The sequence below is a fragment of the Ruegeria sp. YKSF070 genome (assembly GCF_059612725.1).
The window spans coordinates 1-52,596 of the sequence record NZ_JBXWRD010000033.1 but is presented as its reverse complement, the minus strand read 5'-3'; the positions used below and the strand labels follow the sequence as shown (position 1 = coordinate 52,596).

The following is a 52,596-nucleotide window of genomic DNA, read 5'->3' as shown; positions in this document are numbered from 1 at the left end:
GCGACCACACCGGCGCCGCCCATGTCCATGGTCATGTCTTCCATGCCAGCGGCGGGTTTCAGCGAGATGCCGCCGGTGTCGAACACCACGCCCTTGCCCACCAGCGCCAGCGGGGCGGCATCCTTGTCGCCGCCCTTCCAGTGCATCACCACCACCTTCGACGGGCTGTCGGAGCCCTGCCCGACGCTCAGCAGCGTGCGCATGCCCAGCTCTTCAAGCTTGTCCTCCTCCAGCACCTCGACCTCGAGCCCCAGCGCCTCCATCTCCTTGAGGCGGTTGGCGAATTCCGTGGTGGTCAGCACGTTGGCCGGTTCGTTGACCAGATCGCGGGTCATGTGAACCCCCTCGGCCAGGCCCGCCAGCGGCGCATAGGCGGTGGCGACCTCCTCGGCCTTGGTGTGGGCGATGGTGACCGAGGCATCAGCAGCGTCGGCAGCCTCATCCTCGGGTTTGGATTTATGAGCGGTGAAATCATAGGCGCGCAGGGCGATGCCCAGCGCCAGCTGCTCGGCCCGGACCTGACCGCCCGCCATCAGCAACAGCGGCTTGCCCCCCGCCAGTTTGGCCAGCGCAGCGCCACCCTTGCGGGCGGTCAGCGCATCGGCGCGGCGCGGCAGCACCAGCACATCCAGCGCCTCGGCGGCCATGCCTGCGGGCCAGGCCAGCGACACCACCTGCCCCGGTTTCACCTTGGCGAACCGGTCGCTTTCCACCAGCCGCGCCAGCGCCCCGCGCGTCAGCCGGTTGGCCCGGCGGGCGCCCGGATCAAGCTTGCCCTCGGGCGGTACGATCACGGCGACGCGTCCGGTCGCGGTGGCCATCGCGTCCAGGTCGGGCATCTCGAAACGGATCGGGGTGGGGCTGGTCATTCGGTCTCTCCTCAACATCTGTCCGCCTAGAGGTAGCCTGCCCACCGCATCTTGGCCAGATAGCAGTTTTCCCCGCCGATCAATTGCATTAAGGTCCGGCCCATTCGACGAACCGTTCCGGGGGGATCGCAGTGCCACCATACGGCAGAGTGCCGCTGTTGCCGCTTTGCGCGCGCCCGGGCGCGATACAGGTGATTCCCGCCGCAAGGTCCGGTTCAGGGCGGGGCATCGCATGATTCTGGACCGCTACTTCGCCCGCCGTTTCATCCAGAGCTTTCTGGTGATCGGGCTGGTGTTTCTGGGGCTTGTCCTGCTAATCGACCTGATCGAACAACTTCGCCGCTTCGAGGGTTTCGAGGTAAGCATGGGGCAGTTGATCGGTCTGACCCTGCTGAACGCCCCCGCCGCGATCAGCGAGATCCTGCCGCTCTTGATGATCCTGTCGACCATCGTGCTGTTTGTCGGGCTGGCCCGCAGTTCCGAACTGGTGGTGACCCGCGCCATCGGGCGCTCGGGAATCCGGGCGCTGGTCGGACCGGTGCTGGTCGCGATGGTGATCGGGGTGCTGGCGGTGACCACGCTGAACCCCATCGTCGCCGCGACCGCCGTGCGGTATCAGAGCCTTGCCGATACCTATCGCAATGGCGGCCCGTCGGTGCTGTCGCTCAGCGAAGAGGGGTTGTGGCTGCGCCAGGGCGATAGCAGTGGCCAATCGGTGATCCATGCCACCGGCTTTGGTGGCGACGGGGTGACGCTCTTTGACGTGACCATCCTCAGCTTTGGCCCCGAGGGCAGCGCCCAGCGGCGCACCATCGCCGAAAGCGCCCAGTTGCAGGAAGGCAAATGGGTGCTGAACAAGGCCAAGGTCTGGCCCCTGAAAGTGGGACAGAACCCCGAGGCCAACGCAGTGCATCACGACCGGATCGAGATGCCGACATCGCTGACGCAAGAGCGTATCCGCGACAGTCTGGGTCGGCGTGAAACGGTGTCGATCTACGACCTGCCGCAGACCATCGAACAACTGCAACAGGCGGGCTTTTCGACCAAGCGGCACAAGGTCTGGCTGCAGGTGGAACTGGCCCGGCCGCTGTTTCTGGTGTCAATGGTGCTGGTCGGCGCAGCCTTTACCATGCGCCACACGCGGTTCGGCGGCACCGGGCTGGCGGTTCTGTCGGCGGTGTTGCTGGGCTTTACCCTCTATTTCACCCGCAATTTCGCGCAGATCCTGGGCGAGAACGGGCAAATCCCCGTGGCGCTGGCCGCCTGGGCGCCGCCGGTGGCGGCGATCCTGCTGACCTTTGGCCTCTTGCTGCACGCGGAGGACGGCTGATGCGGGCGCTGCTTTCCACCCTGTTGTCCGGCGTCGCATGCCTGCATCTGGCGAGCACCGCCGCCGCCCAGACATTGAGCCCTGTACCCGCGGAACAGACCGAGGTGCAGCCCGCGATCCTTGTGGCCGACAGCGTCTTCATCACCCCCGAGCGACAACTGATCGCCGAGGGCAATGTCGAGGCCTTCCAGGGCGACATCCGCCTGCAGGCCCAAAAGATCACCTTTGACAGGCAGTCCGGACAGCTGAGCATCGAGGGACCGATCCGCATCGACCAGGGCGGTCAGGCGACGGTGCTGGCCGATGCGGCCGAACTGAACAAGACCCTGCAAGACGGCCTGTTGACCGGCGCGCGCATGGTGTTCGACCAACAGCTGCAACTGGCCGCGCTGCAAATGACGCGGGTCGGCGGGCGCTATACCCAGCTCTACAAGACCTCGGTCACCTCGTGCCATGTCTGCGAGAACGGCAAACCGCCGCTCTGGCAGATCCGGGCACAGAAAGTGGTCCATGACCAACTGGAACAACAGCTGTATTTCGAGGGCGCGCAATTCCGGGTGCTGGATGTACCGGTGTTCTACTTTCCGGCCATGCGCCTGCCCGACCCGAACCTGAAACGCGCGACCGGGTTCCTGATCCCGTCGATCCGAACCACATCACAGCTGGGTACCGGGATCAAGGTGCCCTATTTCTTTCGCCTGGGCGATCACCGCGACCTGACGGTTTCTCCCTATGTCTCGTCCAAGACAAAGACGCTCGACCTGCGCTACCGTCAGGCCTTTGCCCGCGGCCGGATCGAGATCGAGGGCGCCTATACCCGTGACGACCTGATCCCGGGCGAAGATCGCGGCTATGTCTTTGCCACCGGCCAGTTCGACCTGCGCGACGATTACAAGCTGAAGCTTGGGGTACAGACCGTCTCGGACAACGGCTATCTGGCCGATTACGGCCTGCCCGAATACGACCGGCTGCGCAGCGAGATCTCGATCGAACGGTTCCGCCGCGACAGCGCCTTTCGCATTGGGCTGATCCACTACGAGACCCTGCGCGACAGCGAGATCGAGGAAGAGATCCCCACGGAGATCTTCGACATCAATGCCGAGAAACGGTATTTCCCGACCGGCCTTGGCGGCGAGGTGCGTCTTGCCTTTGATGGCCACGCGCATCAGCGCCAATCCTCGGCCAATGTTGTCGGGCGCGATATCGCGCGGGCGACGCTGGATGCGGAATGGCTGCGCAGCTGGACCTTTGCCAGCGGGCTGCGCGCCGATTGGCGCATGGGCGTTGCGGTTGACGATTACCGGGTCTGGGATGACAGCAACTATGCCAGCGGCACCCTGCGCAGCGCCCCGCGCGCTGCGCTGACCCTGCGCTATCCGATGGTCTATCGCGGCGCAACCGGGACCCATTACCTGGAACCCATTGCACAACTGGGCTGGAGCGATGTATCCGGCGCGCCGCTTCCCAATGGCGAGAGCAATTTTGTCGAGTTCGATCAGGGCAACCTGCTGGCGCTCTCTCGTTTTCCCGCCAACGATCAGCGCGAGGAAGGCAAGCGCGCGGTGTTCGGTCTGAACTGGGCACGTTTCTCGACCTCGGGCTGGCAGGCCTTTGCCACCGTCGGACAGGTATTCCGCAGCACCTCGGACCCGCGCTTTTCCAAATCCTCGGGCCTGGGCGGCACCGCTTCGGACCTGCTGCTGGCCGGGCAGTTGACCCTGCCCCAGGGTCTGGGCCTGACCGCGCGTGGGCTGCTGGATGGCTCGCTCAACTTCTCCAAGGTCGAGCTGCGCGGCAGCTGGACCGATGACCGCACCAGCGTCAGCGGCAGCTATCTGTGGCTGGGCCGCGATCTGGCCGAGAACCGGGCACTGGCGGTGTCGGAATTCTGGTTTGACGGCAGTTACAAGGTGAACCCCTTTTGGACGGCCTCGGCCAATATTCGCTACGATATCGAGGATTCCCGCGCCACCCGTGCCGGCATCGGTTTTGCCTATCAAAACGAATGTGTCACGGTTAACATTTCGGTCAATCGCCGCTACACCTCTTCGACAAGTGTTGAGCCGTCGACCGATTTCGGATTTACCATCGCCCTGAACGGCTTTGCCGTGGAGAGCGCAAACAAAGAATACAGGCGATCATGCAGCAAAACCTGACCACCCTGTCCCGCTCCCTGGCCCGCATGCTGGGCGCCGCCACGCTGGCCCTGACGCTGGTTGCGCCCCCCGTATCGGCGCAAAGCCTGTTCAGCCCGGCCATCCGTGTCAATCAGGGCATCATCACCCATTTCGAACTGGAACAGCGCATCCGCCTGATGGAGGTGCTGCGCATCCCCGGTGACCCGCAGAAAGACGCACGCCGAGCGCTCATCGAGGAAGAGCTCAAGATGCAGGCTGTCGAAGAGGCCGGGATCGAAGTCGCCCCCGAGGATGTGCAACTGGGCATCGACGATTTTGCCGCCCGCGCGCGACTGTCTACGGACGAGTTCCTGGCGGCGCTGGAGAACGAAGGGGTCTCGGCCGAAACAGTGCGCGATTTCGTCAGCAAGCAGATGGCCTGGCGCGACTATGTCAGCGCCCGTTTTCTGGCGCGCGCCCGTCCCACTCCGGACGAGATCGATCGGGCGCTGGGCCTGGGCGGCGGTGGCGGCTTGCAGGTACTCTTGTCAGAGATCATCATTCCGATCACCCCTCAGACCGTGGATCAGGTCGACGAGGTGGCCCAGCAGATTGCCGCACTGACCAGCTACGAGGCCTTCTCAAGCGCCGCGGCCCAGGTCTCGGCAGCCGAGACGCGTGGCAATGGTGGCCGCATGCCCTGGATCCCGCTTGCTCAGCTGCCGCCGGCGCTGCAGCCCGTGATCCTGGAACTGGAGCCCGGCGAGATCTCGGACCCGATCACCCTGCCCAACGCGGTGGCGCTGTTCCAGATGCGCGGCCTGCGCGAGGCGGCGGTGGGTACGCCGCGCTATGCCGCGATCGACTATGCAGCCTATCGCATGGCGGGGGGGCGCAGCCCCGAGACGCTGAAGGCCGCGGCTGAGCTTCGCCAGCGCGTCGATACCTGCGACGACCTCTATGGCGTGGCCAAGGGCCAGCCGGTCGAGGTGCTGGACCGGATCAGCGCCAAGCCCGCGGAAATCCCGCAGGATATCGCGCTGGAACTGGCCAAGCTCGATCCCGGTGAGACCTCGGTCGCCGTGACCCGCAACAACGGTCAGACCCTGCTGTTCCTGATGATGTGCAACCGGACCCGCGATCTGGGCGGCGACGCCTCGCGCGAAGATGTGGCCAACGCCCTGACACAGCAACGTCTGCAAACCCTGGCCGAAAGCCATCTCGAGCAACTGCGCGCGGACGCCGTCATCACCGAGGAATAGCGCCATGCGCCCGATCGCGCTCAGCTGTGGCGAACCGGCAGGGATCGGCACGGAAATCGCTGCGGCCGCATGGGCAGAGCTGCGCGAACGCTGTCCCTTTGTCTGGATCGGCGACCCGGCACATCTGCCCGGCGAGACACCAGTGGCCCTGGTTGACGACCCGGCGCAGGCGGTAGCGGCCTCCGCCCATGCCCTGCCGGTGCTGCCGCTGCCCTTTGCCGCCCCGACCCAGCCCGGCCGCCCCGATCCGCGCAACGCCGCCGGTGTGATCGCAGCCATCGAACGCGCCGTTGCGCTTGTGCAATCGGGCGCCTGCTCAGCGCTCTGCACCGCCCCCATCCACAAGAAGGCACTGATCGACGGCGCAGCCTTTGCCCATCCCGGTCATACCGAATTCCTCGCCGCGCTCGCGGGGTGTGACCGGGTGGTGATGATGCTGGCCAGCGATCAGCTGCGCGTGGTGCCCGCCACCATCCATATCGCCCTGTCCGAGGTCCCCCGCGCGCTGACCCCGGCACTGCTGCGCGAAACGATCGAGATCACCGCCGCCGGGTTGCGTGAGCGGTTCGCCATCGCCCATCCCCGGATCGCTGTGGCCGGACTGAACCCGCACGCGGGCGAAGGCGGTGCCATGGGGCGCGAGGAAATCGACTGGATCGCCCCGCTGCTGCGAGAGATCACGGGCGATTTCACGCTCTCCGGCCCGCATCCCGCCGACACCCTGTTCCACGCCGCCGCCCGTGCCCGCTATGACGCGGCCGTGTGCATGTATCACGACCAGGCGCTGATCCCGATCAAGACGCTCGATTTCGACCGAGGCGTGAATGTCACGCTGGGCCTGCCCTTCGTCCGCACCTCGCCCGATCACGGCACCGCCTTCGATATCGCCGGTAAAGGCATCGCCAACCCGACCAGCCTGATCGCGGCGTTGAAACTGGCCCAGCGGATGGCCACAAGCGGCTAGCTTCTTCATTCCGCGTCAAATACTCCCGCCATAGGCATAAAATCTCTGGCACTCCCCCCTCAGCTGCGACTAAACCCGACACATCATGAGCGCCATCGACACCCTGCCCCCGCTGCGCGAGGTTATCGCCAACCACCAGCTCTCGGCCCGCAAGTCGCTGGGCCAGAACTTCCTGCTCGACCTCAACCTGACCGCCAAGATCGCGCGGCAGGCCGGGGATCTGAGCGCATGCGATGTGCTGGAGATCGGACCCGGTCCCGGCGGGCTGACCCGAGGGCTGCTGGCCGAGGGCGCACGTCGGGTACTGGCCATCGAAAAGGACCCGAGATGCCTCCCGGCGCTGGCCGAAATCGCCGAGGCCTATCCGGGACGGCTCGCGGTGATCAATGGCGATGCGCTCGAAATCGACCCGCTGGCCCATCTGAGGCCTCCGATTCGCGTCACCGCCAACCTGCCCTATAACGTGGGTACCGAACTACTGGTGCGCTGGCTGACCCCGCGCGACTGGCCACCCTTCTGGCAAAGCCTGACGCTGATGTTCCAGCGCGAGGTGGCCGAGCGGATCGTGGCCCAACCCGGCTCCAAGGCCTATGGCAGGCTGGCGCTGCTGGCGCAATGGCGGGCCGAGGCGCGCATCGTGATGTCGCTGCCGCCCGAGGCCTTCACCCCGCCCCCCAAGGTCTCCAGCGCCGTGGTCCATCTGACTGCCCTGCCCGAACCGCGCTTTCCCGCCGATGCCGCGATCCTCAGCCGCGTGGTCGCCGCCGCCTTCAACCAGCGCCGCAAGATGCTCCGCGCGGCGCTCAAGGGACAGGCCCCCGATATCGAGGACCGTCTGATCGCCGCCGGGATCAAGCCCACCGAGCGCGCCGAACAGGTCTCGCTCGAAGCCTTCTGCGCGCTGGCGCGGGAAATGGAACGCTGAAACGGGCGAAACAGAATTTCGCAGAAATTCTGTGTCAGAAAATGGGACATTTTCTGAGCGTTTTCCTTGCAGGAAAACGCCTGTCGTCGCGTTCATGGGCATCGCGACAAAAAACGCCGCCTCCAATCGAGAGACGACGTTTCGAAGCTTCGGCGAACAGGCCCCAGATCCTACTCTGCGGCCTCGGCAGGACCACCCGGTTGTGGATCGGGCGCATCGCCCTCGCCTGCGGCAGGTTTGCGGACACGCGGGCGGCGCGGTGCTTTCTTCTTGGGTTGATCCGCGCCCTCATCGGACGCGGCCGCGACCTCTTCCGATCGCGCGGTGCGGCGTTTGCGGCCTTCGCCCTTGCTTTCCGGGGTTTCGACCAGGCCGCTGGCGTCATCAGGACCTTCGTCTGAGCCGAGGTCGAGCACATCGGGTTGCGGAGCACTGGACGGATCGGCCACCGCTGCGGCGGGCGCGTTGTCGCGCTCCTGACGTTCGGCGCGCTCACGGTCGCGTTCCGCCTGTCGTTCACGGTTCTGGCGTTCCTGTTCTTCGCGGCGGGCGTCGATCTCGCGCTGTGCCTCGCTCAGCAGACGCAGGTAATGCTCGGCATGCTGCTGAAAGTTCTCGGCAGCCACCCGGTCATTGGCCAGCTGGGCATCGCGCGCCAGCTGGTTGTATTTCTCGATGATCTGCTGCGGGGTGCCACGCACCTTGCCCTCGGGGCCCGAGCTGTCGAATACGCGATTGACGACATTGCCGCCAGAGGGCCGGTTGCGGTTGTTCTTCGACCGCGAACGGGATTTGGACGATCTCATATGTTTAACGTCAGCCTTGTTGGTCTTTGCCGATGAACCCGTTCGACGCCGCTTGCGGTTGGTGTTGCCGGACATCGACTTTTTGGGCTTGCTGTCGGGGATGCGCCAAAAGGGGCATCAAGTGCCACGACGCCCCTGAGTAAGCACGTCCCGGCCCGGCAGACAAGAGGTTATGAGTAAAAATATCGGGAATTTGAGGCAAACTGGCACATTTACGCCGCATCCCTGCGGATCATCGTGGCAGATGCGCGGCCACCACCCGGTCACGTCCATCCAGATCCGGAATCACCCTCAGACCCGAAAGGCCCGCAGCCTGAAAGAGGTCCGAGACCGCCCGAGCCTGGGTCGGGCCGATCTCGACCAGCAGCCGGCCGCCGGGCAACAGGTAATCGGGCGCACCCGCGGCGATTTGGCGATAGGCGCCCAACCCGTCTCCGCCATCGGTCAGCGCCAGTTCCGGCTCGTGCTCGCGCACTTCGGGGGCCAGAGAATCCATCTCGCTCAGCGCAATATAGGGCGGATTGGACACGATCAGGTCGAACCGACCCTCGACCACCTCGAACCAGTCCGACCGGCGGATATCGGCGCGCGCGCCAACCCGATGCAGCACCGCATTGGCGCTGGCCTGCAGACAGGCGGCCTCGCTCAGATCGACGCCAAGTCCGGTGGCGCTAGGACGTTCCCCCAGAAGGGTGACCAGAATCGCACCCGATCCGACACCCAGGTCCAGGACCCGGTCGAACGGGGCACTCAGCGCCGCCTCGATCAGGATTTCGGTTTCGGGACGCGGGTCCAGCACCTCTCCCGAGACCTTGAACCGGCGGCCGTAGAAATCGCGTTCGCCCAGCAGGTGCGACACCGGCACGCGTACCGCGCGCAGCGAGATCAGCTGGTCATAACGCTCGGCGATTTCGGGGGCGAGGTCCTCGGGCGCGATCAGGGTCACGCGGCTGGCCTCGATCCGGGCGGCATGGGCTAGGAGCAGCCGCGCGTCGCGGGCCGGATCGGGCACACCGGCGGCCCGCAGCCGGGCGGTGGCGGCGACCATCGCCTTGGCGGCGGTTTGGCCGCTCATTGCCCCATCTCGGCCAACATGCGCGCCTGCCCGTCGGCGATCAGCGCGTCGATCACCTCGTCCAGATCACCCTGCATCACCGCGTCAAGCTTGTAGAGCGTCAGGTTGATGCGATGGTCGGTCATGCGGCCTTGGGGAAAGTTGTAGGTGCGGATGCGTTCCGACCGGTCCCCCGTCCCCACCTGGGCCGACCGGCTGGCAGAGCGTTCGCTGTCCAGCCGCTGGCGTTCCAGATCGTAAAGCCGGGTCTTGAGCACCTGCATCGCGATCTCGCGGTTACGGTGCTGCGATTTCTCGGAACTGGTGACCACGATGCCGCTGGGCAGATGGGTGATGCGCACCGCGGAATCGGTGGTATTCACGTGCTGCCCGCCCGCACCAGACGATCGCATCGTGTCGATGCGGATATCGCCCGGGTCGATCTGGATATCCACATCCTGCGCCTCGGGCAGCACCGCCACCGTCGCGGCCGAGGTATGGATGCGCCCGCCGCTCTCGGTCTCGGGCACCCGCTGTACGCGGTGCACGCCGCTTTCGTATTTCAGTCGGGCAAAGACATTCTCGCCGCTGATCCGCGCCACGACTTCCTTGATGCCGCCCAACTCGGTCTCTTGCAGTTCGATCAGCTCCAGCTTCCAGCCGCGCGCTTCGGCATAGCGGTGGTACATACGCAGCAGATCGCCCGCGAACAGCGCCGCCTCGTCGCCGCCTGTTCCGGGCCGGATTTCCAGCATTGCGGGCCGCGCGTCGGCCTCGTCCTTGGGCAACAGCGCCAGTTGCAACGCGCGTTCGGCCTCGGGCAGACGCGCTTTCAGAACCGGCAACTCTTCTTCGGCGAGCGCCTTCATGTCGGGGTCCCCCAGCATCTCCTTCGCCTCAGCCATATCGGCGCAGAGCTGGCGCCAGGCGGCAATCTGCTCGACCACCGGGCGCAGGTCGGAATATTCCTTGGCCAGACGCGCGATATCGCCGCCCGAGGCACCGTCGGCCATCGCGGCCTCCAGATACTGGAATCGCTGGGTAATCTGGTCGAGGCGTTCTTCTGGGATCATTGCGGCGGTGTCCGATATCCGGGGGCTTTGGTCAAGGGGCTGGGCTGTGCTAGCTTATGTACATGACACGTCTTCTTGCATTGCTCCTGCTCATCGCGCCCCCGGCGCTGGCCGATGTCGTTGGCCCCGGCGGCAAGACCATCGACTGTTATTGCACAGACACCTCCGGCGCGCGGATCGAGCTGGGCGAGACAATCTGCCTGATGGTCGACGGACGCATGTTCATGGCGCAATGCCAGATGTCGCTGAACGTGCCGATGTGGCGCGAGGTGCAACCCGGCTGCCTGTCTTCGCGCCTGTTACCGCAAAGCCGCCAGCCATTGCTCGACACGCGCGCGGTTTACCCCAAGATCTGAGCGTCCAAACCGGTTGCGCGCATGGATCAGCAACAGGTCCCCCTGTTGCCGGGCGGTGGTGTAATCGGGAAAGCCGAAGACACGGGTGCGGGTGACATAGGTCACCATGCCCTCGGCCACCGAACCGGCCAGCACCCGCGTGCGCGGGGCCGTGCGCGCGATGGCGTCGAACCGGGCCAGACCGTCCGCCCCCGTTTCGACCCGGCGCAGGACGCCGCCCCGCATGTCGCGGTCCGCGGTGACCTGCGGTGCACGGTGCCAGCGCGCCGGGTCCGAAGGGGCCAGCCGGATCCAGGCCAGACCCAGCACCACCAGCGCGATCAGGAACCAGATCAGCATCCGCACCGCTCAGCGCGCCCGCACGCCGGGCAGCACGCAGAGCAGTTCATAAAGCAGGTTTGCCGCCGTCAGCGCGGTATTGCCCGACGGGTCATAGGGCGGCGAGACCTCGACCAGATCGCAGCCGACGATCTTCAACCCCCTCAGCGCCTGAATCAGTTCCAGCGCCTGCGGCGTGGTCAGCCCGCCAATCTCCGGCGTGCCGGTACCGGGCGCATAAGCGGGGTCCAGACTGTCGATATCATAGGTGACATAGACCGGCCGGTCGCCGATATCGCGGCGGATCTCGTCACCCAGCGGCTTCAGGCTGCGGTGCCACAGCTCCCAAGCCGGGAAGTGCTGGAACCCCCAACCCTGCGCCTCGGTGAAATCCGTGGCAGCATAGCCCGAGCCGCGAATGCCGATCTGATAGGTCTTGTCGGGCTGGATCAGCCCTTCCTCATAGGCGCGGCGGAACACGGTGCCGTGGGTTTCCCGCTCGCCGAACATCTCGTCGTTCACATCGGCATGGGCATCCACATGCACCAGCGCCACCGGGCCATGTCTGGCCGCAATCGCCCGCAGCATCGGCAGGGTGATCGAGTGATCTCCGCCCATCGCCACCGGGATCACGTCATGGGTCAGGATCGCGTCATAGCTCTCCTTGATGATGCGCAAACTGTCGGCCAGCGAAAACGTGTTGATCGCAAGATCGCCGATATCGGCAATCTGTAAGCTGTCAAAGGGCGCCGCCCCGGTCGCCATGTTATAGGGCCGGATCATCGCGCTTTCCGAACGGATCTGTTTCGGCCCGAACCGCGTGCCCGAACGCCACGAGGTGCCGATATCCATCGGTATTCCCAGAATGGCCACGTCCAGCCCATCCAGCGCCTGCGCCTGCGGCAGCCGCATAAAGGTGTTCGGCCCCGAGAACCGGGCCAGATCGTTGCCACCGATGGGCTGGTTGAATTCGCTCATGCGCACCCTCCTGCTGTCCAGGTGCAAGCTTTCCCAGATTTCCGCACAACTGACAATTGCTGAAACAGGGCGGTGCCCGGCCCGCTATCCGCCCTCAAGGCCGATGGCGCGGTTGAGTTCGGCCCCGAGATTTGCCGCGCTGTAGATCGGGAACGGCACCCGCTGGGACAGGTCCAGATCGCGGCGCAGCCATTGATTATCCTCCAGCTGTTTCAGCGACACCGACAGCGCCCGGTCCGTGATCGGGGACAGGTCGGACCGGATCGCCGAAAAGCGCCTGGGCTGGCCGGTCAGTGCCAGAATCGGCACCGTCCAGCTGCGCCGCAACAAGGCGCCCTCGGCCGCGCCGGGCATGGCATCAAGCAGCCGGGCCGCCAGCGCGGCGGCCTCTTGCCCGGTTGCGGTCAGCCGGAATTCGGGCCGCAGCGGATGGCCGTGACCGGGGTTCCGCTCCAGCAGCCCAAGCTGCAACAGATGCGCAAGGCTTGCCGCAAAAGCGGTCCGCCCCGCGCCAGTCGCGGTCAGCAATGGCGCCTGCCGTCCCGGTAAGCCCTGATGCAGGTTCGCGAGGATCGGCAGGGACCAGGTCCGTGCGGTCAGCTTGACAAGCAGGTTTATGTCCATAAAGTATAGTTACTATATTTAAAGAAAAGGATAAACCCCATGCCCCTCGCCACATTGGACACCACAATCACACTGGCGCTGTCGGTCCGGGACCGCCACGCCAGCGCCGAATGGTATCGCGAGACATTGGGATTCGAACTGATCCACCACATCGACGAGGCGGGGTGGAGCGAGATGCGCACACTGACACCGGGCGTGACCCTGGGCCTGGGCGAACAGGCGGAACCGGCGCCCGGCAACACGGTGCCGGTCTTCGGAGTCGCTGATATCGCCAGCGCCCGCGCCGCGATGGAGGCGGCGGGCATCCGTTTTGACGGCCCGACCGAGACGATCGAGGGTATGGTAAGCACCGCTACGTTCTATGACCCGGACGGCAACGCGCTGATGCTGGCGCAGGACCTGACACAATGCGCCTGACCCGCCCCCGCTCGGGCAGCAGGGGCGGATAGACCGCGTTTCAGCCTGCGGCCGCCCCACAGAGCTTGGTCCACCCCAGCAGGCAGATGATCTGGGTCGCCACATGCGCCCCCGCAATCGCGGTGGCCCCTGAGGTGTCGAAGGGCGGAGAGACCTCGACCACGTCGCCGCCCTTGATGTTGATCCCGCCCAGATCGCGCAACATGATCGACGCTTGGAGCGAGGTCAGCCCGCCCCAGACCGGGGTGCCGGTGCCGGGCGCAAAAGCCGGGTCCAGCGCGTCGATATCGAATGTCAGATAGACCGGATTGTCTCCCACGATCTGTTTGACCTTTTTCGCCACCGCCGCCGGGCCGCTCTCCTCGACCTCGCGCGGGTCGATGATGTTGACGCCCAGCGTGTCCTCGTTGGTGGTACGGATGCCGATCTGGACCGAACGCGCGGGGTCCACCAGCCCCATCTTCACCGCCTTGTAGAACATGGTACCGTGGTCGACGCGGTCCATGTTGTCATCGGGCCAGGTGTCTGTGTGGGCATCGAACTGCACCAGCGACATCGGCCCGTATTTCTCGGCATAGGCCTTGAGGATCGGGAAGCTGATATAGTGATCGCCCCCCAGAACGACCGAGGCAACATCCGCCGCCAGAATGGTGCGGATATGCTCGGTCACCCGGCCTGGAAAGCTTGGCACATCGGCATAGTCAAAGGCCAGGTCGCCATAATCCACGATGGCCAGATCGCTCAGCGCCTTGAACGGCCAGCCATAGGGCTCGTCCATGGATTGCAGCGTGCTGGCCTCGCGGATGGCACGCGGCCCAAGGCGGGTTCCGGGCCGGTTGGTCACCGCCTGATCGAACGGCACGCCGGTCACCGCGACGTCGACGCCACGCAGGTCCTTGGTATAAAGCCGTCGCAGGAAGGATACCGCCCCCCCGAACGTATTTTCAAAGGACAACCCTTTGAGTTCCGGTACGGTGAACGCCTCGTCCACCGCTGACTTCGCATCTTCTAGAGCCACTTCTGCTTGCTCCTCCTTGGGTTCCCGGCGGGTTGGCGACGCGCGTGAACGTCAAGCCACCGGCTGTGCCTTCTCCACGATCCGTGCAAAGAAGGACGCCCCCACCGGCGCGATCTCGTCGTTGAAATTGTATTTCGGATGGTGCAGCCCGGCACTGTCGCCCTGACCGATGAACAGATAGGCGCCCGGCCGCTTTTCCAGCATATAGCTGAAATCCTCGGCCCCCATCTCGCGCCCGCCATCGGCCACCACATTGGCCGCGCCCGATACCTCGCGCGCCACCTCGGCGGCAAATTCGGTCTTGGCGGCGTCGTTGACGGTGGCGGGATAGCCCACCACATAGTCCAGCTCTGCGGTCACCCCGTAAGAGGCCGCCTGCCCCGCCACGATCTCCTTCATCCGGCGCATCACCATCTTTTGCACAGCCGGGTCAAAGGTGCGCACCGTACCGTTCAGATAGGCGGTATCGGGGATCACGTTGTTGACGGTGCCCGCATGGATTTGGGTGACCGAGACCACCAGGTCGTCCAGCGCATAGTGGTTGCGGCTGACGATTGTCTGGATCGCCTGCGCGATACCACAGGCCGCCATCACCGGGTCGATGGTCTCATGCGGCATGGCGCCATGGCCGCCGCGCCCCTGGATATGGATTTCGAACGTATCCACCGCCGCCATCAACGGCCCCGGCGTGGTATAGAACGACCCCTCCCTGTGGCCCGGCGCATTGTGCAGCGCATAGACCTGGGCAATGTCGAACCGGTCGAGGATGCCCTCGCGCACCATGATATCGGCGCCACCGCCCTCTTCCTCGGCAGGCTGGAAAATCAGCGCCACCCGGCCACTGAAGTTGCGGGTCTCGGCCAGATAGCGCGCCGCACCCAGCAACATGGTTGTATGCCCGTCATGGCCACAGGCATGCATCTTGCCCGGATGGGTCGAGGCATAGTCGGCCCCGGTCTCCTCAGGGATCGGCAGCGCGTCCATATCCGCCCGCAACCCGATGGTGGGGCCGTCACCCTGCCCGTTTATGATCGCCACGATGCCGGTGCTGGCGATACCCTCGTGCATCTCGTCGACCCCGAACTCGCGCAGCCGCTCGGCCACGAATGCCGCGGTCTGGTGGCAGTCGAACTCCAGTTCGGGGATGGTGTGCAGATGCTGGCGCCAGGCAGTCATGTCGGCGGCGAATTCGGCGATACGGTTGATGACGGGCATGGGGGTGGACTCCGGGGCCTTGCTGCGGGATGGATGCATCTGACACTGGAACGAGGAGCGCCGCAATGCCCGATGATACGCTGATCCACGACCAATCGGCCGGAATCGAGCGCCTGCTGGAGATCATGCGCCGCCTGCGCGACCGGGATACCGGCTGTCCATGGGATATTGAACAGGACTTCGACACCATCGCCCCCTACACGATCGAAGAGGCCTATGAGGTCGCCGACGCGATCGAGCGCGGCGCCTGGGACGAACTCAAGGGAGAACTGGGCGATCTGCTGTTCCAATCGGTGTTTCATGCGCAGATGGCGGCCGAGGCCGGGCATTTCACCTTTCAGGACGTGGTGCGCACCATGTCCGACAAGATGGTTGACCGCCACCCGCATGTGTTCGGAGACGAGACCCGCGACAAGTCTGCCGAACAGCAGACCCGCGACTGGGAGACGATCAAGGCCGCTGAACGGGCGGAGAAGGCCCAGCAAGGCGCGCTCGAAGGCGTAGCACTCGGCCTGCCCGCCCTGCTGCGCGCCTTCAAGCTGCAAAAACGCGCCGCCCGTGTGGGATTCGACTGGGGCGATGTGGGTCCGGTGCTCGACAAGATCGCCGAAGAGACCCGCGAACTGGTCGAGGCGCGCGACAGCCTCGATGCGGATGCCATCGAGGATGAATTCGGCGACCTCCTCTTTGTCCTCGTCAACCTCGGCCGTCACCTCGGCGTCGAGCCAGAGGCCGCGCTGCGCCGCACCAATGCCAAGTTCACCCGCCGCTTCGCCCAGATCGAGGCGCGGCTGGCGACACGGGGCAAGACCCCCGAAGAGAGCACCTTGGACGAGATGGACGCGCTCTGGAATCAGGTCAAGACCGAGGAAAAAGCCCGCCCCTGACCCTTCATTCCGCCGCAAATACTCCGGGGGAGCGCCGCCAGGCGCGGGGGCAGCGCCCCTCTGTCCCCCTCTGGACAGACGCCTGCGCACCTGTCACCACTGACCCCGACACGACCGGAGACACCCATGCCCCCCCGCAAGATCATCATCGACACCGATCCCGGCCAGGACGACGCGGTTGCCATCCTGCTGGCGCTGGCCAGCCCCGACGAGATCGAGGTGCTGGGCATCACCGCCGTGGCGGGTAACGTGCCGCTGCCGCTGACCGCAAAAAATGCCCGCATCATCTGCGAATTGGCCAGACGGCCAGATGTACCGGTCTATGCCGGGTGCGACGCGCCCATCGCGCGCAAGCTGGTCACCGCCGAACACGTGCATGGCAAGACCGGGCTCGACGGCCCCGACCTGCCTGACCCGACCATGCCTCTGCAAGACGCCCATGCGGTCGATTTCATCATCGACACCCTGCGCGCCCAGGCGCCGGGTACGGTGACGCTCTGCCCGCTGGGTCCGCTCACCAATATCGCCACCGCCTTCAGCCGCGCTCCCGACATCGTCGGCCGCGTGCAGGAAATCGTGCTGATGGGCGGCGCCTATTTCGAGGTGGGCAACATCACCCCCGCCGCCGAATTCAACATTTACGTCGACCCCGAAGCCGCTGATATCGTGTTCAAATCCGGCACCCCCATCGTCGTCATGCCGCTTGATGTCACCCACAAGGCGCTGGTCACCAAGGCACGCAACGACGCCTTCCGCGCGCTCGGCACTCCCGCCGGCATCGCGGTCGCCCAGATGACCGACTTCTTCGAGCGCTTCGACAAGGAGAAATACGGCTCCGAAGGCGCCCCCCTGCATGATCCCTGCGTTACCGCCTATCTGCTCGCCCCCGATCTGTTCTCGGGTCGTCACATCAATGTCGCGGTCGAGATCGGTTCGGAACTGACCCTCGGCATGACCGTCGCCGACTGGTGGCGGGTCACCGACCGGGCGCCCAACGCGCTCTTCATCGGCGACATTGACGCCCACGGCTTTTTCTCCCTGCTGACAGACCGATTGGCACGGTTATGAGCGCCGCGCTGCACCTCGCCCGTCCCGAGGACCTCGACCGGTTGACCGCCATGGTCGGCACCTTTCACGCCGAACAGGGTCTGCATGGGTCTGAGGAGGCCCGCCGCGAGGCCCTGCAGCCGCTGCTCGACGGCATCCCGCATGGCTGTGTCTACCTTATCGGCCCCGCCCGCGCGCCTCTCGGCTATGTCATCGTTACCTTTGGCTGGTCGGTGGAATTCGGCGGGCTGGACGGGTTCATCAAAGAGATTTGGCTGCGCCCGGCCGTGCGCGGCCGTGGTATCGCCAGCGAAGTGCTCGGCCAGCTGCCCAAGGCGCTGGCCGCCGCCGGAATGAGGGCCCTGCATCTCGAGGTCGACCGCCAAAACGAAGCTGCCCAGCGGCTCTTCGCCCGCGCCCGTTTCGCCCCCCGCCCGGACGAGATGCTGATGAGCAAGCGCCTCTGACCGCACGACCCCAGCGCCAGCCGTGGCGAAGACGCGACCCGATACACCGCCAGTCAGCGTTTCCGGCTTCCCGAAACCTGTTTTGCAAGGTCAAGGAAATCCCGCGCCACCAGATCCCAATCACTTTCCGGGCGCAGATCCCGCACCTGTCCCGGCCCATGCTCGCGCGGGCGTGGCACGAAACCGGTCCGCATCCCCACCGCCCGCGCCGCGGCCAGGTCGTCGTTATGCGCGGCGACCATCATCACAGACTCAGGCGGCAGGCGCAGCGCAGCGCAGGCGGCTAGGTAGACCTCTGGCTGCGGCTTGTATCCTCGCGCGATATCCGCCCCCAGAATGCAATCCCAAGGCAGGCCGGCGTGGCGCGCCAGCCGGGTCATCAGGGCAATCGACCCGTTCGAGCACGGCGCGATGATCACCTCTCTCTTGAGCTGCTCCAGCCCGGCCACCACATCGGGCCAGGGGTCAAGCCGCTCCCAGGCCGCATTCAGGCGCAACCGGTCCGGGATCTCGATCGCAAAAGCCTGTGCCACCCGGTCGAGATTCTCCAGATGCAGATCGTCGAGCGGCACATAACCCCGCGCGCCATCGCGAACCCGCGCCATCGCCGGGTCGTATTCGGCGCGCCAGGCTGTCGCAAAGGCCTCGGCATCAATGTCTGGCAGAAGCGCCGAAACCGCGCGTGAGACCGATCCGCGCCAGTCCACGCAGGTTCCGAACACGTCGAAAATCAGGGCGTCTATCATTCCGCTTCCGTCGCCTGCCACATTTCGTGCTAGCATCGGCGCATAGCACATGGAGGATTTCAATGCCCAAAGCCTATATCGTCGCCCATATTCGCGTCCACGATCCCGAAACGTTCGAGCGTTTCAAATCCATGTCGGCCCCGGCGATCAAGGACTTCGGCGGCCGGGTCCTTGTTCGCAACCCGAACATCGATCACCGCGAGGGCGCGGCCACCGGAACCTGCATCATCGTCGAATTCGACAGCCTCGAACAGGCCCGCGCTTTCTACGAGTCCGAGGCCTACAAGGCTGCGCGTCTGGTCCGTGAAGAGGCGGCCGAGACCGATCTGGTCATCGTGGAAGGGGTATAGATCGCCAAACCCTGCCGGCCGTCCCGGCAAAAGCTCTTCTTTCTGGTTGGAAATACTCCGGGGGTGAGGCCCGCACGGGCCGAGGGGGCAGCGCCCCCTTGGACACGCCTCACAGGCGCATTTCGAAAAAGCGCAGGAAGTCGCGGGCAATCTCGGGCGGATCGTAATAAGGACCTCGCCGGGCGAACCCCATCGCGTCATACAGCCTCTGCGCCGCCTCCAGCGGCGCACCCGTATCCATCCGTATCAGCAAGAACTCCTGCTCCCGGCAGGCCTGGACCAACGCGTTCATCAACGCCAGCCCCGCACCCTGCCCGCGCGCCGCGTCGGTCAGATAGACCCGCTTGATCTCGGCAATGCCGGGTTCCAGCGTGTGAAACATGCCGCAGCCGACAGGCTCACCCCGCGCCAGCACCAGCCGTATCCCGCCCGTTGGAGCCGCGTGCTCCTCCTCCAGCCGGTCAATCACCGCAGCATATTTTTCAACCGGATAGAAGGTTTCGGCGATCACCTTGCTCTGCGGTGACACCGCGAGCAGAAAATCGCGGTATTGCCAGCATAGCTGTCGGACCGCGTCAAACTGCTCGGTCGTTTGTGGTGTTACGATCTCGATCACGGTCCCCTCCGACGCTCCGAAGGGAACCATATCAGAGAGGTCCTCAACCGCGAAGGATCGAACGGCCGGCGTATTCGGCGACCTCGCCCAAGGCTTCCTCGATCCGGATCAGCTGGTTGTACTTGGCCAGCCGGTCCGAACGCGCCAGCGAGCCGGTCTTGATCTGACCGCAATTGGTCGCCACAGCCAGATCGGCGATGGTGGCATCCTCGGTCTCCCCCGACCGGTGGCTCATCACGTTGGTGTACCGCGCGCGGTGCGCCATATCGACGGCCCGCAGCGTCTCGGTCAATGATCCGATCTGGTTCACCTTGACCAGCATCGAGTTGGCACAGCCCTTGGCGATCCCCTCGGCCAGACGAGCCGGGTTGGTCACGAACAGATCGTCGCCTACCAGTTGCACCTTGCCACCCAGACGGTCGGTCAGCGCCTTCCAGCCCGCCCAGTCATCCTCGGCCATGCCATCCTCGATCGAGATGATCGGGTAGTCGGCAACCAAAGCCGCCAAATAGTCGACATTCTCTTCGCTTGAAAGGGTTTTCCCTTCGCCAGCAAAGACATATTTCCCATCCTTGAAGTATTCGGTGGCCGCGCAATCCAGCGCGAGGTGAATATCGTCACCCGGCTTGTAGCCTGCCTTCTCGATGGCTTTCAGGATGAAATCCAGCGCGTCCCGAGTGCTCGACAGGTTCGGGGCAAACCCGCCCTCGTCGCCCACACCAGTCGCCAGACCCGCCGCCGACAGTTCCTTCTTCAGCGTGTGGAACACCTCGGCTCCCATGCGCACCGCGTCGCGGATATTCTCCGCCGCCACCGGCATGATCATGAATTCCTGGATGTCGATCGGGTTGTCGGCATGCTCGCCGCCATTGATGATATTCATCATCGGCACCGGCAGCACCCGGGCCGAAGTGCCCCCGACATAGCGATAGAGCGGCTGCGTGGTGAAATCCGCCGCCGCCTTGGCCACGGCCAGCGACACGCCCAGGATGGCGTTGGCGCCCAGCCGGCCTTTGTTCTCGGTCCCGTCCAGTTCGATCATCGCCGCGTCGATGGCCACCTGCTCGGTGGCGTCAAAGCCAACCAGTTCCTCGGCGATCTCGCCGTTGACGGCGGCCACCGCCTCCAGCACGCCCTTGCCCATGTAGCGATTTTTGTCGCCATCGCGGCGTTCGACCGCCTCATAGGCACCGGTCGACGCCCCCGAGGGCACGGCGGCGCGGCCCATGGTGCCGTCTTCCAGAACCACGTCGACCTCGACGGTCGGATTGCCCCGGCTGTCCAGAATCTCGCGCGCGTGAATATCGATGATGGTGCTCATGAAATCGGTCCCCGACTCTGCAATTGGATTGCCGCTCTCATAACAGCCGCGGGGCGAAAGTAAACCTCACCTGCTATCGCTAACACGCGCAAAAACGCGCAGTTAGGGCTAACAAATTGCTGTTTGCGCCAACAATCCACCGCGACCGCTCAACCCGTTGCAAAGGCCAGTTCCCGCGCCAGCCGCCGTTCGCGCAGAAAGGTGTAAAGCCCCGAGCCGATGATAAGCCCGCCGCCCGCCAGAGTGGGCCAATCAGGCCGCTCGCCAAACACCAGCACCCCGGCAAGCAGCGAGAACAAGAGCCGCGTATAGCGGAACGGCGTCACGACCGAGGCCTCGCCCACGCGCATCGCGGTGACGATGCCGTAATAGCCCAGAACCCCGAACAGGATCGCGCCCGCATAGGGGACCCAATGGCCCGGCTCGACCGGAACCAGCGCGGTCCCCGAGACCAACAGTATCCCGCCCCCGCCAAGGATCAACGCCAGATAGGCCTGGAACGACACCACCGCCGAGGCCACATGCGCGTCGATCCGCCGGGTGATCAGATCGCGCGCCGCCACGCTGATGACCGAGGCCACGACAAGAAGCTGCGCAGGCTGGAACCCGGCCATGCCGGGGCGGATGATCATCAGGACACCGACAAAGCCGACCGTGATGGCGCTCCAGCGGCGCCAGCCCACCTGTTCACCCAGAAACAGCGCCGCCCCCATCGTCACCACCAGCGGCATCGCCTGGAACACGGCCGCAACGGTGGACAGGTCGACCAGTGACAGAGCCGTGGCAAAGGTCAGCGCGCTCACCGCCTCGGTCGCGGCGCGGATCAGCAACAAGGGCGACCAGGCGGCGCGGCTGAACACCCGCTTGCGCGTGGCCACCGCCATGGTCAGGAAGGTGGCCGAACAGAACACCCCCAACACCAGCAGGATCTGCCCGATTGGTACCGTGACGGACAGTTTCTTGATAAACATGTCCTCGATCGAAAAGGCCGCCATCGCGGCGACAACCAGCAGGATGCCGTTTACGTTGTTCATGGGTCAAAGCCTCTCGCTGGCCGCAAGGGGCCGGGTCCACTTTCAGCCAAAGCGTATGTTCGGTGCCGCGGCAAGCGTAAACGCGGCGCCACCGATCAAAAGACGTGGAGCCCCCCATCGCGCCGGGTGATGGCAAAGCGTTCGGGCTCCGCCCTTTTCCTGTCAACAAAGCCCAATCCGCGCTATGCTTGGCGATATCCGACATCAGCCCTCTCGATTGGACATGACATGACCCGCCTCTTTGCATCCGCCGCCCTCTGCCTCGTGACCGCCACAACCGCAGGCGCCTGCCCTTGGGCAGGCGGCACTTATGAATTCAGGGAACATGGCATCTACGGTAATTTCGCGGTCAATGGCGACTGCACCGAACTGGTCTGGGACCGTCTCAGCAACGCGCCCGAGACCACAGCGCTTGCGCGCAGCAAACATGGCTGGACAGGCAAGCTCGTAAAGGCTGACGTGGAGCTGCTCGACAATGGCGAAAACCTGCGGGTGACCGGCACTGGCGGCGCCATGCGTCAGGTCCGGGCAAGGCCCGCAGACTGACGCCCCTCCCCTTCATTTCGCCGAAAATACTCCGGGGGAAGCCTACAAAATTCGACGAATTTTGTAGGCTGGGGGCAGCGCCCCACAGCAGCGTCCCCGAAATGCCTAGCCCTTGCGGATCGGCACCCCGTACAGCTCAAGCTTGTGCCCTTTGAGACGATAGCCCAGCTTCTCGGCGATCCGTTCCTGCAGCGCCTCGATCTCGGGATCGCAAAACTCGATCACTTCGCCGGAATTCATGTCGATCAGGTGGTCGTGATGGTCGCGCTCGGCATCCTCGTAACGCGCGCGCCCGTCGCCGAATTCCAGCCGGTCGAGAATCCCCGCCTCCTCGAACAGTTTCACCGTCCGGTAGACCGTTGCGATCGAGATCGCCGCATCCATCTTCGACGCGCGGGCATACAGCTCCTCGACATCGGGGTGATCGTCGCTCTCCTCCAGCACGCGGGCGATGACCCGGCGCTGACCGGTCATGCGCAGGCCCTTGGCCTCGCAACGGGCGATGATCGGTTGGGACATGGGCGCATCCTGTCTCGGCATTCGGGAATCCCGTTTACATGCTGTTGCGCCACAGGGCCAGCCGCGATTGGCGCAGGGCGGTTGACTTTTGCCGCGCAAGCATCCACATGGACGCTAACGCCAATGTCCTCTGCCGCGTGAGCAGACAAGATAAGACGTGCGGGGAAAACCCGCCCGGCCCACGAAGGAAGGGTCGCAACAGGACAGGCGCAACCGTTCCCACATTCACGCATGGGGCAAACCGCTGGACCGGTCCGGGGCATGAGGCTGCCGGATCCGAGGCTCCGCGGACCCGCTCGTGACGCCGTGCCATTTGGGGTGCGGCGCGAAAGGATTTTTGTGAGCGATTTTGACATGATGGGGCTCGATGATGCCCTGGTGAGCCGGCTGACCGCCATGGGCATCACCGAACCGACCCCGATTCAGGCCCGTGCGATCCCCGAGGCGCTGAACGGCCATGACGTGATGGGCCTGGCCCAGACCGGCACCGGCAAGACCGCCGCTTTTGGCGTGCCGCTGATCACCCTGCTAGGCCGGGTGGGTCGCAAACCGGCGCGTGGCACCGTGCGCGGGCTGGTGCTGGCCCCCACCCGTGAACTGGCGCAACAGATCGCCGAGACGCTCAAGGCGCTGACCGAAGATACGCCGCTCAAAGTGGCGATCGTTGTGGGCGGCGTGTCCATCAACCCGCAGATCAAGCGGCTGGAACGCGGCGTGGATATCCTCGTCGCCACCCCCGGCCGCCTGATGGACCTGATGGACCGCAAGGCGGTCGATCTGGGCAGCTGCTCCTTCCTGGTGCTGGACGAGGCCGACCAGATGCTCGATCTGGGCTTCATCCACGCGCTGCGCAAAATCGCGGCGGTGCTGCCGAAAGAGCGTCAGACCATGCTGTTCTCGGCCACCATGCCCAAGCTGATGAACGAGATCGCCCAGAGCTATCTCAACAGCCCGCGCCGGATCGAGGTCTCGCCCCCGGGCAAGGCCGCCGACAAGGTGACACAGGTGGTGCATTTCATCGCCAAGGCGGCCAAGACCGACTTGCTGATCGAATTGCTCGATACCCATCGCGACGAGCGCGCCATCGTGTTCGGCCGCACCAAATGGGGCTGCGAAAAACTGTCGAAGACGTTGGAAAAAGCCGGGTTCGCCACCGCCGCCGTGCATGGCAACAAGAGCCAGGGCCAGCGCGACCGCGCTATCGCCGCTTTCAAATCGGCGGATGTGCGGGTGCTGGTGGCCACCGACGTGGCCGCGCGCGGTCTGGACATCCCCGACGTGAAACATGTCTACAACTATGAACTTCCCAATGTGCCCGATGCCTATGTGCACCGGATCGGCCGCACCGCGCGGGCGGGCAAGGACGGCGCGGCGGTGGCCTTCTGCGCCCCTGACGAGATGGAAGAACTGGCCGCCATCCAGAAGGTGATGAAGACCGCGATCCCGATCGCCTCGGGCCGCCCCTGGCAACCGATCGAAGATCCGGCCAAACCGGCCGCCCGCAAGGGCCCCGGCGGCAAGCCCGGCAAATCCGGTGGCGGCAATGGCAACCGCCGTCGGCGCGGCGGTCGTGGCAGCGGCGCGGCACGCAAGGCGGCCTGAGTGTAAACGACAGGGTCTGACCCGCTCAGGGTCGGACCCCATCCCGGACCAGATCGGATCGGGCAAGGCAGCACCGCCATCCCAACGCCCTTCTTGACCGAGGCGATGCTGGTCGTGCCGCGATGCGGGGCGATCTGTGTCAGCCGCAGAGGTTCTGTCCCTCCGCATCCTGTCCGCAAAGCCAGTCCAGAAATACACGCGCAGCGGGTTTCCCGGCGCCGCGCGGGGTGATGTTGCAATAATAGCCTCGCCCGGTGCGACATTCATGGCACGACGCCAGAACGAGCGCGCCACTTTCCAGCTGGTCATCCATAAAGGGTCGCCAGCTCAACCCAATTCCCATGCCGTTATGCACCGCCCGGTTATGCACCATGAAGCTGTGAAACCGATCGTGCCGGGGCGGGCTGGGTGGTGTCACGCCGCTGCCCTCGAAAAACCGTTGCCAGTCGTCGAAATGGGACTCAGCGCTCAGATGCAAGAGCCGTTCAGCCGCCAGCTCGGCCCGGCTGAGCGGACCGCGCCCGCCCAGTACAGCGGGCGCACAGACCGCAACCAACCGTTCCGGGATCACACGCTGCGATACCATTCCCGCCAGCCCCGCCGTGCCAAAGGTCACTAGCAGGTCACAGGTTGCGGGGTCGTAATCGGGGTTCTGGTCGCGGGTTACGACCTGAAGCGCGATCTCGGGGTGGCGCGATTGGAATGCTCCCATCCGGGGCAACAGGTAATAGCTGGTAAAGCCCATCGCGGCGTTAACCACCAAGGCGGCTTGCCCGTCATGCTCTCGCACACGGTCCAGCCCTTCGTGCAGCGCTTCGAACCCCGCCGAGACCGCCCGCGCCAGCAACGCGCCTTCGACGGTCAGGGTCAGGCGCGGCTTGGTCCGTTGGAACAGGGTCACGCCCAGATCGGCCTCAAGCTGTGCCACCTGCCGGCCCACCGCCGGGCCAAGCACGTTGAGCTCGCGCGCAGCACGGGTAAAGCTCAGATGCCGGGCCGCCGCGTCAAAGGCCTGGATTTGGTGCAGGGGCAAGCTGGGGCGCGTCATCATCGTTCATTCAAGGAAATATCAAGCTTCCCCTTTAACCTATTTTTTAGTTGATTGCATCCCGTTAGGCTTCACCGCAAGACGGATGAGCCGTGCCCGTGGATGCCTTGTCAAGGACGCAAGCAATGCAGGACCCCAACAGCAAGCTGACCCTTGCCAGCGGTCGCACTCGCTTGCCCGCGACAGAGGTGCAATCCAGGCTCGACGCGATTTTCCAGGCTCTGGGGTTTGACCCCGACATCGCCGATGAGGTGGCCGCGCATCTGGTCGACGCCAGCATGTCGGGAGTGGAAAGCCACGGGGTGATGCGGGTGCTGGAATATGCCGCCCAGGTCGAAAGCGGCTATCTGACGCCCTCGGGCCGCCCACGGGTGGTGCGCGACGACGCAGGCGGCCCGACTCGGGTCGAGGCAGATGGCGGGATCGGCATCCCCGCCCTGCGGCTGGCCTATGATACCTGCTGTGACGAGGCGCGCGCGCGGGGTCTGTCGGCGCTGTCGATCCGTCACGTGGGCCATACCGGGCGGCACGGCGCCTTTGCCGAGGCGGCGGCCGAGGCCGGGTGCCTGACCATTTGCCTGGGCGGCGGCAATCGCCAGACTTGGCGGCAGGTGGCGCCCCATGGCGGCGCCCGCGCCATGCTGCCCACCAACCCCTGGTGCATCGGCATTCCCGGTGGCGACCGGGGGCCGGTGGTGCTGGATTTCGCCACCTCGATGATTGCGGGCGGCTGGATCTATGCGGCGCGCTCGGCCGGGGCGCTGCTGCCCGAGGGCTGCGTGATCGACGCCGCAGGCCACCCCACCCGCAACCCCGAGGATTACTTTGCCGGGGGCGCCATCCTGCCGGCGGGCGGGCACAAGGGTTTTGGCCTTGCCCTGCTGGGCGAGCTGGTGGGCGAGGCGCTGCTGGGCCCCTCGACCACCGAATGCAACTGGCTGCTGATCGCGCTCTCGGCAGAGCGGTTCCGAGATGCCCCCGCCATGGCCGCCGCCGCCGAAGAGGTGCTGGACGAGCTGCGCCGCTGCCCGCCCGCGCCGGGCAGTTCCGGTGTCGAGATCCCGGGCGAGCGCGAACGCGCGCACCGGGCGGCCTCGGGCGGCGTCGTGTCGGTCCCGCGCGACACCTGGAGACAGATCGAGACATTGGCCGACAGGCTGGAAGTATCCGCGACATGAGTAGACGCAAACGCAGAGCCACCCCCGAGACCAGTCCCATAGAGCGACCCGCGACCGCCGCCCATGGTGGCAGTTGGCACCCGGTCCCGGCCGAGGCGGTCACGCAACTGGCCGAGGCGGCGATCATCATCCTCACCACAATCGGCATGGCTGAGGCCCCGCCGGTCGTCTGCGATGCCATCCTTGCGGCAGGGGGTCGCCTGGATCAGGGCCGCCTTCTCTACCCGCGCGCCCTGATCGAGGCGACGCTGGCCGAAATGCCGCGCCGGGTGCTGCTGGCCGGTCAGGACCCGACCCATGACCTGAGCGTGGGCGGCACCCGCGCCTATGCCGGCACCGGAGGCGCCGCGCCCAATGTGATGGACGCAGAGAGCGGCGACTACCGTCCTTCCAGACTTGCCGATCTCTTCGATGCCGCCCGGCTGGCCGATGCGCTGGATCATGTGCAGTTCTTCGCCCGCTCGCTGGTGGCGGGTGACGTGGCCGATCCGCTGCGCTTCGACCTGGCCACCGCCGCCGCCGCGCTGGCGGGTACCGCCAAACACGTGATGGTGCAGGCAACCGAACCGGGCCATGTGGCGCCGCTTGCCGCGCTCTGCCACCGGATTGCGGGCGGCGAGGCGGCGTTCCGCGCCCGGCCCTTCCTGTCGCTCAACATCAACCACGCGGTGCCCCCGCTCAGGTTTCACGCCGAAAGCGCCGAGGTGATGGCCGAGGCGGTCCGCGCGGGCATCCCGGTGCATTGCAACGTGTTCGGCCAACTGGGCGCGTCGAGCCCGGTGACGCTGGCGGGATCTGTGGCGCAGACCCTGGCCGAGGCACTCGCGGGGCTGGCCTTTGTCCATGCGCTCGACCCGAACGCGCCGCGCATCGCGGGACCGCGCCCGATGATCACCGACCTGCGCAGCGGCGGGCTGGCGGGCGGTGCGGGCGAACAGGCGATGGCCACCGGGCTGGCGGTGCAGGTGCTGCGGTTCTGGGACCTGCCCTGTTCGGTGATCGCGGGCGCCACCGACAGCAAGCTGCCCGATTTCCAGTCCGGTTACGAAAAGGCGCTGACCATCAACACCGCGCTTCAGGCCGGGGCCAACCTGATCACCCAGGCCGCCGGCAGCCAGGCCGGGCTGATGGCGGTGCATTTCGGTGCCATGGTGGCCGACAATGACATGCTGGGCGCGATCCTGCGCGCCAATATCGCGCCCGAGATCACGCCCGAGACACTGGCGCTGGAGGCGATTGCCGAGGTGGTGCGCGGCGAAGGCCATTTTCTGGGCCGTCCCGAGACCTATGCCCGGATGCGCAGCGACTTTCTCTACCCCGAGATCGCAGACCGCGCGCAACTTGGCGACTGGGCCCTGGGCGCGCGTGCCGACATGGGCGCGCGTGCCTCGGCCCGGGCCGCCACTCTGCTGGACCGCCATAGGCCCAACCACCTGCCGCGCGACCTGCGCGCCGAGCTGGCGGACCAATTCGGCCTGCCCATTGAACAGGAGCCTCTCGCATGAAAATCGCAATCGTCGGCTGCGGCGCCATGGGGTCGATCTATGCCGCCCGCCTGGCCGAAGCCGGGCATCAGGTGCGGGCCGTGGACATGTGGGCCGCGCATGTGGCGGCGATCAATGCCGGGGGCCTGCGTGTGGACGGGCCATCGGGAACGCTCCTGTCCCGCCAGGTCGAAGCGATGGAGGACCTGACCCGGGCCGGTCCCTGCGACCTCTATATCCTGGCGACCAAGGCGGCGGGCGTCGAACCGGCGGCGCGGGCCATCGCGGCCACGATGCCGGAACATGCGCTGGTGCTGACGATCCAGAACGGGCTGGGCGCGGGCGAACGCATCGCCCGCCACCTGCCCGCCGACCGGGTGCTGCTGGGCGTGGCCGAGGGGTTCGGCGCCGCCATGGTCGGGCCGGGCCATGCGCGGCACACAGCGATGAAGCTGATCCGGCTGGGCGCCATGACCGGCGGCGACGATCCGCGCCTGGAACAGGTGGCCGGGATCTGGCGCAGTGGCGGGTTCGAGGTCGAGACCTTTGCCGATATCGACCGGCTGATCTGGGAAAAGCTGTTGTGCAATGTCACGCTGTCGGCCCCCTGCACCGCCTTTGGTTGTACCGTTGCCGATCTGCGCGCCGATCCCGAACGCTGGGCGGTGGCACTGGGCTGCATGGCCGAGGCATATGCGGTCGGCCGCGCGCGCGGGGTGGCGTTCTCCTTTGACGACCCGGTTGCCTATGTCACCGCCTTTGCCGAGAGGGTGGGCACGGCCAAACCCTCGATGTTGCAGGATCACGAGGCGGGGCGGCGCTCCGAGCTTGAGGCGATCAATGGCGCCATCCCGCCGCTGGGCGCGGCGCTGGGTATTCCAACCCCCTATAACGATACACTCTGCGCGGTGATCCGCGCACGCGAGGCGGCATTTGAGGGAGAGCGGACATGAGACTTGCCTCGTTCCTTGTTGACGGCGCGCCCGGCTATGGGGTGATCACCGATGCGGGCGCGCATCCCGCCCTGCCCGCGCTGCGCGCCGCCTGCCCCACCCTGCGCGACTATCTGCGCACCCGCCCGGTGGCCGATCTGCCGGGCCAATGCGGCGCGGCGCTGTCGCTGGAGGGTCTCGTCTGGCTGCCGCCGATCCCCGAGCCGGGCAAGATCATCTGCGCCGGCATGAACTATCGCAAACCCTACCCGGTCGATGGGGTGCCGCCGCCCGATCCGGGCCATGTTGTGCTGTTCTCGCGCCATCCGCAAACACTGGTGGGTCACGGAACCAAGCTGGAAATGCCGCAAGGTGCCGCCGCCGAGAGCTTTGATTTCGAGGGCGAGATCGTTGCGGTGATCGGTCGGCCCGGCCGTCATATCTCGCCCGAGGCCGCGCTGGGCCATGTGCTGGGCTATTCGGCGATGAACGAAGGTTCGGTCCGGGGCTGGATGAAACACTCGGTCCATGCGGGCAAGAACTTCCACGCCTCGGGCAGTTGGGGGCCGTGGATCACCACCGCCGACGAGACAGGCGATATTGCCGAGATGACATTGCAAACGCGGGTGAACGGAACCCTGATGCAGTCCGATAGCGGCGCCGGGATGATCTTTGGTCTGGCTGAGCTGATCGCCTATATCTCGCATATCCAGCCGCTGGAGACAGGCGACATCATCGCCACCGGCTCGCCAGACGGCACCGGAGGCAGCCGCACACCGCCCGCCTTTCTGCGCCTGGGCGACCGGGTGGCCGTTACTGTCGGCGGTGTCGGCACGCTGGAAAACATCGTGGGCGCGCCATGAACACGGCCTCTCATCTGGCCCGCTTTGCCGTGACTGCCCGGCCCGACCCGGCGGTCGAGGCGGTCGCTGCCCCCGCCATTCTCGATTGCATCGCCTGTATCCTTGCCGGGGCCGACAGCCCTGCGGCAAGCCGCAGCCGCGCCGCGCTGGCACCGTTGGGCAACGGCCCGGTACCGGTTCTGGGCACGGCGCTGACCCTGCCCGCCCCGACGGCGGCGCTTGTGAACGCGGTCGCCGGTCATGCCTGGGACATGGACGACTGGGAGGAGCCGGGCAACACCCATCCCACCGTTGTCCTGTTCCCAGCGCTGCTGGCAGCGGCGCATCTGCGCCCCGTCAGCGGCGCCGAGTTGCTGGCGGCCTATGCGGTCGGGATCGAAGTGATCATGCGGCTGGGTGAGGCGATCACGCTCGACCATTACAAACGCGGCTTTCACGCCACTGCGACGCTGGGCGCCATCGGCGCGGCAGCGGCGGTGGCACGGCTGCTGGGGCTGAGCGCGGATCAGGCGGAACATGCGCTGGCGCTCTCGGTCTCGCAGGCGATGGGCTATACCGCGCAATTCGGCAGCACCGCCAAACCACTTCAGGCCGGGTTCGCCGCGCGCACCGGGGTCGAGGCGGCGCTGCTGGCCCGGGCGGGCGCCACCGCGCAACCGCATGTGCTGGATGACAGGCGCGGCTTTGTCGGGTTGCTGGCGCCGCATGATCCGGCGCGGCTAGCCGCGATCCTCGATCAGTTGGGCACGCCCTGGGGCCTGTTGCAATACGGGCTGGCCTTCAAGCCCTGGCCATCCTGCGGCTATACCCACCGGCTGATGACGGCAGCGGCCGAAATCCGCACCCGCCTGAACGGCGAGACCGCCGGTATCGTCGCGATCCGGGCCAGCCTGCCCGATTTCCACCACGCGATCCTGCCCTTTCACCAGCCCCGCAACCAGGCCGAGGCGCTGTTTTCCGCCCCCGCCTCGATCGCGCGGATGCTGGTTTCGGGCGGGCTGACGCTGGCCGATGGCGCCGCCGAATTCTGGACCGAGCCCGAGATCCGCCGTCTGATCGCGCTGACCGAATTGCGCGCCGAGCCGGTGCGTGACCGCTCGCTGAACTTTGATCCCGAGCAGCCCGACCGCCTGCACATCACACTTTCCGACGGCCTTGAACTGAGCGCCAGTTGCGCCTATCCGCTGGGCGCACCACAGAACCCGATGCCGCCCGACCGGCTTGCGGCGAAATGGCACGAGATCACCGGGCGCCCTGTGTCGCAGTATCACGTCTTGCTGCGCTGGCCGCAGGCCGCCGATATCGCCACATTTCTGCGGCAGGAGGCGGGTTGAAACGTTGACGGAAAGGACCCCGGCGATGACCGAGAGCAATCTGCAAGACTGGCTGGGCCGGCAGACACGCGCCGAGGACACGCTGCGCGCCCAACCCGCGCGTTTTCTTCAGGCCACGCTCGACCGCGAGCCGGACCTGGCCGAGGGCGACGCGCTGCCGCCGCTCTGGCACTGGCTCTATTTCCTCGAGGCGCGCCGCGCCAGCGAGTTGGGCCGTGACGCGCATCCGAAAAAGGGCGGCTTCCTGCCGCCCGTTTCGCTGCCGCGCCGGATGTGGGCGGGCGGCCGGTTCCACTTTGACCGCCCTCTGATCCTGGGGCGGGCCGCCAGCAAACGCTCGACCATCGCCTCGATCACCGAGAAGGAGGGGCGCAGCGGCAAGCTCTGCTTTGTCACCGTCCGGCACGAGCTGTTCCAGGATGGCGTTCCTGCCCTGACCGAAGAACACGACATCGTCTATCGCGAGGATCCGGCGCCGGACGCCCCTGCGCCCACGCCCGCCCCCGCGCCCGATGGTGCCGAGTTCTCGCGCCGAATCGCGCCGACCGAGGTGATGCTGTTTCGCTATTCCGCGCTCACCTTCAACGGACACCGGATCCATTACGATGTCGACTATGCCCGCACGGTCGAAGGCTATGACGGGCTGGTGTTTCACGGCCCGCTGACCGCCACCCTGCTGGCCGATCTGGCCAGCGCGCAGGCCGGGCGGCCCCTGCGCGCCTTCTCGTTCCGGGGGCTGGCGCCGATTGCCGGCCTTGCCCCCTTTGACATTCAGGGCCGGGCCGAGGGCGACGGCCTGACACTCTGGGCCCGGCGCGCGGACGGGGCGCTGGCCATGCGCGCCACTGCCGAGTTCTGAGGGTTCGACCGATCCGGAACCGCGGCCAGACCAGACGCGCATTCCGGGGTTTCAGCCTACCACCTCTTTCATGCCGAACACCTCTATTTCGTGGCTGAGTCCGCGGATCCGATGATTGCCGCGCGACGCGAACATACCGGGCGACGACAGGGCCACGCCGGCGGTTGCCAGCACCCGGTCGCCAAGCGTCTTGGTCAATCCCTCGATCCGGCTTGCCACGTTCACCGCAGGTCCCAGCACCGTAAAGTCGAGCCTGCCGGGACTGCCGATATTGCCATAGCTGACCCGGCCCACATTCATGCCAATGCCGATGTTCAGCGGTGACTGGTTCGCCTTCCTGCGCGCATCGTTCAAGACCGCCAGCCCCTTGAGAACCTCCTGCGCCGCGCGGGTAGCTTGCCGACACTTTCCGTTTCGCTCTTCCGGCGTGGAAATCGCAAAGACCGACAAGATACCGTCCCCCATGAATTTGAGCACATCACCGCCCAAGGTTTCCACCGACTGAACCACTAGTTCGAAATACCCGTCCAGCGCGTCAAAGACCGCGTCCTCGCCCGCAGTTTCGGAAAAGGCGGTAAAGCCGCGCAGATCGGTGAACATGACCACCGCTTCCAGCGTCTTGCGTTCACCTCGCCTGACGGTCCCGTTCCAGACCTCCTGCGAGGGCCCGTCGCCAAGATAGGTGCGCAGCAGGCTTTGGGTGGACTTGCGCATCGTCATCGGCTCCAGCGCCGAGGACAGGCCCGGTTTCGACGCCTCGATCATTGCCAGATGTTCCGGGCGGAACCCGCCGCTGTCGCGGGTGGCAAAGGTGCAGCCGTGCAGCGATCCGTCGCCATATTGCAGCAGCGTCGCGTAATAATCGGTGCCTCCCGCCGCGGCGAATTCGAGGTAGGAAACATGGTCCTTGTCGCGATCAAGACTGCGAAGGCTTTTGTGCAGCGGTTTCTGATGGGTCAGGATGTATTCAAAGGCGCTGCCGATATAGTCGTCGGTCAGCATGCGCGCATGGGTGACATCATAGGTTTCGGTGCCATCGGGCGTCCAGACGATGCCCCACGCGATCAGCAGGGGGTTGGCAAACCGCTGGCCGATATTCACCCGCCAGAGCGGCACGCCGGCATCCACCAGTGTCGCGCAATACCGCGACACCACCTCGACAGGATCGTCAGAACAGCGACCCCGGGTCATCATCCAGTGATTGAGGTCCGCAACAGGATCCATCGCTCCAGCTTAGGTCTTTGCGCCCGTGGCACAAGTCCCCATGGCCCGGCGATTCCTTTTGCCTATTCCTTGACCGCCGCAACCGCCGCCGCCGCACGGATTAGCGCCGCTTCGGTCCGCTCCAACTCCTCCTCGCCCAGCGCCAGCGAGGGATAGAGCTTGCCCGGAGACTTGAACACGCCCTCGGCCCGCAGCACCGCGTTCCAGACCTGCGCCCGCTCGGGCTCGGCATGGCGGGCAGTACGGTAATCTGTGCAGGCGGCCTCGGTGAAATAGACGTCGAACAGGGTGGCGTCGCCCGACAACCGGTGCGCAATGCCCTGTGCGTTCAGTGCCCGCTCGTGCATCGCCATCAAACGTTCACCCAGATCGCGTAGGCGCGCATACTGACCCGGACGGCGCAGGATCTCGAGCGTCTTGAGCCCCGCCGCCGCCGCCACCGGATTGCCCGACAGGGTGCCCAGCTGCATCAGCCAGCGTTCGGCACCCACCGCCCCCTTGTCGAAATGCACCATGATCCGGGCCGAGGCGCCCAGCGCCGCAAGCGGGAAGCCGCCGCCGATCACCTTGCCCAGGGTGACGATATCGGGAGTCACGCCATAATGTTCCTGCGCGCCGCCATAGGCGAGGCGAAAGCCGGTGACGATCTCGTCAAAGATCAACAGCACCCCATGACGGTCGCAAAGCTCGCGCAGGCCCTGAAGGAAGCCGGGCCGGGGCGGGATGATCCGTTGCAATGGCTCGGCGATGATCGCGGCGATGTCGTCATGCTCGGCCAGAAGCGAGGCCACCGCCTCGAGATCGTTGAAAGGGGCCACCAGCACCTGATCGGCCACCCCCTGCGGGATGCCGGCGCTGTCGGGCAGCGGGGTCGGAAAGTTGACCGCACGGGCAGGGGCAAGGCTCATCTGTGCCTCGGCAGACATGCCGTGATAGCCGCCCTCGAATTTCACGATCCGGGACTTGCCGGTAAAGGCGCGCGCCAGCCGGATCGCGTACATGTCCGCCTCGCCCCCCGAGGTGACAAAGCGCACCTGCTCGCAACAGGGCACCGCCTGAACGATCGCCTCGGCAAGTTCTATCCCCTTGGTGTTGTTGGCGAAAAAGGTCATGCCCAGCGGCAGCTGTTCCAGCACCGCCTCCATCACCTCGGGATCGCCATGGCCCAAGAGCATGGGACCCGAGCCGATCAGATAGTCCACATATTCGCGCCCGTCCTGATCCCAGACCCGCGCGCCCTGCCCGCGCGCGATCACGACGGCGGGGTCGAAATTGCCAAAGCCCGCGGCGGGCAGCACCGCGCGGGCGCGTTCGACCCAATCGGCCTGGCTGTTCAGTCGGATCATATCTCTCCCTCCGGATAGGTCAGTACCGGCGCGGTTTCCAGATCGCCGCGCCACAGGACCAGCGCCATGAACGGGCGGTCATATGTGCGCGTCGCATGCGGGTGCCCCGAAGGGTGGAACACATGGTCGCCCGGCCCCAGACGGCGGGGCGGATGCCCCTCCATCAGGAACTCGGCCTCGCCTGCCAGGATGAAATAGATCTCTTCGGCCGGGTGCTGGTGAAACGGATAGTAAAGCCCCGCCGGCATATAGACCACATAGGCCGCAAGGCTGTCGCTGGCAAAGGGCCCGCCCTCGCCGATCAGGCAGTAGCAGGCGAACCGGTCCATGAAATCGGCCCCCAGACGCGAGCCCTGATAGGTCAGGCGCCACTGGGCCACCGCGCCGGCAGCGATGAAGGCATCGCGGATGGCGGCATAGGCTGTCGTCGTCAGGTCCGGGTCACTCTCCATCAGGGCTGCGGGCGGGATGCGGACGGGCGTGACCGGTTGTGGCGTCAGGCTGTCGGGAAGGTCGACGAAACCGGCCAGAGCGGGTTCGCGCGCATGAAGCGCTTGAAACTCGGCCAGAAGGTTTTGAAAGGCGGGATCGGTCTGGGTCATGTGGTCAATCCAGTATCAGGTCGGGTGCGCCCAATGCGCCCCGGTCGACGGTGATGCCAAGGCCCGCGCCTTCGGGCGGGGCGATGCGGCCATTTGCGCGCACCGGCGCATCCGGGGCAAGGCGAGGAGCGACATAGCCCGACAGATCACAGACATTCAGCACCCGCCCCGGTTCGGTCGCCGCCCCCAGGTGGAGCAGCGCGGCAGTGGTCATGTCACTGCCCCAGGTGTCCTCGATGCACATTCTCGCCCCAAGGTGCAGGCACAGATCCCGCGCCCGGCGGGTCGCCGAAAGCCCGCCGAATTTCGACAGTTTCAGCGCCACCGCATCCATGATGCCCAGCCGGTGCGCTGCCAGCAGCGAGGCGGTGTCATGGGCCAGCTCGTCCATCTTCATCGGAAGACCGGTGGCGTGCTGGACACGGGCGCAATCCTCCAGTGTCGCGCAGGGCTGTTCCAGCATGATATCGAGTTGCGCCACGGCCTTACCCACCCGGATCGCCTCCAGCGAGGTCGCGCCGCAATTCCAGTCCCCATAGACCAGCGGCCCCGGCCCGACCGCCGCGCGCACCTTTGCTAGCCGCTCAACATCGGTCTGCCAGTCGCCCGAGGCGCCCAGCTTGACCTGGAACTGTGTGATCCCCTGCGCCTGCGCCTCGCGGGCGATACTGGCCATTTCGTCGGGCGCGACACAAGTGATGGAGTGATAGAGCGGCATATCCGCCGCCCGCCGCCCGCCCAGCAGCGCATGAAGCGGCAGGCCCGCGACCTGCCCGGTGATGTCCCACAGCGCGATATCCAGCGCCGATTTGGCATAGGGATGACCGGGCAGAACCGCATCCGCCTGCGCCATCAGCGCGCCGACCCCGACCGGATCGGCGCCCAGGATCACCGTGGCCAGCTCTTGCAAGGCCGGGGCGACGCCGCGCGCATAAGCGGGCAGGTAATGCGGGATCGGGCAGACCTCGCCCCAGCCGGTTATCCCGGTATCCGTCTGAACCGCGATTACCACGGTTTCGACCGTGTCGCAGGTCTTGCCATCGGACATGTAATAAGCAGTGTGACTGGTCAGCGGCACATGCCAGAGACTGAGACGCGTGACTTTCATGAATAGACCGCCACCGGATCGCCGAGGGCGTCCTCATCCGGGTGTACGCCAAGGCCGGGGGTTTCGGGCAAATGCAGGTGGCCGTCGATATTGCGCGGTCCCCTGCCCCCTGCGATGTCCACCGTCAGCATGTCCTGACAGGCCCAGACCGCATGGCAGGCATGGTCCGGAATGGTCGCGGCCAGGTGCAGCGCCTCGGCATCGGCCAGAACACTGCCGCCGGTGGCCATCACGAACATGTCGATCCCATGCGCCAGCGCGATATCGCGCATCCGCGCCGCCTTGGTCAGCCCGCCGACACGGTTGAGCTTGATCCCGAATACCTCTGCGAGCCCGTCGCAGGCGACACGCGCAGCATCCTGCAGCGTGACAAGGCATTCATCCACGCTGACAGGCGCCGAATGCAGCGGGCGGATCGCGGCGATATCGTCCAGCGTCTCGCCGGGCTGTTCGAACATCACGTGTAGGTCCTCGGTCGCCCGCATGACGCGCAGTGCCTGTTGCCGGGTCCAGCCCCGGTTGACGTCGTAGAGCACGATCTCGCCGGGTTTGCGGATATCCTCGACATCGCGGATGCGCGCGATATCCCGTTCCACGTCACCGCCGATCTTGACTGAATGCGCCACATATCCGCGCTGGCGGTAGCGATCGATGACAGCGCGGGTTTCCTCGACCGTTTTGGCGCCAACCGAAGAGGCGATCGGCCGGGGTGTCCGGCTACCGCCACCCATCAGGTCGGCGATGGGCAGGCCCGCGGCCCGCCCGGCAATGTCCCAGCACGCCATGTCGATGGGCGATTTTGCATAGAGATGGCCCGGCAGCGCGATATCCATCGCGCGCTCCACATCAAGCAGCCGGCGCGGATCGAGCCCCAGCACGAAAGGCGCCATCGTCTCGATCCCGGCGCGAATGCCCGGACCATGCGCGGGCACATAGGTATGACCCCATGGCGTGCCCTCGCCCCAACCGGTGATCCCGGCGTCGGTCTCGAGCTTGACGAGCGTCGCGTCGAGCAGCTCGAACTTCAGCCGCCCGCCGGACAACCAATAGGGATGCTCCAGCGGCAAATCGACCTGGTAGACAGTGATGCGGGTTATCTTCATGGGGTCACCACGATGTTGCCGGTGTGGCGCTTGGCGATGAACGCGGCCTGCGCCGCGCGCAGCCGGTCCAACGGATAGGTCGCGGCCAGCGCGGGCCTGATCTCGCCCGCCTCGATGTAGCGGATCAGGTCCGCCATCACCTGCGGGTCGATCACGGTCGAGCCGGTAAAAGTCAGGTCGCGCAGATAAAAGGTACGCAGGTCGAACGTGACCATAGGCCCCGCGATGGCGCCCGAGCAGGTATAGCGCCCGCCCCGTTCGAGGATGTCGATCAGCATCGGCCAATAGGGTCCGCCCACCACATCCGCCACCACGGTGATCTTCTCGGCCCCCAGTGCGGCCCGCAGATCTTCGGGCGCACGGGGCAGGACGCGGTCGGCGCCCAGCGCCGCGACCTCGGCATGTTTCGCCTCGGAGGCCAGCGCGATCACCCGGGCGCCCCGCCGCCGGGCCAGCTGTACCACTGCGCCGCCGACCCCGCCCGAGGCACCGGGCACCAGCACCGTGTCGGCCCCGGTTACCTGCGCGCGGGTCAGCATGCCTTCGGCGGTGGAGTAGGAGCAGGAAAAGGTCGCCAGTTCGGCGTCCGACAGCGGGCTGTCGATGGTCAGCGCGTTGACTGCGGGGATGGTGCAATATTCGGCAAAGCCGCCATCGCGTTCCGACCCGAAATAGCCCGCCGTGTCCTTGTTCTGCGGATCAGACGGGTCACGCAGCCAATTGTCGGTGATGATCCGCTCGCCGATACGGGTGGCGCCGACCCCCTCGCCCACGGCAACGATGCGCCCGCAGACATCGGCGCCCTGAATGCGGGGAAAGGTGATCGGTGCGCCGCCCCAGGTCGGGTCCTGCGCATCGACCCTATCATAGGCGCCGCCGGTGGTGGCCTCCTGCACCGCTTTCGAATACCAGCCCGTGCGGGTGTTCACATCGGTATTGTTCAGCCCACAGGCGCCGACGCGGATGAGCACCTCGCCCGGCGCGGGCCAAGGCACCGGCCACGCCTCGTGCAGGACGATCCGGTCCAACTCGCCATGCCCCATGGTGACCATGGCGCGCATCGTGTCGGGCACGCTCATTGCGCGGGCTCCGTCACTGCATCGGCGCGGGGTTTTGTGCTGTCGGGATCATAGGCCGGTGCGCCAAGGATGCGGCCCTTGCGGGGGCTTCCGGCAATGATCACCTCGACTTCGGTTCCCGGCACGTTCACCTGCGGTTTGACATAGGCAAAGGCGAGGATCTTGCCGACCGTGTGCCCATAGACGACCGAGGCGGTCGAGCCGACCACCTTGCCATCCAGCAAGACAGCCTCGCCGCCATTGCCATCGAACCGGCCATCGGGCGCGATCTCGAGATAGGCGCAGACCCAGGGCAGGTTGCCTGAGTTCAGCGTCTTGTCCCGGCCCAGATACTCCTTGTCGGTGCGGGCAAAGCGCAGGACATCGGCCTCGGCCAATGTCACTTCGTTGGTCAGCTCGCCTGCGCCCTTGAACGCCTTCTCCATCCGCAGCGCGTTCATCGCGAAACTGCCATAGTCGGTCAGGCCATGACCCTCGCCCGCCGCCCAGAGCGCGTCATAGACCGCAAGCGCATGGTCGCGGGGGATGTGCAACTCCCACCCGAGTTCACCGGCATAAGACATGCGCATCGCCCAGAGGCTGTGGCCCGCGACAGTGATCTGCTGCGCGGTCAGCCATTTGAAACCCGTGTTCGACAGGTCGGCATCCGTGCAGGCGGCCAGGATATCGCGAGCGCGCGGGCCGTTCAGGGCCAGCGCGGCCCAGTCGGTCGAGAGATTGCGTACCGTTATGTCCGCCGCACCGCGATGCGCGTCCAGGTGATCCAGCAGCCGCTGTTCGAAGAAGGCGGCGCAAACGAGATAGAACCGATCCTCGTCAAGCTTCACCACGGTGGTTTCCAGCTCGATCCGGCCGCGCCGGTTCAGCATATGGGTCAGCGCGATGCCGCCCACCTGTTGCGGCAGACGGTTGGCGGTGAGACGGTCGAGCATTGCGCCCGCGTCCGGGCCCGAGACCTCGACCTTGGTAAAGGCCGAGATATCCATGATCCCGGCGGCGCTGCGTACCGCGGCGCATTCGGTCGCGACCATGTCATGCACCGGGGTGCGGCCGAAGCCGTAGTAGTCGCGCTGCTCGATCCCGCGCGCGAACCAGCGTGGGCGTTCGTGGCCATAGACTTCCTCAAATACCGCGCCCTTGGCCTTGAGCCGGTCATAAAGCGGTGAGGGTTTCACCGGGCGTCCGGCAAGGCGGTTGAAATGGGGAAACGGGATCTCGTGGCGCAGGCAGTAGTCTTCCCTGGCCTTGATCACCTGCCAGTCCTTGGTGGCATAGGCGCCGAACCGGCGCGGGTCGAAATCGCGCATCGAGATATCGGCGGCGCCATGCACGATCCAGCGCGCCAGTTCACGGCTGAGCCCCGGCCCCCAGCCGATACCGATCTGGGTGCCGCAGCAGCACCAGTAGTTGCGAACCCCCGGTGCGGGGCCAATGAGCGGGTTGCCGTCGGGCGGGTGGCTGATCGCGCCATGCACCTCGCGCTGGATGCCGAGATTGGCAAAGATCGGCATACGGTTCAGGCTCTCTTCGAGCCAGGGCATGACCCGGTCGTAATCGGCATCGAACAGCCAGTTTTCGTAATCCCACGGGCATTCGTCGATCCAGACGGCATTGGGATTGGCCTTTTCATAGATGCCGATCAGGCCGCGCTTCTGCTCCATCCGGATATAGCCCGAGACCTTGCGGTCATCGCGGATGACCGGCAATTCGCGGTCCAGCGACTGGAACTCGGGCACCGGTTCGGTCACGAAATAGTGGTGTGTCATCGAGGTCATCGGCAGTTGCAGGCCTGACCATTCGCCCATCTGCCGGGCATAGGTGCCGCCCGCGTTGACCACATGTTCGCAGGTGATCCTGCCCTTTTCGGTCTCGACCACCCATTCACCGTTCGGCGCTTGCGTGATGTTGGTGGCGCGGGTGTGGCGGAAGATGCGCACGCCCTTTTGCCGCGCGCCCGCCGCCATCGCCATGGTCACGTTTGTCGGGTCCACATGCCCGTCATCGGGCGTGTGCAACGCGCCCAGCACGCCGTCGAGATTGTAGAACGGGTGCAGCTCTGCGATCCGGTCCGGCCCGACCAGCTCTATGTTGAAGCCCAACGCGGTGCCCACCGACAGCGTGTGGCGCAACCAGTCCATCTCATCCTCGGTATAGGCCAGCCGGAACGAACCGCAGCCATGCCAGGTCACCGCCTGCCCGGTCTCGGCCTCGAGCTTTCCGGAATAGAGACCGATGTTGTAATCGACACATTTGCCGAGGCCAAAAGAGCTGGTCGAATGGGTGATCTGCCCGGCAGCGTGCCAGGTGCTGCCGCTGGTCAGCTCGGCCTTTTCCAGCAGGACGGTATCGCCGCCCCACCCTTCATGCGCCAGGTGATAGGCCAGGCCCACCCCCATGACGCCGCCGCCGACAATGACCACACGCGCATGGGTGGGCAGGTTCTGCTGGGACATGAAATTTTCCACTTCACGAGTCGCGTTTTCTCTCGACAGGCTAATGCTACATTTGTACCATCGTCAATCATGAATGACACAAATGTATCATCCGCAGTTCTGAGCCGCCTCACCGAAGAATGGGACGCCCTGACGCCAGAGGCGCAGAAGGCCGCGCGCTATGTGCTGGAAAACCCCGCCGACGTGGGGGTCTCCACCGTGCGCGAGATTGCCGAGGCGGCCAATGTGAAACCCAACACCTTTGTCCGCATGGCGCGGCAGGTGGGCTTTGACGGGTACGAGGATTTCCGCGCGCCCTTCCGCGACGCGATCCGGCGCGGCACGGCCAGCTTTCCCGACCGGGCGCGCTGGTTGCAGGATATCGGCCGCTCTGGCGAATTGGGCGGGCTTTATGCCGACATGGTGGGCGCTGCGATCCGCAATATCGAGGAGACCTTTGCCGGTATCGACGCCGAGCGGCTGAAAACAGCGGCCGAGGCGATCTGGGCCAGCCGTCAGGTCTTTACCTTGGGCGTCGGCGTGAACAATGCCAATGCGCGCAATTTCACCTATCTCGCCTCGACCGGGATGACCGATTTCCACGCCATTCCGCGCCCTGGTTCGACAGCGGTGGACGATCTGGCCTGGGCCGATCAACGCGACGTGCTGATCGCCATGACCTGCCGCCCCTATCGGGCCGAGGTGGTCGAGGCGGTGCGGATCGCCCGCGATCAGGGATTGACCGTGATCGCCCTGTCCGACAGCCCCGCCAGCCCGATCATCCGCGCCGCGCAACACGGGTTTGTCGTGGCGGTGGACACACCGCAATTCTTTCCCTCGTCGGCGTCGACCATCGCGCTGCTGGAAACCCTGCTCAGCTTTGTCATCGCAGTGGCCAGCGACGAGATCGTCACCCGCGTCGAAACCTTTCACCAAAGGCGCCATCAACTGGGCCTATACACCGAAGAGCCGGAGTGACCCTCATGCCCGAACCCGTCCGCTCGCTGGAGGCGCGTTATTACACCGATCCGGCGATCTTTACCGCCGAACAGGCCGGGCTGCTTGCCCGCACATGGCAGTTTGCCTGCCATGCCAGCCAGTTGGAACAGCCCGGCGATTACCTCGCCTTCGAGCTTGGCGACGAAAGCCTGTACTGCATAAGGGGCCACGACGGGGTGATCCGCACCTTTTACAACGTCTGCCAGCACCGGGCGCACCAGCTGGTCAGCGGCGCCGGGTCGACCCGTGTCGTGGTCTGTCCCTATCACGCCTGGACCTATGAGCTGACCGGCCACCTGCGTGCCGCGCCCAACGCGAAATCGGTGCCCGGTTTCGACTCCGCGCAAATCTGTCTGACCGAAGTTCGGACCGAGGTCTTTCTCGGCTTCGTCTTTGTCAACCTCGACCCGGAGGCGCAGCCGATGGACGACTGGTTCCCGAACGTGCGGGCCGAGCTTGAGGCCTTTGTCCCGAACTGGTCCGCTCTGAAACCGCTGGAATGGGTCGAGATCCCCGAAGACTGCAACTGGAAGGTGTCGGTCGAGAACTATTCCGAGTGCTACCATTGCAGCCTGAACCACCCGACCTTTTCCACCGGGGTGATCCGGCCCGAGACCTATGACATCCAGCCGCAGGGCTATTGCCTGCGCCACACAACCGAATGCAACGATCTGAGCCAGATGAGCTATGACATCGACAGCGGTTTTCCCAACAACGATCGCTATTCCAGCTGGTTTCTCTGGCCCATGTTCTCGTTCCAGGTTTATCCGGGCAACCTGTTGAACACCTATCACTGGCGCGCGGTGGATGCGGGCCGCGTGGTGGTCTGGCGCGGCTGGTACTCGGTCGGCGGCGCCGAGAACGAGACAGTGCGCCGCATGGCAAAACAGGACCGCGCCACAACGGTCGAGGAGGATATCCGGCTGGTGGAATCGGTCCAGCGCGGTTTGCGTTCGCGCGGCTACGTGCCGGGACCGCTGGTGGTCGATCCCGGTTGCGGCGTAAACTCGGAACATTCCATCCTGCACCTGCAGAAATGGATGCGCGAGGCGGTTGCGGCCGAGCCGATGTCTTGAAAAGACATCGGTCCGAAATCCGCGCCGGATTTCGGCCACCGCAAGACAGAAACGGAGCGACAAGATGAGCACATTCGACGAAGACCTGTTCCTCAAGGGGCTGGAACAGCGCAAGGCCACGCTGGGCGCGGAGTATGTGGAACAGAACCTTGCCGCCGCTGACGATTTCACTCGCCCGTTTCAGGAGGCGATGACCGCCTGGTGCTGGGGCTTTGGCTGGGGTGACGACGTGATCGAGCCCAAGACCCGCTCGATGATGAACCTCGCCATGATCGGCGCGCTGGGCAAGATGCATGAATGGGAGATCCATTGCCGTGGCGCGCGCACCAACGGGGTCAGCCGCGACGAGATCCGCGCCATCATCCATGTGATCGGCATCTATTGCGGCGTGCCGCAGGCGCTGGAGTGTTTCCGCGTCGCACGACGGGTGCTCGACAGCGAGGACTGACCTCGCCACAGGCCCGCGCCTTTTGATGGTCATGTCCGATTTGAACCCCAAGTGGTCCGAAGATGTCCGCGACTCGGGGCCGGTTTCCAGCCAGCATGGGGCAAAGGGAGTCGGATTCGATGGGCTATTCAGGACTACGGGTCATCAAAGAGGCGCTGACCGGTCACCGCGGCTGGGGACCGGCCTGGCGCGATGCCGCGCCCAAGGCGCAGTATGACTATGTCATCATCGGCGGCGGCGGCCACGGGCTGGCCACTGCCTATTACCTGGCCAAGGAGTTCCGCCAGGCGCGGATTGCGGTCCTGGAAAAGGGCTGGATCGGGGGCGGCAACGTGGGCCGCAACACCACCATCATCCGCTCGAACTATCTGCTGGACGGCAACGAGCCGTTCTACGAGTTCTCGCTGAAACTGTGGGAGGGGCTGGAGCAGGAGCTGAACTATAACGCGATGGTCAGCCAACGCGGCATCCTGAACCTGATCCATTCCGACGCCCAGCGCGACGCCTTCATCCGCCGGGGCAACGCGATGATGCTGAACGGTGCCGATGCCGACCTGCTCAGCACCGAACAGATCAAGGCGCGCTATCCGTTCCTGAATGTCGACAATGCCCGGTTCCCGATCAAGGGCGGGCTGGCGCAGCACCGAGGCGGCACCGTGCGCCACGACGCGGTGGCCTGGGGCTATGCCCGCGCCGCCGACCGGCACGGCGTCGACATCATCCAGAATTGCGAGGTCACCGGCTTCCGCATCGAGAACGGCACCTGCACCGGGGTCGAGACCACGCGCGGGGTGATCGGCGCGGGCAAGGTGGCGGCCTGTGTCGCGGGCTCCTCCTCGCGGCTGATGGAGAAGGCGGGCATGCGCCTGCCGATCGAAAGCCACGTGTTGCAGGCCTTTGTCTCCGAGGGTCTGAAACCGCTCCTGCCCGGTGTGATCACCTTTGGCGCGGGGCATTTCTATTGCAGCCAGTCCGACAAGGGCGGGCTGGTCTTCGGCGGCGATATCGACGGCTACAACTCCTATGCCCAGCGCGGCAACCTGCCGGTGATCGAGGATGTTTGCGAGGGCGGCATGGCGATCTTTCCGATGCTGGGCCGCGCCCGTCTGCTGCGCAGCTGGGGCGGCATCATGGACATGTCGATGGACGGCTCGCCGATCATCGACCGCACCCATATCGGCGGGCTCTATTTCAACGGCGGCTGGTGTTACGGCGGGTTCAAGGCGACGCCGGCCTCGGGCTTTGCCTATGCGCATCTTCTGGCCACCGACAGCCCGCACAAGACCGCCACCGCCTATCGGTTCGACCGGTTCGCACGCGGGCGGATGATCGACGAAAAGGGCATGGGCAACCAGCCCAACCTGCATTGAGAGGGCACCGGACATGTTGATCGACCATCCCATCCTGGGCCCGCGCGACAGCAGCGAATTCGTCTACAAGGGCGACGCCGCCCTGATCCGCCGCCCCGACTGGCAGGCCCCCGACGCGCTGGAGCAGTTCATCGACTATGGCTATCTGCGCGACAACCCGGCGGGCGTGCACCGCGAGCTGTGGTTTCACGAACAGGGCGACCGCTCGTGGCTGGTGGTGACCCGCGACACCACCACGCATGAGATCACATCCGTCGAACTGGCCCGCGACGTGGCCCGCAAGGAGGGACGCTCCAGATGACCGGCCCTAATCGTCTGAACGGCGGTCTGATCGACCGCAGCAAACCGCTGAATTTCACCTTCGACGGGCGCCGGTATCAGGGCTTTGCCGGGGATACGCTGGCCTCGGCCCTGTTGGCCAACGACGTGCGGCTGATGGGGCGCTCGTTCAAGTATCACCGCCCGCGCGGCCCGATGAGCGCGGGCTCCGAAGAGCCCAATGCCATTGTCGAGCTGCGCGAGGGCGCCCGCAAGGAACCCAATACCCGCGCCACCACCGCCGAGCTGTTCGACGGGCTGAGCGCCAATTCGCAGAACCGCTGGCCCTCGCTGAAATGGGACGTGATGGCGGTCAACGACCGGCTGTCGAACTTCTTTGCCGCCGGGTTCTATTACAAGACCTTCATGTGGCCCGCCGCCTTCTGGGAGAAGGTGTATGAGCCTATCATCCGCAAGGCGGCGGGGCTGGGCACGCTCAGCCATGCGCCCGACCCCGACAGCTATGACAAGGGGTTCCTCCATTGCGACCTTCTGGTGATCGGCGCCGGCCCGGCCGGGCTGGCCGCCGCGCTGACCGCGGCGCAATCGGGGGCGCAGGTGATTGTCGCGGACGAGGATTTCCTGCCCGGCGGGCGGCTCAATGCCGAAACCTTTGCGCTTGGCGATCAATCCGGCGCGGCCTGGGCCGCCGAGACCGCAGCCGCCCTGCAAGCCATGCCCAATGTGCGGCTGATGACGCGCAGCACGGTGATAGGCGCCTTTGACCACGGTATCTATGGCGTGGTCGAGCGGGTCAGCGACCACCTGCCCCAGCCGCTGCCGGGCAAGCCCCGCCAGATCCTGTGGCGGGTCTATTCCCGTCGCGCCATTCTGGCCGCCGGGGCCACCGAACGCCCGATCGTGTTCGAGAACAACGACCGTCCCGGCATCATGCTGGCCTCGGCCCTACGCAGCTATGCCAACCGCTGGGCGGCAACGCCCGCGCGCGCGGTGGCGGTGTTCACCAACAATGACGACGGCCATCGCACGGCGCGGGATCTGAGCGTGCAGGGGGTCAGCACCGTGGTGATCGACACCCGCACGGACGCCCCCGAAACCACCGATTACGAGACCATCCCCGGCGCCACCGTCACCAATACCCAGGGCCGTCTGGGCCTGACCACGGTCGAGGTGACGCTGGCCACCGGCACCACCCGCACGCTCAGCGTCGGCGGGCTGGGGGTCTCGGGCGGCTGGAACCCGAATGTGCACCTGACCTGCCACCAGCGCGGGCGTCCGGTTTGGGACCAGGCAATCGCGGCCTTTGTGCCGGGCGGCACCCTTCCCGTGGGTCTGATCCCGGCGGGCGCGGCGCAGGGCGTGTTCAGCACCCAAGGCGCGCTGGCCTCGGGGCAAGCGGCGGCGCAGCAGGCGCTGTCCGATCTGGGGATCACGACGAAATCCGCCGCCCTGCCCCAGGCCGAGGACGCGCCGGTCAACGTCACCCCCTTCTGGCACGTCAAGGGCGCCAAACGCGCCTGGGTCGATCAGCAGAACGACGTCACCGCCAAGGATGTGAAACTGGCCCATCAGGAGAACTTCGTCTCGGTCGAGCACCTGAAACGATATACCACGCTGGGCATGGCGACCGATCAGGGCAAGACCTCGAACATGGCCGGTCTCGCGATCATGGCCGAGGTGGCGGGCAAGTCGATCCCAGAGGTCGGCACCACCATGTTCCGCCCGCCCTACACGCCCACCGCGATGGGCGCCTTTGCGGGCCGCTCGCGCGACAAGGATTTCCGCCCCACCCGCAAGACGCCCAGCCATGTCTGGGCCGAGGAACAGGGCGCGGTCTTTGTCGAGGTTGGCATGTGGCTGCGCGCGCAATGGTTCCCGCGCCCCGGCGAAACCCATTGGCGCCAGAGCGTCGACCGCGAGGTCACCCAGACCCGCAAGTCGGTCGGCATCTGCGATGTGACCACGCTGGGCAAGATCGACGTGCAGGGCGCCGATGCGGCCGAGTTCCTCAACAAGGTCTATTGCAACGGGTTTGCCAAACTGGCGGTGGGGCGCACCCGCTATGGGCTGATGCTGCGCGAGGATGGCATCGCCATGGACGACGGCACCGCGGCACGCCTTGCCGAGGACCATTTCGTCGTGACCACCACCACCGCCAACGCGGTGCCGGTCTATCGGCACATGGAATTCCTGCGCCAATGCCTGTTCCCGGACATGGATGTGCAGCTGATCTCGACCACCGAGGCCTGGGCGCAATTTGCCGTGGCCGGCCCCAATGCGCGCAAGCTGCTGCAAAAGATCGTCGATCCGGCGCATGACATCTCGAACGAGGGCTTCCCCTTCATGGCCTGCGCCGAGATCACGGTTTGCGGCGGGCTGCGGGCGCGGCTGTTCCGCATCTCGTTCTCGGGCGAGCTGGCCTATGAGATCGCGGTGCCGACCCGCTATGGCGATGCGCTGATCCGGCGCATGATGCAGGCGGGCGCGGAGTTCGACGTGGTCGCCTATGGCACCGAGGCGCTGGGGGTGATGCGGATCGAGAAAGGCCACGCCGCCGGCAACGAGCTGAACGGCACCACCACCGCGCTCAACCTCGGGATGGGGCGGATGGTGTCCAAGAAGAAGGACTCGATCGGCTCGACCCTGTCCGAACGCGAGGGTCTGAACGAGGCGGATGCGCTGAAACTGGTCGGGTTCCGCCCGGTGAACCCGCAGGACAAGGTGCCCGCCGGGTCGCATCTGATGACCCGGGGCGACCCGGTCGATGCCGCCCATGACCAGGGCTATGTCACCTCGGCCTGCTACTCGCCCAGCCTGGGTTGCCATATAGGCATCGGCTTTCTGAAATCCGGCGACAGCCGCAAGGGCGAGATCGTTCGCCTTGTCAGTCCGCTGACCGGGCTCGACCACGAGGTCGAGGTGGTAAGCGCCCATTTCGTCGATCCAGAAGGAGAGCGTCTGCGTGCATGATCTGAACCCGATAACGCCGCTGGGCGCTACCGCCGCGGTGGTCGAGAGCCACGGGCCGGTAACCCTGAGCGAAGTGACCGAAACGGCGCTGGCCTCGGTCGCAGCGCGGCTGGGCCGCGAGGCCGAGACGGCAACCCTGTTGACCGAGGTACTGGGCGCCGCGCCCCCCGCCCCGGCCCGACTTTGTCCCGGCACGCCCGGCGCCTTCTGGATGGGGCCCGATCAATGGATGGTCGAGGCGCCGCTGAGCACACATGAGGATCTGGCCGCGCAGCTGGCCGCCCGCGCCAATGGCGCGGCCAGCGTCACCGAACAGACCGATGCCTGGTGCCGGTTCGACCTGACCGGCGAGCGGCTGGCGGATGTGTTCGAACGGCTTTGCCCCGCAAATACCCGCGCCTTTGCCGGGGGCGAGGCGGTGCGCAGCGCGATCGACCATCTGGGCTGTTTCCTGCTGTGTCGGGCACCTGATCATATCACGGTGCTGGGGCCACGCTCGGCCGCTGGCTCGCTGCACCACGCGCTGGTGGTGGCGATGCGCGCGGCGTTCTGATCAGACCGAGGGCACCGGCAGGTTACCCTCGACCCGGTAGAGGTTGATCCGTTTGCGGTCCTGCTGCGGGGTCAGGCCAAAGGCCTCGCGGTAATGCCGCACCAGTGGCTTGGCGTTGGCATATCCCACCGCCGCCGCAACGTCCGAGATACTGTCATTGGTATACATGACGATCTGACGCGCCGCCTGCATTCGCAGGTGCCGGAAATAGCCGGTCGGGTTCTGGCCGGTGGCCTGTTTGAAACAACGCTCCAGATGCCGCGGGGTGATATTTAGACGCTCTGCAATCACCGCGATGCTGGCGGGCGATGCCAGGTTTTCGGCAAAGATTTCAACGGCGCGCGCTACCAGAGGCGACATTTCGCCCTCGGCATCGGCGGCCTGATGGATCGGCAGCGCCTGTTTTACCCCCGCCTTGCGCATGATCGGATGCTGGAACCAGCAGGCGACCTCGTTGGCCACATTGGCACCCAGCGCTGCCTCGATCATGCTCAGCGCCAGGTCGAAGGCCGCCGCTGCCCCCGAGGCGGTCAGCAGGCGCGGCGAGATTTCGATCACCTCGTTGCTGCGGCGGATCTCGGGGAATTCGGCGGCAAACGCCGCCTCGTAACACCAATGCACCGACAGGCGCTCGTCGCGCACCACGCCGCTGCGCACCAGCGGAAAGACGCCGCCGCTGATCGCGCCCAACACGGTGCCGTGCCGCTCGATCCGGCGCAGCAGCGAGGCGGTGCGCGGGTTCTCGAACCGGGCCACCGGGGCAGACAGCAGCACCAGATAGTCAAGCGCCGCCACGGTCTCCAGACTGGCGTCCGGATCAAAGGTGATGCCCGCGCTCGACACCACCTTGTGGGGCAGTTCCGACACCAGCCGCCAGGCGAAACTGTCCGACATCGAGATCTCGTTGGCCGCGCGCAGCGGCTCGATGATCGAGGTCAGGCAGGCCATGGGAAAGCCCGGAAACAGCAGAAACCCGATACGTGTGGTCATTCCGGGCGATCCTTTGGCTTGTCATTCCACGGTGGGAATTTTATTGGAGAGAAAAAATTATGCAATGTGGTGAATAACGGCTAGAGTTGAAGCAGAACTGACCGCAGGGCAATACAGGAAGAGCTTGAGGAACCCCCATGAATGCTGCAAAGGATCTCCGCATGACACAGCTTTTGCAAGATCCCCATAGCGTTCGCGAGGAACGCGAGAAGGTTCTCGAGGTCGCCATCGGCCGCGAGGTTCGCGCCTTTCGCAAGCAGCAGGGCATTACCGTGGCCGAGCTGTCGAAGCTGACCGACCTGTCGATTGGGATGCTCTCCAAGATCGAAAACGGCAACACCTCGCCCTCGCTCACCACGCTGCAAACCCTGGCCAATGCGCTGTCGGTGCCGCTGACCGCGTTCTTCAAGGGCTACGAGGAAAAGCGCGAGGCGATCCATACCAAGGCGGGCCAGGGTCTGGAGATCGAACGCGCCGGCACCCGCGCCGGGCATCAATACAGCCTGCTGGGTCATATCGGATCAAATTCCAGCGGTGTCATCGTTGAACCCTATCTGATCACGCTCAGCACGGAATCGGACACGTTCAAGACCTTTCAGCATGACGGGATCGAGATGATCTACATGCTCGAAGGCAAGGTCGACTACCTACATGGCAGCGAGATTTATCCGCTGGAACCGGGCGACACGCTGTTCTTTGACGCCGACGCGCCGCACGGGCCAGAGCGTCTGGTGGAACTGCCGACGCGCTATCTGTCGGTGATCTGCTATCCGCAGCAGAAAAAGGGCTGAGCCGACCGGACCGGGACGCGGTAGCGCATCCCGGCTCTCTTGCAAGCGTTACTTCTGCAACGGCGGCTCCGTTTCCAGATCGGGCCAGATCCCCGGCGAGGTCGGCAGCCCGTCGTCATACTGGCTGAGATAGTCCAGCATCAACGGACGGTTGGCGATGAACCCCTTATAGGTGGCCAGCTCCTCGGGCAGGTCGCGCACCACCCGGTGCAGGCGGCGACCCCATTTCGGCACCGTCACCAGATCCTGAAATGCGATCAGATAACAGCGGATCGGGAACAACAGCGCGTTCGAGCGCGGCAACCGGTAAAAGGTCTGCAACTCGACCCTGAGATGCTGTTTGGCGCCGATATTCTCGGGTGTCAGCGTGGTCTTCTGCACGCCCCATTTGTGATAGTTCTCGGGGCTGGTATCGAGCAGCGGATTGACCGTCATGGTCCAGTTCAGCCGCCGCGCAGGCGCGCCCTGCTGAACGTTGAGCAGGAATTTCAGCGCCCGCTTGAAGATCCCCATTTCATGGGCCAGCGGCACCGGCGCGTGCCATTCGAAGAAATCCATGCCGATGTCGAAATCCAGGCTCCAGTCCGCCTGGGTCGTTACCATGCCCGCATCCATGTACAGCATGTCGCCGCGCTGATCGAGCACCGCGTAATCGCCCTGCGCCTGCCGGGTGATGTATTCCAGCGGCCCGCAGGGCAGCGTGGTTTCATCAAGGAAGGTGAAGGTGTGGTCGATCCCCATCGGCTTGTTGATCCAGCGCCAGCGGTCGCCGTCGCGGTGCAGCTCGAACAGGTCCGGGTAATCCTCGGATTTGCAGACCATGATCAGTTCCAGCGTGTCCCAGCCCGCCAGCGTCATATGCGGCAGCGACTGGCAGCGCAACGGATCATCGGCCAGCACGATGGCACGGTCAGCCATTTCCGAGACGTAATGCTCGTCCACGTCGAACCGCTTTTCATAGACCGAGCCCGCCGGGCCGCCCCGGTGCTGTTCCATGTTCACCGAATACATGTAGCTGTCTTCGTGGAACGGGAAGGGAAAGCGCTTGATCGCCCAGTCCGAATTGCGGAACGAGTAATCGTCGCGGAAGGTTTCGGTGTTGAATTGGATCGTCATCGCGGTCTCCTCTACCGGTCCAGCACGAGGGTTTTGCCCACGAACCGGCTGACGCAGGGCATGATCTTTTTCCCGCTGGCGTGTTCGTCATCGTCCAGCCAGTGGTCGCGATGAACGAAGTCGCCATCGGATGAGACCACATCGGTTTCGCATTGGCCACAGGCACCGCCCCGGCACAGGAAGGGCGCGTCGACGCCGCAGCGCTCCATCGCCTCGAGCAGGCTTTCATGTTCGCCCACCTGGATGGTGATGTCGGATTTGCACAGGCGCACCTCAAACGGTTTGCCGGGTTGCGGGGCCAGGAACTCCTCGGAATGCACGTTCTCGTCGGGCCAGCCATGCGCGGCGGCGGTGGCATGGACCCAGTCGATCATGCCCTTGGGACCGCAGACATAGACATGGGTGCCCAGCGGCTGGCCATCCAGCAGATCCTCGAGCCCGATGGCCTGATCCTGATCGTCGAAATAGACATGCACCTTGTTGGGGTGCTTATAGGTCAGCTCGTCCACATAGGTGCCCAACTCCTTGGAGCGGCAGGAGTAATGCAGCTCCCAGGCGCCGCCCATCCGCTCCAGATGCGCGATCATCGCCAGGAACGGCGTGATACCGATGCCACCGGCCAGGAACACATGCTTGCGCCCGCGCAGATCCAGCGGGAACAGGTTCACCGGATAGGTGATGGTCATCGGGTCGCCGACTTTGACCTTGTTATGCAGGAAGAGCGAGCCGCCCCTGCCCTGGTCGTCGCGGCGTACCGAGATCGCATAGATGCTGCTATTGCCCGGATCGGACATCAGCGAATAGGGGTTCAGCCGGGTCCGCTCGCCATCGCGCATCTCGACCACGGTATGGGCACCGGCGGAAAAGGGCGGAAACGGCTGGCCGTCGCGGCGGGTGAATTCGAACCGGGTGACCAGCGGGTTGAGCGGCACAACGGCGCTGACGGTGACC

Annotated in this window: 52 protein-coding genes; 27 read left to right on the top strand and 25 right to left on the bottom strand. The window is 65.5% G+C overall.

Annotated elements, in window-relative coordinates; genetic code table 11:
- Window positions 1-869: leucyl aminopeptidase family protein (locus AC2FL1_RS16020; protein ID WP_496877629.1), on the bottom strand; the 869-nt coding region annotated here is incomplete at its 3' end.
- Between the two features lie 232 nt (window positions 870-1,101).
- Between AC2FL1_RS16020 and lptG the strand changes: the two genes are divergently transcribed.
- The 5 genes from lptG (at window position 1,102) to rsmA (ending at window position 7,467) form a co-directional block, all read left to right on the top strand.
- A complete protein-coding gene (lptG, locus tag AC2FL1_RS16015) occupies window positions 1,102-2,199 on the top strand; it encodes an LPS export ABC transporter permease LptG (RefSeq protein WP_496824196.1) in 1,098 nt (365 codons plus the stop codon).
- Complete coding sequence (locus AC2FL1_RS16010; RefSeq protein WP_496877628.1) at window positions 2,199-4,355, top strand: LPS-assembly protein LptD; 2,157 nt, start codon at window positions 2,199-2,201, stop codon at window positions 4,353-4,355. The genes lptG and AC2FL1_RS16010 overlap by 1 nt, the downstream gene beginning before the upstream one ends.
- Window positions 4,340-5,578: a peptidylprolyl isomerase gene (locus AC2FL1_RS16005; RefSeq protein WP_496877627.1), complete on the top strand. Its 1,239-nt coding sequence runs from the start codon at window positions 4,340-4,342 to the stop codon at window positions 5,576-5,578. The genes AC2FL1_RS16010 and AC2FL1_RS16005 overlap by 16 nt, the downstream gene beginning before the upstream one ends.
- 4 nt (window positions 5,579-5,582) lie before the next feature.
- On the top strand, window positions 5,583-6,542 hold the full coding sequence (gene pdxA / locus AC2FL1_RS16000) for a 4-hydroxythreonine-4-phosphate dehydrogenase PdxA (RefSeq protein ID WP_496877626.1): 960 nt from the start codon (window positions 5,583-5,585) through the stop codon (window positions 6,540-6,542).
- A gap of 85 nt (window positions 6,543-6,627) precedes the next feature.
- Window positions 6,628-7,467, top strand: a complete 840-nt coding sequence (gene rsmA, locus AC2FL1_RS15995) for a 16S rRNA (adenine(1518)-N(6)/adenine(1519)-N(6))-dimethyltransferase RsmA (protein WP_496824204.1) — start codon at window positions 6,628-6,630, stop codon at window positions 7,465-7,467.
- Window positions 7,468-7,637: 170 nt separating this feature from the next.
- Here rsmA and AC2FL1_RS15990 read toward each other — a convergent pair whose 3' ends face one another.
- From AC2FL1_RS15990 to prfA, 3 genes are all read right to left on the bottom strand, one after another.
- A complete protein-coding gene (locus tag AC2FL1_RS15990) occupies window positions 7,638-8,273 on the bottom strand; it encodes a DUF4167 domain-containing protein (protein ID WP_496824206.1) in 636 nt (211 codons plus the stop codon).
- A gap of 232 nt (window positions 8,274-8,505) precedes the next feature.
- Window positions 8,506-9,348: a peptide chain release factor N(5)-glutamine methyltransferase gene (prmC, locus tag AC2FL1_RS15985; protein WP_496824208.1), complete on the bottom strand. Its 843-nt coding sequence runs from the start codon at window positions 9,346-9,348 to the stop codon at window positions 8,506-8,508.
- On the bottom strand, window positions 9,345-10,400 hold the full coding sequence (prfA, locus tag AC2FL1_RS15980) for a peptide chain release factor 1 (RefSeq protein ID WP_496877625.1): 1,056 nt from the start codon (window positions 10,398-10,400) through the stop codon (window positions 9,345-9,347). Before prfA ends, prmC begins: the two co-directional genes overlap by 4 nt.
- 62 nt (window positions 10,401-10,462) lie before the next feature.
- Here prfA and AC2FL1_RS15975 point away from each other — a divergent pair, with 62 nt between their 5' ends.
- A complete protein-coding gene (locus AC2FL1_RS15975) occupies window positions 10,463-10,756 on the top strand; it encodes a hypothetical protein (RefSeq protein WP_496824210.1) in 294 nt (97 codons plus the stop codon).
- Here the strand turns inward: AC2FL1_RS15975 and AC2FL1_RS15970 are convergent.
- From AC2FL1_RS15970 to AC2FL1_RS15960, 3 genes are all read right to left on the bottom strand, one after another.
- Complete coding sequence (locus tag AC2FL1_RS15970; RefSeq protein WP_234175954.1) at window positions 10,700-11,095, bottom strand: DUF1499 domain-containing protein; 396 nt, start codon at window positions 11,093-11,095, stop codon at window positions 10,700-10,702. The genes AC2FL1_RS15975 and AC2FL1_RS15970 overlap by 57 nt on opposite strands.
- Before the next feature lie 9 nt (window positions 11,096-11,104).
- Entirely contained in the window at window positions 11,105-12,052 is a 948-nt protein-coding gene (gene speB / locus AC2FL1_RS15965) for an agmatinase (protein ID WP_496877624.1), read from the bottom strand.
- An 84-nt stretch (window positions 12,053-12,136) separates the two neighbouring features.
- Entirely contained in the window at window positions 12,137-12,676 is a 540-nt protein-coding gene (locus AC2FL1_RS15960) for a winged helix-turn-helix transcriptional regulator (RefSeq protein WP_496877623.1), read from the bottom strand.
- A 39-nt stretch (window positions 12,677-12,715) separates the two neighbouring features.
- Between AC2FL1_RS15960 and AC2FL1_RS15955 the strand changes: the two genes are divergently transcribed.
- A complete protein-coding gene (locus AC2FL1_RS15955) occupies window positions 12,716-13,093 on the top strand; it encodes a VOC family protein (RefSeq protein WP_496877622.1) in 378 nt (125 codons plus the stop codon).
- A 40-nt stretch (window positions 13,094-13,133) separates the two neighbouring features.
- On the opposite strand, the gene speB (AC2FL1_RS15950) is transcribed toward AC2FL1_RS15955, so the two are convergent.
- Together speB (AC2FL1_RS15950) and AC2FL1_RS15945 are read right to left on the bottom strand one after the other, a co-directional pair.
- Entirely contained in the window at window positions 13,134-14,111 is a 978-nt protein-coding gene (gene speB, locus AC2FL1_RS15950; protein WP_496877621.1) for an agmatinase, read from the bottom strand.
- A 51-nt stretch (window positions 14,112-14,162) separates the two neighbouring features.
- Window positions 14,163-15,326: a M20 aminoacylase family protein gene (locus tag AC2FL1_RS15945; protein ID WP_496877620.1), complete on the bottom strand. Its 1,164-nt coding sequence runs from the start codon at window positions 15,324-15,326 to the stop codon at window positions 14,163-14,165.
- Between the two features lie 65 nt (window positions 15,327-15,391).
- Between AC2FL1_RS15945 and mazG the strand changes: the two genes are divergently transcribed.
- The 3 genes from mazG (at window position 15,392) to AC2FL1_RS15930 (ending at window position 17,727) form a co-directional block, all read left to right on the top strand.
- On the top strand, window positions 15,392-16,213 hold the full coding sequence (gene mazG / locus AC2FL1_RS15940) for a nucleoside triphosphate pyrophosphohydrolase (RefSeq protein WP_496877619.1): 822 nt from the start codon (window positions 15,392-15,394) through the stop codon (window positions 16,211-16,213).
- Window positions 16,214-16,339: 126 nt separating this feature from the next.
- The gene (locus AC2FL1_RS15935) at window positions 16,340-17,281 is read left to right on the top strand and encodes a nucleoside hydrolase (protein WP_496877618.1); all 942 of its coding nucleotides are present in this window, start codon (window positions 16,340-16,342) and stop codon (window positions 17,279-17,281) included.
- Window positions 17,278-17,727, top strand: coding sequence for a GNAT family N-acetyltransferase (locus AC2FL1_RS15930; protein ID WP_496877617.1), 450 nt, complete (start codon window positions 17,278-17,280; stop codon window positions 17,725-17,727). Before AC2FL1_RS15935 ends, AC2FL1_RS15930 begins: the two co-directional genes overlap by 4 nt.
- A 53-nt stretch (window positions 17,728-17,780) precedes the next feature.
- Here AC2FL1_RS15930 and AC2FL1_RS15925 read toward each other — a convergent pair whose 3' ends face one another.
- Window positions 17,781-18,473 carry a haloacid dehalogenase type II gene (locus AC2FL1_RS15925; protein WP_496877616.1) on the bottom strand — a complete coding sequence of 231 codons (693 nt, stop codon included), beginning with the start codon at window positions 18,471-18,473 and terminating at the stop codon, window positions 17,781-17,783.
- A 62-nt stretch (window positions 18,474-18,535) separates the two neighbouring features.
- On the opposite strand from AC2FL1_RS15925, the gene AC2FL1_RS15920 reads away from it, so the two are divergent.
- Complete coding sequence (locus AC2FL1_RS15920) at window positions 18,536-18,823, top strand: DUF1330 domain-containing protein (RefSeq protein WP_496877615.1); 288 nt, start codon at window positions 18,536-18,538, stop codon at window positions 18,821-18,823.
- Window positions 18,824-18,932: 109 nt separating this feature from the next.
- Here the strand turns inward: AC2FL1_RS15920 and AC2FL1_RS15915 are convergent, their stop codons facing one another.
- The 3 genes from AC2FL1_RS15915 to AC2FL1_RS15905 form a co-directional block, all read right to left on the bottom strand.
- Window positions 18,933-19,439 (bottom strand): GNAT family N-acetyltransferase, encoded by a 507-nt coding sequence (locus tag AC2FL1_RS15915; RefSeq protein WP_496824229.1) that lies wholly within the window; start codon window positions 19,437-19,439, stop codon window positions 18,933-18,935.
- Between the two features lie 43 nt (window positions 19,440-19,482).
- On the bottom strand, window positions 19,483-20,760 hold the full coding sequence (gene eno, locus AC2FL1_RS15910; RefSeq protein ID WP_496824231.1) for a phosphopyruvate hydratase: 1,278 nt from the start codon (window positions 20,758-20,760) through the stop codon (window positions 19,483-19,485).
- A gap of 149 nt (window positions 20,761-20,909) precedes the next feature.
- Window positions 20,910-21,794: a DMT family transporter gene (locus AC2FL1_RS15905; RefSeq protein ID WP_496877614.1), complete on the bottom strand. Its 885-nt coding sequence runs from the start codon at window positions 21,792-21,794 to the stop codon at window positions 20,910-20,912.
- Between the two features lie 228 nt (window positions 21,795-22,022).
- Between AC2FL1_RS15905 and AC2FL1_RS15900 the strand changes: the two genes are divergently transcribed.
- On the top strand, window positions 22,023-22,340 hold the full coding sequence (locus tag AC2FL1_RS15900) for a hypothetical protein (protein ID WP_496877613.1): 318 nt from the start codon (window positions 22,023-22,025) through the stop codon (window positions 22,338-22,340).
- 105 nt (window positions 22,341-22,445) lie between these two features.
- Here the strand turns inward: AC2FL1_RS15900 and AC2FL1_RS15895 are convergent, their stop codons facing one another.
- Window positions 22,446-22,859 (bottom strand): Fur family transcriptional regulator, encoded by a 414-nt coding sequence (locus tag AC2FL1_RS15895; protein ID WP_496877612.1) that lies wholly within the window; start codon window positions 22,857-22,859, stop codon window positions 22,446-22,448.
- Window positions 22,860-23,198: 339 nt separating this feature from the next.
- Between AC2FL1_RS15895 and AC2FL1_RS15890 the strand changes: the two genes are divergently transcribed.
- Window positions 23,199-24,461 carry a DEAD/DEAH box helicase gene (locus tag AC2FL1_RS15890; RefSeq protein ID WP_496877611.1) on the top strand — a complete coding sequence of 421 codons (1,263 nt, stop codon included), beginning with the start codon at window positions 23,199-23,201 and terminating at the stop codon, window positions 24,459-24,461.
- 139 nt (window positions 24,462-24,600) lie between these two features.
- Here the strand turns inward: AC2FL1_RS15890 and AC2FL1_RS15885 are convergent, their stop codons facing one another.
- On the bottom strand, window positions 24,601-25,512 hold the full coding sequence (locus tag AC2FL1_RS15885; protein WP_496824240.1) for a LysR substrate-binding domain-containing protein: 912 nt from the start codon (window positions 25,510-25,512) through the stop codon (window positions 24,601-24,603).
- Between the two features lie 122 nt (window positions 25,513-25,634).
- On the opposite strand from AC2FL1_RS15885, the gene AC2FL1_RS15880 reads away from it, so the two are divergent.
- From AC2FL1_RS15880 to AC2FL1_RS15855, 6 genes are read left to right on the top strand one after another with little or no spacing between them, the layout of a single operon-like run.
- Window positions 25,635-26,687, top strand: a complete 1,053-nt coding sequence (locus tag AC2FL1_RS15880) for an Ldh family oxidoreductase (RefSeq protein WP_496877610.1) — start codon at window positions 25,635-25,637, stop codon at window positions 26,685-26,687.
- Window positions 26,684-28,192 carry a trimethylamine methyltransferase family protein gene (locus tag AC2FL1_RS15875; protein ID WP_496877609.1) on the top strand — a complete coding sequence of 503 codons (1,509 nt, stop codon included), beginning with the start codon at window positions 26,684-26,686 and terminating at the stop codon, window positions 28,190-28,192. The genes AC2FL1_RS15880 and AC2FL1_RS15875 overlap by 4 nt, the downstream gene beginning before the upstream one ends.
- Window positions 28,189-29,124, top strand: a complete 936-nt coding sequence (locus AC2FL1_RS15870) for a ketopantoate reductase family protein (RefSeq protein WP_496877608.1) — start codon at window positions 28,189-28,191, stop codon at window positions 29,122-29,124. The genes AC2FL1_RS15875 and AC2FL1_RS15870 overlap by 4 nt, the downstream gene beginning before the upstream one ends.
- Window positions 29,121-29,966 (top strand): fumarylacetoacetate hydrolase family protein, encoded by an 846-nt coding sequence (locus AC2FL1_RS15865; RefSeq protein WP_496877607.1) that lies wholly within the window; start codon window positions 29,121-29,123, stop codon window positions 29,964-29,966. Before AC2FL1_RS15870 ends, AC2FL1_RS15865 begins: the two co-directional genes overlap by 4 nt.
- On the top strand, window positions 29,963-31,300 hold the full coding sequence (locus tag AC2FL1_RS15860; protein WP_496877606.1) for an MmgE/PrpD family protein: 1,338 nt from the start codon (window positions 29,963-29,965) through the stop codon (window positions 31,298-31,300). Before AC2FL1_RS15865 ends, AC2FL1_RS15860 begins: the two co-directional genes overlap by 4 nt.
- Window positions 31,301-31,325: 25 nt before the next feature.
- Window positions 31,326-32,159, top strand: coding sequence for an HTD2 family dehydratase (locus tag AC2FL1_RS15855; RefSeq protein ID WP_496877605.1), 834 nt, complete (start codon window positions 31,326-31,328; stop codon window positions 32,157-32,159).
- A gap of 51 nt (window positions 32,160-32,210) precedes the next feature.
- Here the strand turns inward: AC2FL1_RS15855 and AC2FL1_RS15850 are convergent, their stop codons facing one another.
- The 7 genes from AC2FL1_RS15850 to AC2FL1_RS15820 form a co-directional block, all read right to left on the bottom strand.
- Window positions 32,211-33,383, bottom strand: coding sequence for an adenylate/guanylate cyclase domain-containing protein (locus AC2FL1_RS15850; RefSeq protein WP_496877604.1), 1,173 nt, complete (start codon window positions 33,381-33,383; stop codon window positions 32,211-32,213).
- A gap of 62 nt (window positions 33,384-33,445) precedes the next feature.
- Window positions 33,446-34,729, bottom strand: a complete 1,284-nt coding sequence (locus AC2FL1_RS15845) for an aspartate aminotransferase family protein (protein WP_496877603.1) — start codon at window positions 34,727-34,729, stop codon at window positions 33,446-33,448.
- Window positions 34,726-35,331: a dimethylsulfonioproprionate lyase DddQ gene (dddQ, locus tag AC2FL1_RS15840; RefSeq protein ID WP_496877602.1), complete on the bottom strand. Its 606-nt coding sequence runs from the start codon at window positions 35,329-35,331 to the stop codon at window positions 34,726-34,728. Before dddQ ends, AC2FL1_RS15845 begins: the two co-directional genes overlap by 4 nt.
- Before the next feature lie 4 nt (window positions 35,332-35,335).
- A complete protein-coding gene (locus tag AC2FL1_RS15835) occupies window positions 35,336-36,439 on the bottom strand; it encodes a mandelate racemase/muconate lactonizing enzyme family protein (protein WP_496877601.1) in 1,104 nt (367 codons plus the stop codon).
- Window positions 36,436-37,542, bottom strand: a complete 1,107-nt coding sequence (locus AC2FL1_RS15830) for a mandelate racemase/muconate lactonizing enzyme family protein (protein WP_496877600.1) — start codon at window positions 37,540-37,542, stop codon at window positions 36,436-36,438. Before AC2FL1_RS15830 ends, AC2FL1_RS15835 begins: the two co-directional genes overlap by 4 nt.
- Window positions 37,539-38,621, bottom strand: coding sequence for an alcohol dehydrogenase family protein (locus tag AC2FL1_RS15825; protein WP_496877599.1), 1,083 nt, complete (start codon window positions 38,619-38,621; stop codon window positions 37,539-37,541). The genes AC2FL1_RS15830 and AC2FL1_RS15825 overlap by 4 nt, the downstream gene beginning before the upstream one ends.
- Window positions 38,618-41,074, bottom strand: coding sequence for an FAD-dependent oxidoreductase (locus AC2FL1_RS15820; protein WP_496877598.1), 2,457 nt, complete (start codon window positions 41,072-41,074; stop codon window positions 38,618-38,620). The genes AC2FL1_RS15825 and AC2FL1_RS15820 overlap by 4 nt, the downstream gene beginning before the upstream one ends.
- Window positions 41,075-41,143: 69 nt before the next feature.
- Between AC2FL1_RS15820 and AC2FL1_RS15815 the strand changes: the two genes are divergently transcribed.
- From AC2FL1_RS15815 to AC2FL1_RS15785, 7 genes are all read left to right on the top strand, one after another.
- Window positions 41,144-42,031 carry a MurR/RpiR family transcriptional regulator gene (locus tag AC2FL1_RS15815; RefSeq protein ID WP_496877597.1) on the top strand — a complete coding sequence of 296 codons (888 nt, stop codon included), beginning with the start codon at window positions 41,144-41,146 and terminating at the stop codon, window positions 42,029-42,031.
- Window positions 42,032-42,036: 5 nt separating this feature from the next.
- A complete protein-coding gene (locus AC2FL1_RS15810) occupies window positions 42,037-43,128 on the top strand; it encodes an aromatic ring-hydroxylating oxygenase subunit alpha (protein WP_496877596.1) in 1,092 nt (363 codons plus the stop codon).
- 64 nt (window positions 43,129-43,192) lie between these two features.
- Window positions 43,193-43,576, top strand: a complete 384-nt coding sequence (locus tag AC2FL1_RS15805) for a carboxymuconolactone decarboxylase family protein (RefSeq protein WP_496877595.1) — start codon at window positions 43,193-43,195, stop codon at window positions 43,574-43,576.
- Between the two features lie 119 nt (window positions 43,577-43,695).
- The gene (locus AC2FL1_RS15800; protein ID WP_496877594.1) at window positions 43,696-44,946 is read left to right on the top strand and encodes a sarcosine oxidase subunit beta family protein; all 1,251 of its coding nucleotides are present in this window, start codon (window positions 43,696-43,698) and stop codon (window positions 44,944-44,946) included.
- Window positions 44,947-44,959: 13 nt separating this feature from the next.
- Complete coding sequence (locus AC2FL1_RS15795) at window positions 44,960-45,247, top strand: sarcosine oxidase subunit delta (protein WP_496824274.1); 288 nt, start codon at window positions 44,960-44,962, stop codon at window positions 45,245-45,247.
- On the top strand, window positions 45,244-48,195 hold the full coding sequence (locus tag AC2FL1_RS15790; RefSeq protein WP_496877593.1) for a sarcosine oxidase subunit alpha family protein: 2,952 nt from the start codon (window positions 45,244-45,246) through the stop codon (window positions 48,193-48,195). Before AC2FL1_RS15795 ends, AC2FL1_RS15790 begins: the two co-directional genes overlap by 4 nt.
- Window positions 48,188-48,748, top strand: a complete 561-nt coding sequence (locus AC2FL1_RS15785; RefSeq protein WP_496877592.1) for a sarcosine oxidase subunit gamma — start codon at window positions 48,188-48,190, stop codon at window positions 48,746-48,748. Before AC2FL1_RS15790 ends, AC2FL1_RS15785 begins: the two co-directional genes overlap by 8 nt.
- Here the strand turns inward: AC2FL1_RS15785 and AC2FL1_RS15780 are convergent, their stop codons facing one another.
- A complete protein-coding gene (locus AC2FL1_RS15780; RefSeq protein WP_496877591.1) occupies window positions 48,749-49,738 on the bottom strand; it encodes a GlxA family transcriptional regulator in 990 nt (329 codons plus the stop codon).
- 161 nt (window positions 49,739-49,899) lie between these two features.
- Here AC2FL1_RS15780 and AC2FL1_RS15775 point away from each other — a divergent pair, with 161 nt between their 5' ends.
- Window positions 49,900-50,529 (top strand): helix-turn-helix domain-containing protein, encoded by a 630-nt coding sequence (locus tag AC2FL1_RS15775; RefSeq protein WP_193385774.1) that lies wholly within the window; start codon window positions 49,900-49,902, stop codon window positions 50,527-50,529.
- A gap of 48 nt (window positions 50,530-50,577) precedes the next feature.
- On the opposite strand, the gene dmmC is transcribed toward AC2FL1_RS15775, so the two are convergent.
- Both dmmC and AC2FL1_RS15765 read right to left on the bottom strand, forming a co-directional pair.
- Entirely contained in the window at window positions 50,578-51,645 is a 1,068-nt protein-coding gene (gene dmmC, locus AC2FL1_RS15770; protein ID WP_496824282.1) for a dimethylamine monooxygenase subunit DmmC, read from the bottom strand.
- Between the two features lie 11 nt (window positions 51,646-51,656).
- Window positions 51,657-52,596 (bottom strand): PDR/VanB family oxidoreductase (locus tag AC2FL1_RS15765; protein ID WP_496877590.1); only part of this gene is annotated, 940 nt, incomplete at its 5' end.

What these genes read in the sequence shown, in the direction of transcription:
- lptG (WP_496824196.1), top strand. Translation starts at nt 1,102, where the DNA reads ATGATTCTGGACCGCTACTTCGCCCGCCGTTTCATCCAGAGCTTTCTG.
- AC2FL1_RS16010 (WP_496877628.1), top strand. Translation starts at nt 2,199, where the DNA reads ATGCGGGCGCTGCTTTCCACCCTGTTGTCCGGCGTCGCATGCCTGCAT.
- AC2FL1_RS16005 (WP_496877627.1), top strand. Translation starts at nt 4,340, where the DNA reads ATGCAGCAAAACCTGACCACCCTGTCCCGCTCCCTGGCCCGCATGCTG.
- pdxA (WP_496877626.1), top strand. Translation starts at nt 5,583, where the DNA reads ATGCGCCCGATCGCGCTCAGCTGTGGCGAACCGGCAGGGATCGGCACG.
- rsmA (WP_496824204.1), top strand. Translation starts at nt 6,628, where the DNA reads ATGAGCGCCATCGACACCCTGCCCCCGCTGCGCGAGGTTATCGCCAAC.
- AC2FL1_RS15990 (WP_496824206.1), bottom strand. Translation starts at nt 8,273, where the DNA reads ATGAGATCGTCCAAATCCCGTTCGCGGTCGAAGAACAACCGCAACCGG.
- prmC (WP_496824208.1), bottom strand. Translation starts at nt 9,348, where the DNA reads ATGAGCGGCCAAACCGCCGCCAAGGCGATGGTCGCCGCCACCGCCCGG.
- prfA (WP_496877625.1), bottom strand. Translation starts at nt 10,400, where the DNA reads ATGATCCCAGAAGAACGCCTCGACCAGATTACCCAGCGATTCCAGTAT.
- AC2FL1_RS15975 (WP_496824210.1), top strand. Translation starts at nt 10,463, where the DNA reads ATGACACGTCTTCTTGCATTGCTCCTGCTCATCGCGCCCCCGGCGCTG.
- AC2FL1_RS15970 (WP_234175954.1), bottom strand. Translation starts at nt 11,095, where the DNA reads ATGCTGATCTGGTTCCTGATCGCGCTGGTGGTGCTGGGTCTGGCCTGG.
- speB (WP_496877624.1), bottom strand. Translation starts at nt 12,052, where the DNA reads ATGAGCGAATTCAACCAGCCCATCGGTGGCAACGATCTGGCCCGGTTC.
- AC2FL1_RS15960 (WP_496877623.1), bottom strand. Translation starts at nt 12,676, where the DNA reads ATGGACATAAACCTGCTTGTCAAGCTGACCGCACGGACCTGGTCCCTG.
- AC2FL1_RS15955 (WP_496877622.1), top strand. Translation starts at nt 12,716, where the DNA reads ATGCCCCTCGCCACATTGGACACCACAATCACACTGGCGCTGTCGGTC.
- AC2FL1_RS15945 (WP_496877620.1), bottom strand. Translation starts at nt 15,326, where the DNA reads ATGCCCGTCATCAACCGTATCGCCGAATTCGCCGCCGACATGACTGCC.
- mazG (WP_496877619.1), top strand. Translation starts at nt 15,392, where the DNA reads ATGCCCGATGATACGCTGATCCACGACCAATCGGCCGGAATCGAGCGC.
- AC2FL1_RS15935 (WP_496877618.1), top strand. Translation starts at nt 16,340, where the DNA reads ATGCCCCCCCGCAAGATCATCATCGACACCGATCCCGGCCAGGACGAC.
- AC2FL1_RS15930 (WP_496877617.1), top strand. Translation starts at nt 17,278, where the DNA reads ATGAGCGCCGCGCTGCACCTCGCCCGTCCCGAGGACCTCGACCGGTTG.
- AC2FL1_RS15925 (WP_496877616.1), bottom strand. Translation starts at nt 18,473, where the DNA reads ATGATAGACGCCCTGATTTTCGACGTGTTCGGAACCTGCGTGGACTGG.
- AC2FL1_RS15920 (WP_496877615.1), top strand. Translation starts at nt 18,536, where the DNA reads ATGCCCAAAGCCTATATCGTCGCCCATATTCGCGTCCACGATCCCGAA.
- eno (WP_496824231.1), bottom strand. Translation starts at nt 20,760, where the DNA reads ATGAGCACCATCATCGATATTCACGCGCGCGAGATTCTGGACAGCCGG.
- AC2FL1_RS15905 (WP_496877614.1), bottom strand. Translation starts at nt 21,794, where the DNA reads ATGAACAACGTAAACGGCATCCTGCTGGTTGTCGCCGCGATGGCGGCC.
- AC2FL1_RS15900 (WP_496877613.1), top strand. Translation starts at nt 22,023, where the DNA reads ATGACCCGCCTCTTTGCATCCGCCGCCCTCTGCCTCGTGACCGCCACA.
- AC2FL1_RS15895 (WP_496877612.1), bottom strand. Translation starts at nt 22,859, where the DNA reads ATGTCCCAACCGATCATCGCCCGTTGCGAGGCCAAGGGCCTGCGCATG.
- AC2FL1_RS15885 (WP_496824240.1), bottom strand. Translation starts at nt 25,512, where the DNA reads ATGATGACGCGCCCCAGCTTGCCCCTGCACCAAATCCAGGCCTTTGAC.
- AC2FL1_RS15880 (WP_496877610.1), top strand. Translation starts at nt 25,635, where the DNA reads ATGCAGGACCCCAACAGCAAGCTGACCCTTGCCAGCGGTCGCACTCGC.
- AC2FL1_RS15875 (WP_496877609.1), top strand. Translation starts at nt 26,684, where the DNA reads ATGAGTAGACGCAAACGCAGAGCCACCCCCGAGACCAGTCCCATAGAG.
- AC2FL1_RS15870 (WP_496877608.1), top strand. Translation starts at nt 28,189, where the DNA reads ATGAAAATCGCAATCGTCGGCTGCGGCGCCATGGGGTCGATCTATGCC.
- AC2FL1_RS15865 (WP_496877607.1), top strand. Translation starts at nt 29,121, where the DNA reads ATGAGACTTGCCTCGTTCCTTGTTGACGGCGCGCCCGGCTATGGGGTG.
- AC2FL1_RS15860 (WP_496877606.1), top strand. Translation starts at nt 29,963, where the DNA reads ATGAACACGGCCTCTCATCTGGCCCGCTTTGCCGTGACTGCCCGGCCC.
- AC2FL1_RS15855 (WP_496877605.1), top strand. Translation starts at nt 31,326, where the DNA reads ATGACCGAGAGCAATCTGCAAGACTGGCTGGGCCGGCAGACACGCGCC.
- AC2FL1_RS15850 (WP_496877604.1), bottom strand. Translation starts at nt 33,383, where the DNA reads ATGGATCCTGTTGCGGACCTCAATCACTGGATGATGACCCGGGGTCGC.
- AC2FL1_RS15845 (WP_496877603.1), bottom strand. Translation starts at nt 34,729, where the DNA reads ATGATCCGACTGAACAGCCAGGCCGATTGGGTCGAACGCGCCCGCGCG.
- dddQ (WP_496877602.1), bottom strand. Translation starts at nt 35,331, where the DNA reads ATGACCCAGACCGATCCCGCCTTTCAAAACCTTCTGGCCGAGTTTCAA.
- AC2FL1_RS15835 (WP_496877601.1), bottom strand. Translation starts at nt 36,439, where the DNA reads ATGAAAGTCACGCGTCTCAGTCTCTGGCATGTGCCGCTGACCAGTCAC.
- AC2FL1_RS15830 (WP_496877600.1), bottom strand. Translation starts at nt 37,542, where the DNA reads ATGAAGATAACCCGCATCACTGTCTACCAGGTCGATTTGCCGCTGGAG.
- AC2FL1_RS15825 (WP_496877599.1), bottom strand. Translation starts at nt 38,621, where the DNA reads ATGAGCGTGCCCGACACGATGCGCGCCATGGTCACCATGGGGCATGGC.
- AC2FL1_RS15820 (WP_496877598.1), bottom strand. Translation starts at nt 41,074, where the DNA reads ATGTCCCAGCAGAACCTGCCCACCCATGCGCGTGTGGTCATTGTCGGC.
- AC2FL1_RS15815 (WP_496877597.1), top strand. Translation starts at nt 41,144, where the DNA reads ATGAATGACACAAATGTATCATCCGCAGTTCTGAGCCGCCTCACCGAA.
- AC2FL1_RS15810 (WP_496877596.1), top strand. Translation starts at nt 42,037, where the DNA reads ATGCCCGAACCCGTCCGCTCGCTGGAGGCGCGTTATTACACCGATCCG.
- AC2FL1_RS15805 (WP_496877595.1), top strand. Translation starts at nt 43,193, where the DNA reads ATGAGCACATTCGACGAAGACCTGTTCCTCAAGGGGCTGGAACAGCGC.
- AC2FL1_RS15800 (WP_496877594.1), top strand. Translation starts at nt 43,696, where the DNA reads ATGGGCTATTCAGGACTACGGGTCATCAAAGAGGCGCTGACCGGTCAC.
- AC2FL1_RS15795 (WP_496824274.1), top strand. Translation starts at nt 44,960, where the DNA reads ATGTTGATCGACCATCCCATCCTGGGCCCGCGCGACAGCAGCGAATTC.
- AC2FL1_RS15790 (WP_496877593.1), top strand. Translation starts at nt 45,244, where the DNA reads ATGACCGGCCCTAATCGTCTGAACGGCGGTCTGATCGACCGCAGCAAA.
- AC2FL1_RS15780 (WP_496877591.1), bottom strand. Translation starts at nt 49,738, where the DNA reads ATGACCACACGTATCGGGTTTCTGCTGTTTCCGGGCTTTCCCATGGCC.
- AC2FL1_RS15775 (WP_193385774.1), top strand. Translation starts at nt 49,900, where the DNA reads ATGACACAGCTTTTGCAAGATCCCCATAGCGTTCGCGAGGAACGCGAG.
- dmmC (WP_496824282.1), bottom strand. Translation starts at nt 51,645, where the DNA reads ATGACGATCCAATTCAACACCGAAACCTTCCGCGACGATTACTCGTTC.